The 57671-nt window shown below is 65.7% G+C and carries 43 protein-coding genes and 1 pseudogene (1 of these 44 cut by a window edge); 25 read left to right on the top strand and 19 right to left on the bottom strand.

The genetic code is table 11. The features are described 5' to 3' along the window. The 6 genes in view from AB7M16_RS28795 to AB7M16_RS28770 are tightly spaced (at most 29 nt apart) and all read left to right on the top strand, a layout consistent with a single transcriptional unit that may run on beyond the window. Positions 1-936: the 3' end of a bifunctional transaldolase/phosoglucose isomerase gene (locus tag AB7M16_RS28795; protein WP_453945818.1), read on the top strand. It extends 1914 nt beyond the left edge of the window; the window shows 936 of its 2850 coding nt (coding positions 1915-2850); its start codon lies off the left edge, out of view; its stop codon occupies positions 934-936. A 12-nt stretch (positions 937-948) separates the two neighbouring features. Next, on the top strand, positions 949-1938 hold the full coding sequence (gnd, locus tag AB7M16_RS28790) for a phosphogluconate dehydrogenase (NAD(+)-dependent, decarboxylating) (protein WP_453947279.1): 990 nt from the start codon (positions 949-951) through the stop codon (positions 1936-1938). A gap of 29 nt (positions 1939-1967) precedes the next feature. Next, positions 1968-3479, top strand: a complete 1512-nt coding sequence (zwf, locus tag AB7M16_RS28785; RefSeq protein ID WP_172786878.1) for a glucose-6-phosphate dehydrogenase — start codon at positions 1968-1970, stop codon at positions 3477-3479. Continuing rightward, the gene (pgl, locus tag AB7M16_RS28780) at positions 3479-4228 is read left to right on the top strand and encodes a 6-phosphogluconolactonase (protein WP_453947278.1); all 750 of its coding nucleotides are present in this window, start codon (positions 3479-3481) and stop codon (positions 4226-4228) included. The genes zwf and pgl overlap by 1 nt, the downstream gene beginning before the upstream one ends. Beyond that, a complete protein-coding gene (locus AB7M16_RS28775; RefSeq protein ID WP_271499657.1) occupies positions 4215-4757 on the top strand; it encodes a gluconokinase in 543 nt (180 codons plus the stop codon). The genes pgl and AB7M16_RS28775 overlap by 14 nt, the downstream gene beginning before the upstream one ends. After that, positions 4754-5566 (top strand): HAD family hydrolase, encoded by an 813-nt coding sequence (locus tag AB7M16_RS28770; RefSeq protein ID WP_453945816.1) that lies wholly within the window; start codon positions 4754-4756, stop codon positions 5564-5566. The genes AB7M16_RS28775 and AB7M16_RS28770 overlap by 4 nt, the downstream gene beginning before the upstream one ends. 211 nt (positions 5567-5777) lie before the next feature. Here AB7M16_RS28770 and AB7M16_RS28765 read toward each other — a convergent pair whose 3' ends face one another. Both AB7M16_RS28765 and malQ read right to left on the bottom strand, forming a co-directional pair. Next, complete coding sequence (locus AB7M16_RS28765; protein WP_453945815.1) at positions 5778-7577, bottom strand: glycoside hydrolase family 15 protein; 1800 nt, start codon at positions 7575-7577, stop codon at positions 5778-5780. A 30-nt stretch (positions 7578-7607) separates the two neighbouring features. Beyond that, on the bottom strand, positions 7608-9569 hold the full coding sequence (malQ, locus tag AB7M16_RS28760; protein ID WP_453945813.1) for a 4-alpha-glucanotransferase: 1962 nt from the start codon (positions 9567-9569) through the stop codon (positions 7608-7610). A gap of 204 nt (positions 9570-9773) precedes the next feature. Between malQ and AB7M16_RS28755 the strand changes: the two genes are divergently transcribed. Genes AB7M16_RS28755 through treY form a run of 6 tightly spaced genes read left to right on the top strand, consistent with a single transcriptional unit; the run spans position 9774 to position 23789 of the window. Next, complete coding sequence (locus AB7M16_RS28755; RefSeq protein WP_453945812.1) at positions 9774-11720, top strand: maltotransferase domain-containing protein; 1947 nt, start codon at positions 9774-9776, stop codon at positions 11718-11720. Between the two features lie 11 nt (positions 11721-11731). Then, positions 11732-15025: a maltose alpha-D-glucosyltransferase gene (gene treS / locus AB7M16_RS28750; RefSeq protein WP_453945810.1), complete on the top strand. Its 3294-nt coding sequence runs from the start codon at positions 11732-11734 to the stop codon at positions 15023-15025. Further along, positions 15018-17156: a 1,4-alpha-glucan branching protein GlgB gene (gene glgB / locus AB7M16_RS28745; RefSeq protein ID WP_212254498.1), complete on the top strand. Its 2139-nt coding sequence runs from the start codon at positions 15018-15020 to the stop codon at positions 17154-17156. The genes treS and glgB overlap by 8 nt, the downstream gene beginning before the upstream one ends. 3 nt (positions 17157-17159) lie before the next feature. Next, positions 17160-19238 carry a glycogen debranching protein GlgX gene (glgX, locus tag AB7M16_RS28740; protein WP_212254497.1) on the top strand — a complete coding sequence of 693 codons (2079 nt, stop codon included), beginning with the start codon at positions 17160-17162 and terminating at the stop codon, positions 19236-19238. Then, on the top strand, positions 19235-20986 hold the full coding sequence (treZ, locus tag AB7M16_RS28735) for a malto-oligosyltrehalose trehalohydrolase (protein ID WP_453945808.1): 1752 nt from the start codon (positions 19235-19237) through the stop codon (positions 20984-20986). Before glgX ends, treZ begins: the two co-directional genes overlap by 4 nt. A gap of 1 nt (position 20987) precedes the next feature. Continuing rightward, positions 20988-23789: a malto-oligosyltrehalose synthase gene (gene treY / locus AB7M16_RS28730; RefSeq protein WP_453945806.1), complete on the top strand. Its 2802-nt coding sequence runs from the start codon at positions 20988-20990 to the stop codon at positions 23787-23789. Positions 23790-23791: 2 nt separating this feature from the next. Here treY and AB7M16_RS28725 read toward each other — a convergent pair whose 3' ends face one another. Further along, a complete protein-coding gene (locus AB7M16_RS28725) occupies positions 23792-24109 on the bottom strand; it encodes a polyhydroxyalkanoic acid system family protein (protein ID WP_453945804.1) in 318 nt (105 codons plus the stop codon). Positions 24110-24288: 179 nt separating this feature from the next. On the opposite strand from AB7M16_RS28725, the gene AB7M16_RS28720 reads away from it, so the two are divergent. Further along, positions 24289-24453 (top strand): DUF3309 family protein, encoded by a 165-nt coding sequence (locus AB7M16_RS28720; protein ID WP_008560028.1) that lies wholly within the window; start codon positions 24289-24291, stop codon positions 24451-24453. A gap of 130 nt (positions 24454-24583) precedes the next feature. Here AB7M16_RS28720 and ligD read toward each other — a convergent pair whose 3' ends face one another. Continuing rightward, the gene (gene ligD, locus AB7M16_RS28715) at positions 24584-27259 is read right to left on the bottom strand and encodes a DNA ligase D (protein WP_453945801.1); all 2676 of its coding nucleotides are present in this window, start codon (positions 27257-27259) and stop codon (positions 24584-24586) included. 118 nt (positions 27260-27377) lie between these two features. On the opposite strand from ligD, the gene ku reads away from it, so the two are divergent. Continuing rightward, entirely contained in the window at positions 27378-28256 is an 879-nt protein-coding gene (gene ku, locus AB7M16_RS28710; protein WP_453945799.1) for a non-homologous end joining protein Ku, read from the top strand. Positions 28257-28474: 218 nt separating this feature from the next. Here ku and AB7M16_RS28705 read toward each other — a convergent pair whose 3' ends face one another. The 6 genes from AB7M16_RS28705 to AB7M16_RS28680 form a co-directional block, all read right to left on the bottom strand. After that, positions 28475-29164, bottom strand: a complete 690-nt coding sequence (locus tag AB7M16_RS28705; RefSeq protein WP_212254491.1) for a response regulator — start codon at positions 29162-29164, stop codon at positions 28475-28477. Continuing rightward, the gene (locus AB7M16_RS28700) at positions 29161-31884 is read right to left on the bottom strand and encodes a DUF4118 domain-containing protein (protein ID WP_453945797.1); all 2724 of its coding nucleotides are present in this window, start codon (positions 31882-31884) and stop codon (positions 29161-29163) included. Before AB7M16_RS28700 ends, AB7M16_RS28705 begins: the two co-directional genes overlap by 4 nt. Positions 31885-31924: 40 nt before the next feature. After that, complete coding sequence (locus AB7M16_RS28695; protein WP_453945795.1) at positions 31925-32530, bottom strand: K(+)-transporting ATPase subunit C; 606 nt, start codon at positions 32528-32530, stop codon at positions 31925-31927. A gap of 111 nt (positions 32531-32641) precedes the next feature. Then, complete coding sequence (gene kdpB / locus AB7M16_RS28690) at positions 32642-34756, bottom strand: potassium-transporting ATPase subunit KdpB (protein WP_453945794.1); 2115 nt, start codon at positions 34754-34756, stop codon at positions 32642-32644. Positions 34757-34805: 49 nt separating this feature from the next. Then, positions 34806-36509, bottom strand: a complete 1704-nt coding sequence (gene kdpA / locus AB7M16_RS28685) for a potassium-transporting ATPase subunit KdpA (RefSeq protein ID WP_453945792.1) — start codon at positions 36507-36509, stop codon at positions 34806-34808. Between the two features lie 113 nt (positions 36510-36622). Next, a complete protein-coding gene (locus AB7M16_RS28680) occupies positions 36623-36712 on the bottom strand; it encodes a K(+)-transporting ATPase subunit F (protein ID WP_035698142.1) in 90 nt (29 codons plus the stop codon). Between the two features lie 513 nt (positions 36713-37225). Between AB7M16_RS28680 and AB7M16_RS28675 the strand changes: the two genes are divergently transcribed. The 3 genes from AB7M16_RS28675 to AB7M16_RS28665 all read left to right on the top strand — a co-directional run bounded on the left by AB7M16_RS28675 (position 37226) and on the right by AB7M16_RS28665 (position 40202). After that, a complete protein-coding gene (locus tag AB7M16_RS28675; protein WP_453945790.1) occupies positions 37226-37690 on the top strand; it encodes a hypothetical protein in 465 nt (154 codons plus the stop codon). Positions 37691-37958: 268 nt separating this feature from the next. Then, the gene (upp, locus tag AB7M16_RS28670) at positions 37959-38594 is read left to right on the top strand and encodes a uracil phosphoribosyltransferase (RefSeq protein ID WP_260382501.1); all 636 of its coding nucleotides are present in this window, start codon (positions 37959-37961) and stop codon (positions 38592-38594) included. A gap of 33 nt (positions 38595-38627) precedes the next feature. Continuing rightward, positions 38628-40202 (top strand): AMP-binding protein, encoded by a 1575-nt coding sequence (locus AB7M16_RS28665; RefSeq protein WP_453947277.1) that lies wholly within the window; start codon positions 38628-38630, stop codon positions 40200-40202. A 20-nt stretch (positions 40203-40222) separates the two neighbouring features. On the opposite strand, the gene AB7M16_RS28660 is transcribed toward AB7M16_RS28665, so the two are convergent. Next, positions 40223-41389 (bottom strand): acyl-CoA dehydrogenase family protein, encoded by a 1167-nt coding sequence (locus AB7M16_RS28660; protein ID WP_260382500.1) that lies wholly within the window; start codon positions 41387-41389, stop codon positions 40223-40225. 142 nt (positions 41390-41531) lie between these two features. Here AB7M16_RS28660 and AB7M16_RS28655 point away from each other — a divergent pair, with 142 nt between their 5' ends. Both AB7M16_RS28655 and AB7M16_RS28650 read left to right on the top strand, forming a co-directional pair. Beyond that, a complete protein-coding gene (locus AB7M16_RS28655) occupies positions 41532-41984 on the top strand; it encodes a MaoC family dehydratase (protein ID WP_453945787.1) in 453 nt (150 codons plus the stop codon). Further along, positions 41984-42835: an aldolase/citrate lyase family protein gene (locus AB7M16_RS28650; protein WP_439364115.1), complete on the top strand. Its 852-nt coding sequence runs from the start codon at positions 41984-41986 to the stop codon at positions 42833-42835. The genes AB7M16_RS28655 and AB7M16_RS28650 overlap by 1 nt, the downstream gene beginning before the upstream one ends. 34 nt (positions 42836-42869) lie before the next feature. On the opposite strand, the gene AB7M16_RS28645 is transcribed toward AB7M16_RS28650, so the two are convergent. Next, the gene (locus AB7M16_RS28645) at positions 42870-43271 is read right to left on the bottom strand and encodes a hypothetical protein (protein ID WP_453945786.1); all 402 of its coding nucleotides are present in this window, start codon (positions 43269-43271) and stop codon (positions 42870-42872) included. A gap of 58 nt (positions 43272-43329) precedes the next feature. On the opposite strand from AB7M16_RS28645, the gene AB7M16_RS28640 reads away from it, so the two are divergent. Continuing rightward, on the top strand, positions 43330-43758 hold the full coding sequence (locus AB7M16_RS28640; protein WP_453945784.1) for a hypothetical protein: 429 nt from the start codon (positions 43330-43332) through the stop codon (positions 43756-43758). Continuing rightward, positions 43755-43931, top strand: a complete 177-nt coding sequence (locus tag AB7M16_RS28635; protein WP_453945782.1) for a hypothetical protein — start codon at positions 43755-43757, stop codon at positions 43929-43931. Before AB7M16_RS28640 ends, AB7M16_RS28635 begins: the two co-directional genes overlap by 4 nt. A 70-nt stretch (positions 43932-44001) precedes the next feature. Here the strand turns inward: AB7M16_RS28635 and AB7M16_RS28630 are convergent, their stop codons facing one another. From AB7M16_RS28630 to AB7M16_RS28620, 3 genes are all read right to left on the bottom strand, one after another. Next, a complete protein-coding gene (locus AB7M16_RS28630) occupies positions 44002-45111 on the bottom strand; it encodes a trypsin-like peptidase domain-containing protein (RefSeq protein WP_453945780.1) in 1110 nt (369 codons plus the stop codon). A 158-nt stretch (positions 45112-45269) separates the two neighbouring features. Then, positions 45270-45605 (bottom strand): hypothetical protein, encoded by a 336-nt coding sequence (locus AB7M16_RS28625; RefSeq protein WP_453945778.1) that lies wholly within the window; start codon positions 45603-45605, stop codon positions 45270-45272. A gap of 101 nt (positions 45606-45706) precedes the next feature. Further along, positions 45707-46168: an Hsp20 family protein gene (locus AB7M16_RS28620; protein ID WP_453945776.1), complete on the bottom strand. Its 462-nt coding sequence runs from the start codon at positions 46166-46168 to the stop codon at positions 45707-45709. Between the two features lie 309 nt (positions 46169-46477). Here AB7M16_RS28620 and AB7M16_RS28615 point away from each other — a divergent pair, with 309 nt between their 5' ends. Next, entirely contained in the window at positions 46478-48040 is a 1563-nt protein-coding gene (locus AB7M16_RS28615) for a hypothetical protein (protein ID WP_453945775.1), read from the top strand. On the opposite strand, the pseudogene AB7M16_RS28610 reads toward AB7M16_RS28615, so the two are convergent. Next, positions 48029-49311 (bottom strand): annotated as a pseudogene (locus AB7M16_RS28610) (MFS transporter). The gene AB7M16_RS28615 and the pseudogene AB7M16_RS28610 overlap by 12 nt on opposite strands. Before the next feature lie 488 nt (positions 49312-49799). Between AB7M16_RS28610 and AB7M16_RS28605 the strand changes: the two are divergent. From AB7M16_RS28605 to AB7M16_RS28595, 3 genes are read left to right on the top strand one after another with little or no spacing between them, the layout of a single operon-like run. After that, on the top strand, positions 49800-51014 hold the full coding sequence (locus tag AB7M16_RS28605; protein WP_453945773.1) for an ABC transporter substrate-binding protein: 1215 nt from the start codon (positions 49800-49802) through the stop codon (positions 51012-51014). An 8-nt stretch (positions 51015-51022) separates the two neighbouring features. Continuing rightward, the gene (locus AB7M16_RS28600) at positions 51023-52756 is read left to right on the top strand and encodes an FAD-dependent oxidoreductase (protein WP_453945771.1); all 1734 of its coding nucleotides are present in this window, start codon (positions 51023-51025) and stop codon (positions 52754-52756) included. Positions 52757-52775: 19 nt separating this feature from the next. Continuing rightward, positions 52776-53570, top strand: a complete 795-nt coding sequence (locus AB7M16_RS28595; RefSeq protein ID WP_453945770.1) for an IclR family transcriptional regulator — start codon at positions 52776-52778, stop codon at positions 53568-53570. Between the two features lie 153 nt (positions 53571-53723). Here AB7M16_RS28595 and AB7M16_RS28590 read toward each other — a convergent pair whose 3' ends face one another. The 3 genes from AB7M16_RS28590 to AB7M16_RS28580 are packed head-to-tail and all read right to left on the bottom strand — an operon-like array spanning position 53724 to position 57473. Beyond that, positions 53724-54503, bottom strand: a complete 780-nt coding sequence (locus AB7M16_RS28590; RefSeq protein WP_453945768.1) for an SDR family NAD(P)-dependent oxidoreductase — start codon at positions 54501-54503, stop codon at positions 53724-53726. Positions 54504-54541: 38 nt separating this feature from the next. Continuing rightward, entirely contained in the window at positions 54542-55807 is a 1266-nt protein-coding gene (locus AB7M16_RS28585; RefSeq protein WP_453945766.1) for an NAD(P)/FAD-dependent oxidoreductase, read from the bottom strand. Between the two features lie 4 nt (positions 55808-55811). Further along, entirely contained in the window at positions 55812-57473 is a 1662-nt protein-coding gene (locus AB7M16_RS28580) for a thiamine pyrophosphate-binding protein (RefSeq protein WP_453945764.1), read from the bottom strand. Positions 57474-57671: the final 198 nt, after the last annotated feature.

The raw sequence follows: 57671 nt of genomic DNA, 5'->3' as shown, positions 1-57671 counted from the left end.
AAGGTGACGATCCTGGCGTCGAAGAAGATCGCCGATTTCGGCGCCTGGGCCGAGCAGCTGATCGCGGAATCGACCGGCAAGGAGGGCAAGGGCCTGATCCCGATCGAGGGCGAGCCGCTGGGCGATCCCTCCGTCTACGGCAATGACCGCTTCTTCATCGACATCCGTGTCGAAGGCGAAGCGGACGCCGCACACGATTCCCAGCTTGCCGCGATCGAGGCGGAGGGTCATCCCGTGGTGCGCATCGTCATGAAGTCGATCGAGCATCTCGGCCAGGAATTCTTCCGCTTCGAGATGGCAACCGCCGTGGCCGGCAGCATTCTCGGCATCAACCCGTTCGACCAGCCCGACGTGGAAGCGGCCAAGATCAAGACCCGCGAGCTCACGGCCGCATTCGAGAAGACCGGCAAGCTGCCGGCCGAAGAGCCGGTGGTCAGCACCAAGGACGCCGATCTCTACACCGACGAGGCCAATGCCAACGCGCTGCGCGCCGCCGGCGCCAATGGCGATCTCAGCTCCTGGCTGAAGGCGCATCTGTCGCGATCCAGCGACGGAGACTACGTCGCCCTGCTCGGCTACATCGCGCGCGACAAGGCCACGATCGACGCGCTCCAGGCGATGCGGCTCGAGGTGCGCGAGAAGCGGCACGTCGCGACCTGCGCCGAGTTCGGCCCGCGCTTCCTGCACTCGACGGGACAGGCTTACAAGGGCGGGCCCGACAGCGGCGTGTTCCTCCAGATCACCGCGGACGATGCCAAGGACCTGCCTGTGCCGGGCCAGAAGGCGAGCTTCGGCGTGATCAAGGCGGCGCAGGCGCGCGGCGATTTCGACGTGCTGACGGAGCGCGGCCGGCGCGCGTTGCGCGTGCACCTGAAGGGCGGGCTCAAGAAAGGCCTCGCCGCGCTCGATGCGGCGCTCAACGACGCGCTGAACTAAGGAATGATGCAGATGCAACTCGGCATGATCGGCCTCGGCCGAATGGGCGGCAACATCGTTCGCCGCCTGATGCGCCACGGGCATTCGACGGTGGTCTACGACAAGGATGCGAAGGCCGTCGCCGGCCTTGCCGCAGACGGCGCGGTCGGCTCGGCGACGCTGGAAGAGTTCGTCGCCAAGCTGGAGCGGCCGCGCACGGCCTGGGTGATGCTGCCGGCTGGACGCATCACCGAGACCACGATCGAGACGATCGCCGGCGTGATGCAGGAAGGCGACGTCATCATCGACGGCGGCAACACCTTTTGGCAGGACGACGTCCGCCGCGGCAAGGCGCTGAAGGCGCGCGGCATCCATTATGTCGATGTCGGCACCTCGGGCGGCGTCTGGGGGCTCGACCGCGGTTACTGCATGATGATCGGCGGCGAGAAGCAGGTGGTCGACCGGCTCGATCCGATCTTCGCGGCGCTCGCGCCGGGCGCCGGCGACATTCCGCGCACGCCGGGGCGCGAGGGCCGCGATCCCCGCATCGAGCAGGGCTACATTCACGCCGGCCCCGTCGGCGCCGGGCACTTCGTCAAGATGATCCACAACGGCATCGAATACGGCCTGATGCAGGCCTATGCTGAAGGTTTCGACATCCTCAAGAACGCCAATATCGAGGCCCTGCCGGCGGATCACCGCTACGATTTCGATCTCGCCGACATCGCCGAAGTGTGGCGGCGCGGCAGCGTGATTCCATCCTGGCTGCTCGACCTCACCTCGACTGCGCTCGCCGACAGTCCGCAGCTTGCCGAATATTCCGGCTTCGTGGAGGATTCCGGCGAAGGACGCTGGACCGTGAATGCCGCGATCGACGAGGCCGTGCCGGCCGAGGTCCTGACCGCGGCGCTCTACACACGTTTCCGGTCCCGCAAGGAACACACCTTCGCCGAAAAAATTCTCTCCGCGATGCGTGCAGGGTTCGGCGGGCACAAGGAGCCGGGCGCGGCGAAGCCAAAGTAACGAGTGAACCAAGCGAAGGCCGACTATTCGTGACAAAAGACCCGCAGCCAAAGCGCAAGCCGGAAAATTGCGCCTTCGTCATCTTTGGCGTCACCGGCGATCTCACCCATCGTCTGGTGATGCCGTCGCTCTACAATCTGGCCGCCGAGCATCTGTTGCCGGAAAAATTCTGCGTCGTCGGCGTCGCCCGCAGGGGCCAGTCCGATGAGGAGCTGCGCGACAGCCTGCTGAAGGGCTTGCGGCAATTTGCGACGCGTCCCGTCGACGACGACATCGCGACGAGGCTGCTGGAATGCGTGACCTTCGTCGAGGCCGATCCGAAGGATCCGCCCTCCTTCGACCGCCTGCACCAGCATCTGGATTCGCTGGAATGCGCGCAGGACACCGGCGGCAACCGGCTGTTCTATCTGGCGACGCCGCCCGCCGCGTTCGCGCCGACCGCGCGGGAGCTCGGCCGCACCGGCATGATGAAGGAGAACGGCGCCTGGCGGCGGCTCGTGATCGAAAAGCCGTTCGGCACCGACCTTGCCTCGGCCCGCGCGCTGAATGCCGAGCTGTTGAAGATCATGGACGAGCACCAGATCTACCGGATCGACCATTATCTCGGCAAGGAAACGGTGCAGAACATCCTGGTGCTGCGCTTTGCCAACGGCATGTTCGAGCCGATCTGGAATCGCAACCACATCGACCACATCCAGATCACCGTGGAGGAGAAGCTCGGCGTCGGTCACCGCGGCGGCTTCTACGATGCCACCGGCGCGCTGCGCGACATGGTGCCGAACCACCTTTTCCAGCTGATGTCGCTGGTCGCGATGGAGCCGCCCGCCCGCTTCGACGCACATTCCGTGCGCTCCGAGAAGGCGGACGTGCTCACCGCGATCCAGCAGCCCAGCCGGGAAGAGGCGCTGAAGAATTCGGTGCGCGCGCAATATCTCGCCGGCCGCATCGGCGACGACGAGATCACGGACTATCGCAAGACCGCGGACGTCAAGCCTGGTAGCACCACCGAGACCTATGTCGCGCTGAAGCTGATGATCGACAATTGGCGCTGGGCCGGCGTGCCGTTCTATTTGCGCACCGGCAAGGCGCTCAAGCACAAGCGCACCGAGGTCGCGATCAAGTTCAAGCAGGCGCCGCTGTCGATGTTTTCAGGCACGGACGTCGACCGCCTGTCGCAGAACTTCCTCACCATCGGCATCGCCCCGACCGAGACGATCGAGCTCCAGTTCAACGCCAAGGTCCCGGGGCCGAGCGTCACCATCGATGGTGTCGAGATGAAGTTCCGCTACGGCGACTATTTCCGCGCCGATCCCTCGACCGGCTACGAGACGCTGATCTACGACTGCATGATCGGCGACAACATCCTGTTCCAGCGCGCGGACGGTGTCGAGGCCGGATGGCAGGCCGTGCAGCCGTTCCTGGACGCCTGGAAGAGCGCGGGCACCAACGGCATCGAAACCTATGAAGCCGGCAGCGACGGCCCTGCCTGCGCCGACGAGCTGCTCCGGCGCGACGGGCGCAGCTGGCGGAAGTACTCGTGATGGCTCTGGCCGAGCAGCCAAAGCTGATCGTCGAGGCCGATGCCGAAGCTCTCGCCCGCGCCGCGGCCGAACGGGTGATGGCGCGGATTGCGGCCAATCCCGGCCGCATCGCGGTCTGCCTCACCGGCGGCTCCAGCCCGAAGAAGCTGTATCAGTTGCTCGGCAGCGAGGCCTGGCGCAGCAGGATTCCGTGGGACCGCGTGCACTGGTTCATCGGCGACGAGCGCTTCGTGCCTGAAAGCGATCCCCTCAACAACATGGCGGTCGCGCGCGCGACCTTTCTCGACCGCGATGCGCCCGCCGGCCATATCCACCCGATCCCGACCACGGCTGACAATCCCGATGCCGCCGCGGCGGGCTATGCGCGCGAGCTGCAGGCCTTCTATGGCGCAGACCAGCTCGATCCGGCCCGCCCGCTGTTCGATCTCGTCCTGATGGGCGCGGGGCCGGACGGCCACACCGCCTCGCTGTTTCCCGGTTACCCCGAGATCGAGGAGACCCGACGCTGGGTCGTCGGCGTGCCCAAGGCGAACGTCGCGCCGTTCGTGCCGCGGGTCTCGCTCACCCTGCCCGCTTTGGCCTCCTGCCGCGAGATGCTGTTCGAGATTGCCGGGCACGACAAGCAGCCGATCTTGACGCGCCTCGTCAATGGCGAGAATCTGCCGGCCTTACGCGCGCGCTCGAACGGCGAGACCGTCTGGCTGGTCGACAAAGCCGCGCTTCCGGAGGAAATTCGTGGGCCGCGCTGAAGCACCTTGTGCATTGATCGTGATGGGCGTGTCGGGTTCGGGCAAGAGCACGGTTGCGAAGGCGCTCGGCGAGCGCCTGGGCTGGCGTTTCGAGGACGGCGACAGCTTCCATCCCGCCAGCAATGTCGAGAAGATGCGAGCCGGACATCCCCTCACCGACGAGGACCGCTGGCCCTGGCTGAATGCCATCGCCGACGAGATCGCGCTGGTGTGCGGTCGCGGCGGGCACGTCATCATCGCCTGCTCGGCGCTGAAGCACGCCTATCGCGACGTGCTGCTGCGCGGCCGCGACGACGTCCGCTTCGTGTTCCTGAAGGGCACCAAGGAGCTGATCGCCGAACGGCTCGCGCAGCGCAAGGGACATTTCATGCCGCCCGGACTGTTGACCAGCCAGTTTGAGACGCTGGAGCCGCCGGAGGCGAGCGAGCACGTCATCACCGTCTCGATCGACGAGACCGTCGAGGCGATCGTGGACGGCATCGTGCGGCAATTGAAGCTGGGCGGCGCAATACCCAAGGTCTTGCCATGACGCAAATCTCACTCGTGGTCTCCGACGTCGACGGCACGCTGCTGACCAAGGACAAGACGCTGACCGAGCGCGCAAGACGCGCGGTGCAGCGGCTGCACCAGGCCGGCATCGGCTTCACCATCACCTCCAGCCGGCCGGCGATCGGCATGCGCTTTTTGATCGAGCCGCTGGCGCTGTGGCTGCCGGTCGGCCCGTTCAACGGCTCCTCGATCGTCGATCCCGAGATGCGGCCGGTCGAGCAGCACCTGATTCCGGCGCGCGCGGCCGAGCGCGCCTTGCAGATCCTCCGCGACTACGGCGCCGACATCTGGCTGTTCACCACCGACAAATGGCTGATCGACAATCCCAGCGGCAGCTACGTCGCGCACGAGCAGCACACGATCCGCGCCGATCCGACCATCGTGACCGACTTTTCGCCGTATCTTGCGAGCGCCTGCAAGATCGTCGGCGCCAGCGCCGATGCGGTCGGGCTCGCCGCTTGCGAGAAGGCGATGCAGGAGGCGCTCGGCAGTGAGGCCACCGCGGTGCGCTCGCAGACCTATTATCTCGACGTTACCCCGCCCGGCTTCAACAAGGGCACGTTCGTGCAGGCCATGGCCCAGCGCTTGGGCATCTCGACCGACGCGGTTGCCACCATCGGCGATATGCAGAACGATCTCGCGATGTTCCGCGTCAGCGGCACCTCGATCGCGATGGGCAACGCCGCCGACAACGTCAAGGACGAGGCCACGCATGTCACTGCGAGCAACGAGCAGGACGGCTTTGCCGAGGCGATGGAGATGATCTTGACGCGGAATGGGGTTGGCTAGACGGGCTGCCAGTCGGGTCACCTCTCCCGCTTGCGGGAGAGGTCGCCGCGTCCCGGGCGATGCGAAGCATCGTCCCGCGCGGCGGGTGAGGGTTCTCTCCTCTTGGGGGTTCTCGCCCAGCGGAGAGAGCCCTCTCCCCAACCCTCTCCCGCAAGCGGGAGAGGGGGAGCACCGTCCTTGTGGAGGCAAAAGAGCCTGACGGCTCTTGCTACTACTTCGACCGCTGCATCGCCGGCTTCTCGCTCTTCTGCCGTGCAGCCGAGAGGTTATGCGCCGTGTTGACCAGCGCAATGTGGGTCAGCGCCTGCGGGAAATTGCCGGTTTGGCGGCGGGCGACGGAATCGTATTCCTCGGCGAGCAGCCCGACGTCATTGGCGACGCCGACCACGCGATCGAACAATTCCTGCGCCTTGTCGAGATCACCCGACAGCACATAGGCATCGGCGAGCCAGAGGCTGCAGGCCAGGAACGCGCCTTCGAGCGGCGGCTGTCCCGGAGGCAGCTCGCGCGGATCGTGCCGCAGCACGAAACCGTCGCGCATCAGGCATTTCTCGACGGCGGCGATGGTGCCGCAGATGCGCGGGTCCGACGCCGGCAGGAAGCCGACGGCCGGCAGCAGCAGCACGCTGGCATCGAGCAGCTTCGTGCCGTAGGATTCGACGAAGGCGCCCACCTCCGCGTCAAAGCCCCTGGTGCAGACGTCGCGGTGGATCGCATCGCGCAAGGTGCGCCAGTGCAGAAGCGGCGCCTTGAAGCCGAAGGTCTCGGCGCTCTTGATGCCGCGGTCGAAGGCGACCCAGGTCATCACCTTGGAGAACACGTAGTGCCTGGGCTGGCCGCGCCGCTCCCAGATGCCGTGATCGGACTGGTCCCAGACCTCGGCGAGATGATTGAGCACGGCGCATTCCAGCGCCCAACTCTCGTCGTCGAGCTTGAGTTTGGCCATGCGCGATTGATGGAAGGCGTCGATCAGTTCGCCGTAGACGTCGAGCTGGAGCTGGGCGTGGGCGGCATTGCCGACCCGCACTGGCAGCGCGCCCTCGTAGCCGGCGAGCCAGGCCGCCTCCCATTCCAGGAGCCGCCGCTGGCCCCAGATGCCGTACATGATCTGCATGTTCGAAGGCGAGCCGGCCGCCGCGCGCAGCAGCCAATTGTGCCAGGCCGAGGCCTCTTCGGTGTAGCCCGAGTTCATCAGCGCCAGCAGCGTAAAGGTGGCATCGCGCAGCCAGCAGAAGCGGTAGTCCCAGTTCCTGCTGCCTCCGAGCTTTTCCGGCAAGGACGTGGTGGGTGCCGCGACGATGCCGCCGGTCGGAGCGAAGGTCAGCGCCTTCAGCGTGATCAGCGAGCGCAGGATGAGGTCTTGGTAGTCGCCGTCGCGGGTGCAGTGGCCGCACCAATCGCGCCAGAACGTTTCGGTCTCCTGGAGCGCGACCTCGGGATCGATCGGCGCGGGCGGCTCGATATGCGAGGGGCCGTAGGTCAGCACGAAGGGCACGGTCTGGTCCGCGCCGACCTCGAATTCGGCAATCGTCGTCAGATCCTCGCCGCGGGTGTCGACGGGTGTTCGCAGCACCGTCATGTCCTGGCCGCAGATTGCCAGCAGCGAATGATCCATCCGCCGCACCCAGGGAATGTCGGCGCCGAAGCCAAAGCGGATCACGAGCTCCATCCGCATCTTCACGGTGCCCCCGAGGCCGCGCACCAGCCGCACGATGTCGGACGCCTTGCCGCGCGGCGGCATGAAGTCGATCAGCGCAACCGTGCCGCTCTTCGTCTCGAATCGCGTTTCGAGGATGAGGGTATTATCGTGATAGCGCCGCGAGATGCGGGTTGCGTCCTCGCATGGCGCGATCAGCCAGCGCCCGTTCTTGTGGGTGCCGAGAATGGCGGCGAAGCAGGCGTCGGAATCGAAGGCGGGCCAGCACAGCCAGTCGATCGAGCCGTTGCGCCCGACCAGCGCCGCGGTCTCGCAATCGCCGATCAGCGCATAGTCTTCGATCCTCTGAGACAATGTCGTGCGAGCCTTGCAATGCCCGGCCGTTCAACTCCCGCCGGGCAATGAACGTTCCCGTGTCGCGGCCTTCAAGGCTGCGAGATCGATCTTGGACGCGATCTCGTCGAGCGCGACCGGAAGGCGCTGCCGCCAGTTCGGATGCTCGTCGATCGTGCCGGGGATGTTGGGCTGGTCGATCACGCCCAGCAGATCCTCCAGCGACACCGCAAGCAGCCGCGAGGGCGTGCGCGAGAGGAACGCGAGCACAGAGTACACATCGTTGGCGTTGATGCCGTTCTGGCCCAGAATCTCGTCGAGCCTGCCGAGCGCATCCCAGCGCGCCTGGTCGTTCTCGCCGGGATCGAGCCCGAGCGAGCGCTTCATCCTGAGATCGCTAAAGGAACGCCAGCCGGCATAGGTCGACAGGTCATGCGTGTTCAACGTCACCAGCGCATTGGGCCGGTAATGGTCGACATTGCGGAAATGTCCGGCATCGTCGCGCTCGAACATCATGACGAGATAGGACCAGATGCCGAAATCCTGCATCATTTCGCGGAAACCTTCCGGCACGGTGCCGAGGTCCTCGCCGATCACGATGCATTTATGGGCCGCGCTCTCGCGCGCCACGGCAGCCAATAGCGCCTCGAACGGCATCTGCACATAGGCGCCGTTGTCGGGCTTGAAGCCGCGCGGCACGAGATAAAGCCGTTTCAGGCCGAGCACGTGATCGAGCCTGATGGCGCCGGCATGACGCATCGAGGCCGCGAGCATGTCGGCGAAGGGGACGAAGGACTGCGCTTCCAGCCCACCGGCGTTGAAGCCGGCAAGGCCCCAATCCTGGCCGATGGTATTGAGCACGTCGGGCGGCGCGCCGACCGCGAGATGACGCGAGATCGCCGTCTGCTCGTTCCAGGCATCGAAGCCGTTGGACTGCACGCCGACGGCAACGTCGAGATAGAGCCCGACGCGCATGCCGAGCTGGCTGGCGAGCTCCTTGGCCGCATGCAGCTGGCTGTCGGCCGTCCATTGCACGAATTCGACGAACTCGACCTCGCGCCTGTCCGGACCGTTGCGCAGCTCGGCGAATTTCGCCTCATCCGGCTGCTGCCACTCTTGCGGCCATTCCCACCAGGGTCCGGTGAAGCGATGCCGCAGCACCTCGAAGCAGGCAAAACGGGACAACAGCGGCGCGCGCTCCGCACGGAAGGCGTCAAACACCTTGCGACGCGCCCCGCTCGCGCTTCTGACGAAGCTGTCGAAGGCGGCGCGCAGGCCCAGCCATTTCAGCGCCGCCATGTCGGCATAAGGGACGCGATCCCCCTTGCGCAGACGGGCGGCCGTCGCGGCCGCGTCGGGGACGAGGTCGGCCGAGAATTCAGGTATCGCCTCGACGTCGATATAGAGCGGGTTGAGGAACAGCCGGCTGTTCGGCGAATAGGGGCTGCAATCGGCCGGGTGGTCGTCGAACAGGACATGCAGCGGATTGAGCCCGACGCCATCGGCCCCGAGCTGCTTGGCGAGCCTGACCAGGCCGGCGAGATCGGTGAAATCGCCGATGCCCCAATTGCGGCCGGAGCGGACGCTGTAGAGCTGCACGGCAAGCAGCCAGCCGCGATCGAAATCGCCGCCGAAGCAGCGTTCGGGCGCCACGATCATCGGCACGTCTTCGCTGGCACCTTCGGCATCGGTCAGCGTCAGGCGGTGATAGCCGAGCGCCAGGCCCGCGGGCCAGGCGATCACGGGCTCGCGCGTCTCGCCTGCCGCGATCACATTGCCGTTGCCGGAAATTTTCCATTGCAGCGGCGGGGCGCCGATCGAGGCCAATTCCGTGCGCGGATGTCCGAGGGCACGCACCACGACCGGCCCGCTGACGAAGCGATAGACCCGCTTCTCCGGCAGGGCGTCGAGGATGGATTTGAGGGCCTCGGGCGCGGTGACCCGCAGCTTGCCGAGGGCATCGATGAATTCGGATTGAACGCCCTTGATCCGGGCTTGAGCTAAAAGATCCATTCGGCACGCAGCTTGCAGGCCATGGTTTGGCCGGGGGCATCGATTTTAACGAGATCGCGGAAGAGGTTAGTCAGGGGTAACTCGCAAACTGCGCTTGCCGTTCCCGAGGGAACCAATGACACACAAGCGGCTTTCTATAATGGTACCAAGCGTGGGTTCCCGACAAGGGAAACGGGCTCCTGCTTTCTTGTCAATGGCATCACCGTGAACAAGACAATTCAAACTGTCGAGAGTGCCGCGGCCGGCAGCGCTTTCCTGATCGAGGACGTTTATCCCGCGATCGACGGCGGCCGCTTCGCCGTGAAGCGGATCGCGGGCGAACGGATCGAGGTCTGGGCCGACATCTACCGCGATGGCGAGGCCGTGATATCAGCCGCGCTGATCTGGCGACGAGAGCAGGAGCGCGAATGGCGGAGCGAGCCGATGACCCATCACGGCAATGACCGCTGGTCCGGCGCGTTCACGCCCCCCGAGCCCGGCCAATATGTCTACGCGATCGAAGCCTGGACCGACGAGTTCGCCACCTGGTCGCACGCCGTCACGCGAAAACGGCGCACCGGGGCCGATGTCCACCTCGATGCGATCGAGGGCGCCGGCCTTTTGACCAAGGCGCATGGCGCGCAGCAGGACGCCGCAGCGATCATCATCAGGCAGTGCGAGGACTATTTGAGGAACGGCGACATCACCTCGCTGCTCGCGACCGAGCTCGGCGAAGCCATGGCCGAGAGCCAGTCGCGGCCGGACCTGACGCGCTCGCCATTCTTTCCGCTGACCGCGGACCGCGACAAGGCGCGCTTCAGCGCCTGGTATCAGATGATGCCGCGCAGCCAGGGCGCATGGCCGGGCCGGCATGGCACGCTGCGCGACTGCATCGCGCGCGTTCCCGACATCGCCGCGATGGGCTTTGACGTGCTCTACTTCACGCCGATCCACCCCATCGGCAAGACAAGCCGCAAGGGTCGCAACAACGCGCCGGTGGCCGGTGAAGGCGATCCCGGCTCGCCCTATGCGATCGGCTCGGTCGAGGGCGGCCACGACGCGCTGCATCCGGAGCTCGGCACGATCGAGGATTTTCGCGCGCTGGTCGCCACGTGTCTCGAGTATGGGATCGAGCTTGCGCTGGACTTCGCGGTGCAGTGCTCGCCGGATCATCCCTGGCTGACGCAGCATCCGGAATGGTTCAAATGGCGGCCCGACCGCTCGGTGAAGGCGGCGGACGGCCCCTATTCCGACATCGTCATCCCCGATTTCAATTCGGTCGATCGCCTCAAGCTTTGGAACGCGTTTCGCGATGCCATGCTGTTCTGGATCGACAAGGGCGTGACCATCTTCGCCATCGACAATCACGACACCGCGCCGCTTGCGTTCTGGGAATGGCTGATCCGCGACATAAGCCGCCGTCATCCCGACGTGATCCTGTTCTCCAAGACCTATGCACGGCCAAAGCTGATGAAGGGCCTCGCCAAGCTCGGCTTCGCGCAGTCCTTCACGTACTTTCCCTGGCGCACAGAGAGGTGGGAGCTGCAGCAATATCTCGGCGAGCTAACGCGCTATCCCGAACGCGATTTCTATCGTCCGCACATGTTTGTCAACACGCCTGACCTGTTGCCCTTTCACCTCCAGAGCGGAGAGGCCTGGGCCTTCAAGTCGCGCGTCGCGCTGGCGGCCACGCTGTCAGGCAATTACGGCATCTACAGCGGATTCGAGCTGCTGGAGCATGACGCCATTCCCGGCCGCGAAGAATATCTGGATTCCGAGAAGTACCAGATCAGGCAGCGCGACTGGGACAAACCCGGCAACATCAAGCCCTACATCGCGGCGCTCAACCGCATCCGCAACGACAACGCGGCGCTTCAGCAGACCGCGAATTTGCGCTTTCTCGCCATCGAGGACGGCGAGACCATCGCCTTCGTCAAGGAGGCAGCCGATCCGGCCAACATTGTCGTCGTCGTGATCGCGCTGTCGCGTCATGTCCGTGAATGCTGGCTGCCGCTCGGCGATCTCACCGTTGACGTCGGCGGACGGCGTCACCATGTGACGACACTCGAAAACCTGCTCACCGGCGAACAATCCCGCATCGAATGGGGCGGCATCAAGTTGCGTATCGATCCCGACCGCGATCCGGCACTTCTGTTCCGCTGCCTGGCGTAAGGGGTCACGCCATGAATGTTCTGTCTTCCGTCGATACCAAGAAGGTTGAGGCTGCCGAGGTCGTGGATGAGCTCTGGTACAAGGACGCCATCATCTACCAGCTCCACGTCAAGGCCTTCGCCGACAGCAACAATGACGGCATCGGCGACTTCGCCGGGCTGACCGAGCGGCTGCCCTATCTGCAGGAGCTCGGCGTCACCGCGCTGTGGCTGCTGCCGTTCTATCCCTCGCCCGGCCGCGACGACGGCTATGACATCGGCGATTACGGCGCGGTCAATCCCGATTTCGGGACAATGAAGGACTTCAAGCGCTTCATCCAGGAGGCACAGAAGCGCGGCCTGCGCGTCATCACCGAGCTGGTGGTCAACCACACCTCGGACCAGCACAAATGGTTCAAGCGCGCGCGGCGCAGCCATCCGGGCTCCAGCGCCCGCAACTGGTATGTCTGGAGCGACACCGACCAGAAGTACCAGGGCACGCGCATCATCTTCACCGACACCGAGAAGTCGAACTGGACCTGGGATCCCGAGGCCGGCGCGTTCTACTGGCACCGCTTCTTCTCGCACCAGCCGGACCTCAATTTCGACAATCCGCGCGTGGTCAGCGCCATCATCCAGGTGATGAAGCGCTGGCTCGATGCCGGCGTCGACGGCTTCCGGCTCGATGCCATTCCGTATCTGTGCGAGCGCGAGGGCACTTCGAACGAGAACCTGCCCGAGACCCACGCGATCATCAAGCGGCTGCGCCAGGAGCTGGACGCGTATTCCAAGGGCAAGCTGCTGCTGGCCGAGGCCAATCAATGGCCGGAGGACGTGCAGGAATATTTCGGCCGTGGCGACGAGTGCCACATGGCCTATCACTTCCCGCTGATGCCGCGCATCTACATGGCGATCGCCCAGGAGGACCGCTTCCCGATCACCGACATCCTGCGGCAGACGCCTGATATCCCGGCGAGCTGCCAATGGGCGCTGTTCCTGCGCAATCACGACGAGCTCACGCTGGAGATGGTCACCGACGTCGAGCGCGACTATCTCTGGACCACCTACGCCAACGATCCCCGCGCGCGCATAAATGTCGGCATCCGCCGCCGCCTTGCGCCGCTGATGGACAACGACCGGCGCAAGATCGAGCTGATGAACTCGCTGCTGCTGTCGTTCCCGGGCACGCCGATCATCTATTACGGCGACGAGATCGGAATGGGCGACAACATCTATCTCGGCGATCGCAACGGCGTGCGCACGCCGATGCAATGGAGCCCGGACCGCAACGGCGGCTTCTCGCGCTGCGACCCGGCCCGGCTCTACGCGCCGCTGATCATGGACCCGGTCTACGGCTATGAATCCGTGAACGTCGAGGCGCAGTCGCGCAGCCTGTCCTCGCTGCTCAGCGCCACCAAGCGGCTGATCTCGGTGCGCAAGTCGACGCTCGCCTTCGGACGCGGCACCATGACCTTCATCCGCCCGGCCAATCGCGCCGTGCTGGCCTATGTCCGGCAATACCGCGACGAGGTGATCCTCTGCGTCGCCAATCTGTCGCGCGCCGCGCAGGCCACCGAGCTCGACCTGTCGCCGTGGAAGGATCGCATTCCGCAGGAAATGCTCGGCCGCACGCGCTTTCCCGCGATCGGCGAATTGCCCTACATGATCACGCTGGGGCCCTACGGCTTCTACTGGTTCCAGCTTCAGGAGCGCGACAAGTCGGAGCCGGTGATTCCGCGCGCAGTGCCGGAATTCGAGACGCTGGTGGTGCCGGTGAATTCGAACTGGGTCTCGCTCGCCCGCGAGCGCGGGGTGTTCGAGCGCGACGTGCTGCCGGGCTTCCTGTCACGGACGCGCTGGTATCCCGAGCACAATCCCAAGCAGATCAAGGCCACGCTCACCTCAGCGGTGCCGTTCAGCGACATCGGCGACAACAGACCCTGGATCGCGTTCTTCGAGACGACGCGGAACGACGTCACCACGCGCTACGTGATGCCGATGCAGATCGAGTGGGTGCGCTTCGACCGCGAACGCTTCAACCCGAAGGCGCTCGCCGCCGTGCGCCAGGGTGCGCGAGAGGGCACGCTGCTCGACGTCGCGACCGAGCAGATCTTCATCGGCCTGTTCCTGCGGGGCCTGTCGCAAAACCTGGTGGTGGAGGAGAACAATCTGCGGCTGGAGTTCAAGGCGACCAGCCGGTTCGCCGACTACACCATCAAGGAGCCCGAACGCATCCGCGCCATCGAGCAATCGAACAGCACCGCGCTGGTCGACAACAAGTACGTCGCCAAGATCTATCGCCGGCTCGAAAGCGGCGTCAGCCCCGAGATCGAGATCGGCCGCTATCTCACCGAGGTCGCTCGCTTCGCCAACACGCCGGCGCTGCTCGGCAGCGTCGAGCTTGTCGACAATAACCAGCGCAGCGCGCTCGGCGTGCTCCACGCCTATGTCGAGAACCAGGGCGACGGCTGGACCGTGACGACTGGGTATCTCGATCGCTATGTCGACGAGCAGCGCCTGGCGCCGGCCGATGAGATGCCGCGCGAAACCCAGGAGCAGGCGCCGTATCTGCATTTCATCGCGCAGATCGGCCGGCGGCTTGCCGAGCTGCACGTCGCGCTCGCCGCGGCAAAGCCCGACGATCTCGCGCCCGTGCCGATCGAGCCGGCCCAGATCAGGACCTGGCTCTCCGACCTCAAGGCGCGTGCCGAGCGGGTTCTCGAGCGGCTGGCCGACAGCCGCGACGGGCTGCGGGAGGCGGACCGGCCCCTGATCGACCGGCTGGTCGCCGCACGCCGTAGCCTGTTCGACGGCCTGAATGCGCTCTTGCCATCGGACATCGGCGGGTTGAACATCCGTCATCATGGCGACTTCCGGCTCGGGCAAACTCTGATCGTGAAGGACGATATTTTCATCATCGACTTCGACGGCGATCCGCGTGTGCCGCTGGCCAACAAGCGCCGCAAGGCGCCGGCCGCCCGCGACGTCGCCGGCCTGATCCATTCCATCAACCTTTCGGTGAACGCGGCGCTAGGCCGCGCGCTCACGGGCGCCTCCGACGAGCAGGACCGGCTCGCCGCCGCGCTCGACGAATGGCGCGAGCGCGCCACCGCGACCTTCCTGTCCGCCTACCGCGAAGCCATGACTGACCGGAGGCTGTGGCCGGACGATCGGTCATGCGCGGAAGGCCTGTTGAAATTTTTCCTGCTAGACCGAGCGTTCCACGACGTAGAGTACGAGCTGTCCCACCGGCCTGAGGGGCTCCATGCGCCGCTGACCGGACTGCTTCGCATTCTGTCCAGTGCCGAGAGCGAAGCCCATGCCTAAACTGCCTGCCGAAGCCTACGCGATCATCGAGGGCCGCCACTCCGACCCCTTCCACTATCTCGGGTTGCATCCCGAGGGCGGCAAAAGCGTGGTCCGCGCATTTCTGCCCGAGGCTACCAATGTCGAGGCGGTCGGCGACCACGGCGAGGTCGCGCCGCTCGACCGCGTCCACGATTCCGGCCTGTTCATCGGCGCCCTGCCCAATGGCTCGAAGCACTACCAGCTGCGCGCCAAGTTCGGCAGCAACGTCGTCGAGTTCGAGGATGCCTACCGTTTTCCGCCGATCCTGACCGATTTCGACCTCTACCTGCTCGGCGAAGGCACCCATCAGCGCCTCTACGACAAGCTAGGTGCGCATCCCCTGCGGCTCGAGGGCGTCGACGGCATCGGCTTCGTCGTGCTGGCGCCGAATGCGCGGCGCGTCTCCGTGGTCGGCGACTTCAACTTCTGGGACGGTCGGCGCCATCCGATGCGGGTGCGCGGCAACGGCTATTGGGAATTGTTCATCCCGCATGCGAAGGCAGGCGATCACTACAAGTTCGAGATCGTCGGACCGCATGGTCATCTGCTGCCGCTGAAATCCGATCCGATGGCATTCGCCAGCGAGTTGCGGCCGAAGACGGCGTCGATCGTGTTCGACGAGGCGCATCTGCCGCGGCCGCGCCCGGCGCCCGAAGGCATCAATGCAATGTCGGCACCGATGTCGATCTACGAGGTTCATCTCGGCTCGTGGCGGCGCAAAGGCAACAATGAATGGCTGACCTATCGCGAGCTTGCCGAGCAGCTGCCGGCCTATGCGCGCGACATGGGCTTCACCCATCTCGAATTCCTGCCCGTGAGCGAGCACCCGTTCGACGGCTCATGGGGCTATCAGCCGACCGGCCTCTATGCGCCGACCAGCCGCTTCGGCAGCCCTGAGGATTTTGCGGCGCTGATCGATGCCTGCCACCGCGAAGGCATCGGCGTGCTGCTCGACTGGGTGCCGGGTCACTTCCCGGACGACCCGCACGGGCTCGGCCATTTCGACGGCACCGCGCTCTACGAGCACGCCAACCCGCTGCAGGGCCGCCACCTCGACTGGGGCACGCTGATCTACAATTACGGCCGAACCGAAGTGACGAACTTCCTGGTGTCGAACGCGCTGTTCTGGATGGAGCGTTATGCCATCGACGGCCTGCGCGTCGATGCGGTCGCGTCCATGCTCTATCTCGACTACAGCCGGCCGCCCGGCGCGTGGATCCCGAACCAGTATGGCGGCCGCGAGAACATCGAGGCGATCAACTTCCTGCGCCGCTTCAACACGGAGATGTTCGCCCGCTTCCCGCAGGCGACCACGGCCGCGGAGGAATCCACCGCCTGGCCCCAGGTCTCGCGCCCTGTCGAGTTCGGCGGACTCGGCTTCGGCTACAAATGGAACATGGGCTGGATGCACGACACGCTGAACTACATCAGCAAGGATCCGATTCACCGCAAGCATCATCACGGCGAGATCCTGTTCGGCCTGCACTATGCGTTTTCGGAGAACTTCATCCTGCCGCTGTCGCATGACGAGGTCGTGCACGGCAAGCGCTCCATCCTCGGCCGCATGCCCGGCGACGAATGGCAGCGCTTCGCCAATTTGCGCGCCTATTACAGCTTCATGTTCGGCCATCCCGGCAAGAAGCTCTTGTTCATGGGCGCGGAGATCGCACAGAGCCGCGAATGGAATCACGACCAGTCGCTCGACTGGCACCTGCTCGAGTACAAGGTCCATTCCGGCATCCAGGCCCTGATCCGCGACCTCAACCGGCTCTACCGCGCGGTGCCGGCGCTGCACCAGATGGATTGCGAGCAGGCCGGCTTCGAATGGCTGATCACGGACGATGCCAATCGCAACGTATTCGCCTGGCTGCGCAAGGGGTTCGACGAGAACGCGCGGTGTATCGTCATCGTCAACTTCTCGCCCAACGTCTACCAGAACTATCGCGTTCGCGTGCCCTTCGGCGGCAAGTGGAAGGAAGTGCTCAACTCCGATTCCGCCCATTATGGCGGCAGCAATGTCGGCAATATCGGCGAAGTCCAGGCCGAGGGCGGCGAGCTCCGCCTCACCATTCCGCCGCTCGCTGCGATCTTCCTCGTTCCGGAAAGCTGATCGATGCGCCTGACCGCTGGATCGCCCGCACGGCTCGGCGCAAGCTGGGACGGACGCGGCACCAATTTCGCGCTGTTCTCCGCCAACGCGCAGAAGGTCGAGCTCTGCCTGTTCGACACGCAAGGCCGCCGCGAGCTCGAGCGCATCGAGCTGCCCGAGAAGACCGAGGACGTCTGGCACGGCTATCTCAACGACGTCTCGCCGGGCCAGCTCTATGGCTATCGTGTGCACGGCCCCTACGAGCCCGAGCACGGCCATCGCTTCAATGCCAACAAGCTGCTGCTCGACCCCTACGCCAAGCGGCTCGCCGGGCGCCTGGTCTGGAGCGATGCGCATTTCGCCTATCGCACCGGAAGCCCGCGCGAGGACCTGTCGTTCGACCGGCGCGACAACGCGCGCGGCATGCCCAAGGCCGTCGTGGTCGACGAGACCTTCAACTGGGGCCGCCGCGAGATCCGGCCGAACATTCCCTGGGAAGACACCATCATCTACGAGGCCCACGTCAAGGGCCTGACCCAGAAGCGCGACGACGTGCCGCCGAACCTGCGCGGCACCTATGGCGGCCTGTCCTCGCCCGCGATGATCGAGCACCTTAGGAAGCTCGGCGTCACCACGGTCGAGCTGCTGCCGGTGCACAGCTTCGTCGACGACCGCATCCTCGTGGAAAAGAAGCTCGCCAATTACTGGGGCTACAACACGCTGTCCTTCTTCGCGCCGGAGCCGCGCTACGCCCAGGACAATGCGCTCGATTCCTTCCGCACCACGGTGGCGCGGCTGCACGATGCCGGCATCGAGGTCATGCTCGACGTGGTCTACAACCACACCGCCGAGGGAAATCATCTCGGTCCGACGCTGTGCTATCGCGGCATCGACAACGCCTCCTATTATTGGCTGAACCGCGAGAACCCGCGCTATTACGACGACTTCACCGGCTGCGGCTCCTCGGTGAACCTCACCCATCCGCGCGTGCTGCAGATGGTGATGGATTCCTTGCGCTACTGGGTCGAGGTCTGCCACGTCGACGGCTTCCGCTTCGACCTCGCCACCACGCTGGCACGCGGGCCGAACGGTTTTGATCGCGGCAGCTCGTTCTTGACCGCAGTGCGACAGGATCCGGTGCTGGCGACCGTCAAGCTCGTCGCCGAGCCATGGGACCTCGGCCTCGGCGGCTACCAGGTCGGCGCCTTCCCCTCGCAATGGTCGGAATGGAACGATCGCTATCGCAGCGCCATGCGCCGCTACTGGAGCGGCGAAGGCAGCCTGATCGGCGACATCTCCAGCCGCATGACCGCGTCGTCCGACCTGTTCAATCACGACGGGCGGCGGCCGCGCGCCAGCATCAACCACATCACCGTCCACGACGGCTTCACGCTCGCCGATCTCTTCAGCTACAACGAGAAGCACAACGAGGCCAACGGCGAGGACAATCGCGACGGCTCCAACGACAATCACAGCAACAATTGCGGCGTCGAGGGGCCGACCGACGATCCTGATATCATCAGCCTGCGCCGTCAGCTGCGCAAGAACGTGCTGGCCTGCCTGATGCTGGCCCAGGGCGTTCCGCTGATCCTCGCCGGCGACGAGGTCGGCAACTCGCAATCCGGCAACAACAACGCCTATTGCCAGGACAACGAGGTCGGCTGGGTCGGCTGGGACAATCTCGGCAAGGACGGCGACGACATGATCGACTTCGTCGCCCAGCTCGCCGACATCCGTCGCCGTTTCTCGCAGCTGCGCAGTCATCGCTGGCTCGACGGCCGGCCCAAGGACGGCGTCTCCTACGGCGCGTTGTGGCTGACGCCCGCCGGCGACGAGATGACGGAGAGCGACTGGACATTCCCGGATGGGCGGTTTCTCTCCTATGTGATGGGCCCGATGGAACCGGGTGGGGCCGCGATCTTTATCGTACTGAACGCCGCTCCCGAAGAGATCGCATTCAAATTGCCCAAAATGACCGAATACAAGAGCTGGCAGCAGCTCCTGAACACGACCGATGCCAAGCTGAATACGATCGACTTCCTGCCCGGGAGCGACAGCAAGGCGCCGCCGCGATCCGTGCTTGCCTTCGCAGGCGCGCTATGAGGCCATCCTTCGGGGCGAGGCCGACCAAGGACGGCGTGTCGTTCCGGCTGTGGGCGCCGGCCGCGCGCCGCGTCGATCTCCTGCTCGACCGCAGGCACGCGATGCAGCGCCGGCAGGACGGCTGGTACGTCACCGAGATCGCCGGCCTCACCGCCGGCAGCAAATACAAGTTCAGAATCGACGACGACATCGACGTGCCGGATCCCGCTTCGGCCTTCCAGCCCGAGGACGTGTTCGGCCCGAGCGAGGTGATCGATCACGATAACTTCGCCTGGCGCGCGCGCGATTGGCGCGGCCGTCCCTGGGAAGAGACGGTGCTGGTCGAGACCCATGTCGGCACCTTCACGCCGGAAGGCGCCTATCGCGCCATGATCGACAAGCTCGATCATCTCGCCGCGACCGGCATCACGGCGCTGGAATTGATGCCGCTCGCCGATTTCGCGGGACGCCGCGGCTGGGGCTATGACGGCGTGCTGTGGTACGCGCCGGACAGTGCCTATGGCCGGCCCGAAGACCTGAAGACGCTGATCGACGAGGCGCATCTGCGCGGGCTGATGGTGTTCCTCGACGTCGTCTACAATCATTTCGGCCCGGAAGGAAACTATCTCGGCCGTTACGCGCCGACCTTCTTCACCGATGCGCACACGCCGTGGGGCAGTGCGATCGATTATCGCGTGCCGCAAGTGCGCGCCTTCGCCGTCGAGAACGCGTTGTCCTGGCTCGCCGACTACCGCTTCGACGGCCTCAGGCTCGACGCCGCCAATCACATCATGGCTGTCCCGGGCGAGCAGTCCATGCTGCAGGACCTCAGCGTTGCCGCCGGCGAGCTCGCCAAGGCTACGGGACGCCACATCCATCTCGTGCTGGAGAACGGCGACAATCGCGCCAGCCTGCTCGACGCTGCGCAGGAGCCGCCGAACGGCAAATATCGCGGGCAGTGGAACGACGACTATCATCACGTCTGGCACGTGATGCTGACCGGCGAGCATGCAGGTTACTATGGCGACTACCAGACGCCGCGCATGGACCTGGCGCGCGCGCTCGCCTCCGGCTTCGTCTATCAGGGCGAGATCTCGGAGTTCTGGGGCAAGAAGCCGCGCGGCGAGCCGAGCGGCCAGCTGCCGCCGGCCACCTTCGTCAATTTCCTGCAGAACCACGACCAGATCGGCAATCGTCCACTCGGCGAGCGGCTGGAAAGTCTGGCATCGCCAAAGCAGATCGAGGCCGCGCTCGCGGTCACCCTGCTCGCGCCTATGGTGCCGATGCTGTTTCAGGGCGAGGAATGGGGCTCGACGGTCCCCTTCCCGTTCTTCTGCGATTTCCAGGGCGGACTCGCCGATGCCGTGCGCACGGGGCGCAAGCGGGAATATGCCTGGGCTTACGAAAAATACGGCGACGAGGTGCCCGACCCGCTCGATCCGACAACGCTGCAATCGGCCGTGCTCGACTGGACCGGCCGCACGCCGCAACACGATGCGCGGCTTGGGCTGGTGCGAGAGCTGCTCGGCGTCCGTCGCAAGCAGGTCATGCCGCGGCTGAAAGGCGCAAGCTTCGGTGATGCCCAGGCGGCCGACAACGGCCTCCTCACCGCGCATTGGCGCATGGGCGACGGCTCGACATTGCGCCTTGTCGCCAATCTGTCCGATCACGAGATCACCTCCAGCGTCAGCGCGGGCACGCCGATCTGGGGCGGCGGATCCGGCGAGCGGCTCCCGCCCTGGTCGGTGATCTGGCGCCTCGGAGGTTAGGATGCCTCCCGCCATTCCGCTCGCGACCTACCGGCTCCAGCTCACCGCAGATTTCGACTTCGACAAGGCTGCCGCCGTCGTTCCTTACCTCAAGGCGCTTGGCATCACGCATCTCTACGCCTCACCGGTGATGAAGGCCCGCAAGGGCTCGACCCATGGCTACGACACCGTCGACCACGGCCAGTTCAATCCCGAGCTCGGCGGCGAAGCCGGCTTTGCGCGGCTGAGCGAAGCGCTCCAGCAGCACGATCTCGGGCTCATCATCGATTTCGTCCCCAATCATGTCGGCGTGCATTTTGCCGACAATCCGTGGTGGCTCGACGTGCTGGAATGGGGCCAGGCCTCTCCGCACGCCGCCTCCTTCGACATCGACTGGGACCAGCTGGCCTACCGCGCCCGCGGCGGCGTGCTGCTGCCGATCCTCGGCTCGTCCTACGGCGAGGCGCTGGAGCGCGGCGACATCGAGCTGCGCTACGACCCGGACGAAGGAAGCTTCGCGGCGTGGTATTTCGAGCACCGCTTGCCCATCGCGCCGGAGCGCTATGGCGAGATGCTGCGGATGGTCGTCAAGGAGGCGGACGCGGCGGAAACGGAGCCCGGCAAGCGCCTGCTGTCGCTCGCGACCCGTTACACGGGGCTGCGGCGTCCCAATCGCAAGGAAGCTCCCGGCTTCAAGGCCGAGCTCAAGGAGATCGCAGGCGCCGCCGACATCATCAAGCGCGGCCTTGCCGCCTATCGCGCCGGCAAGGACCGCCCGGCACAGACGCTGACGCTGCATCATCTCCTGGAGCGCCAGCACTACAAGCTCGGGCACTGGCGGCTTGCCTCCAGCGACATCAATTATCGCCGCTTCTTCGACGTCAATGGCCTCGCCGGTCTGCGCGTCGAGGACGCAAGCACATTTGCCGCCACGCACCGGCTGGTGAAGCAGCTCATTGCCGACGGCAAATTGCAGGGAATCCGGCTCGATCACATCGATGGCCTGCGCGACCCCGCCCAATATTGCCAGCGATTGCGCCGGCTGGTGCGCGACGCCCAAAGCAACACCGCCCAAGGCAACACAAAGCCGTTCTATACGGTGATCGAAAAAATCCTGTGTGAGCACGAGCGCCTGCCGCATTTCGCCGGTGTCCAGGGCACCACCGGCTACGAGTGGATGAATGTCATCACCCACGTGCTGATCGATCCCAGGGGGCTGGAGGCGCTGGACGAGACCTGGCGGCAGATCAGCAACCGGCCGCCGCGGCTTGTGCCTTACGTCAAGGACGCCAAGCGGCGCGTGCTCGAGACGTTGCTGACCAGCGAATTCACCGTGCTGACCCGCCTGCTCGCGCGCATCGCCAACGGCCATTATTCGACGCGGGACTTCTCGGCCGACAGCCTGCGGCAGGCGCTCGAGCTCTATGTGCTGCATTTCCCGGTCTATCGCACCTATCTGACGCACAGCGGCCCGACGGCAGCGGACCGCAAGCTGATCGACGACACCATCGCGCGCGCCCGCCGGGACTGGTTCGCCGCCGACGACGGCATCTTTGACTTCCTGCGCGATGCCCTGACCATGGACCTGCTCAAGCCCGGCCGTCCGCCGCACAGCGCCCCGCGCGTGCGCCGCTTTGCGCTCAAGGTGCAGCAATTCACGGGGCCGATGATGGCGAAGTCGCTGGAGGACACCGCGTTCTATCAGTTCCACCGCTTGCTCGCGCTGAACGAGGTCGGCGGCGATCCCTCAAGCACCGGCCTCAGCATTCCCGCCTTCCACCAGGCCATGCAGACTCGCGCCAGGGAATGGCCGCAAGGCATGACGGCAACCGCCACCCACGACACCAAGCGTGGGGAGGATGCGCGCACGCGCATCGCGGCGCTCAGCGAGATTCCCGGTGAATGGACCAGCGCGGTGGCGCGCTGGAAGGTGCTGAATGCACCGCATCTCACGCTCCACGGCAATTTCCGCGCGCCGTCGGCAACGTTCGAATACATGCTCTACCAGACCCTGCTCGGCGTCTGGCCGATTGAGGCGCCGGCCGATGCCGCCTTGGCCGAGCGCGTCCAGGCCTATGCCCTCAAGGCTGCGCGCGAGGGCAAGGAGGAGACGAGCTGGCTCAACCCGCATGAAGCCTATGAGGACGGCATCCGCGACTTCATCGCGAAGCTCCTCGACCCTGATCAGTCCGCAGAATTCCTTCAGGCATTGCAGACGCTGGCTCGCCGCATCGCGCTGCTCGGCACGTTGAATTCGCTGAGCCAGCTCACGCTCAAGGCGACGCTGCCGGGCGTGCCGGACTTCTATCAAGGCACCGAATTCTGGGACCTGTCGCTGGTCGATCCCGACAACCGCCGCCCGGTCGACTTTGCCGCGCGCCATGCGGCGCTGGCATCATTGGAAGCGCCGGACTGGAGCGACCTGATCGGGAGCTGGCCGGACGGCAAGCTCAAGCTGGCCTGGACGCGGCATCTGCTCAAGCTGCGCAACGAGCTGGGCGACGTCTTCGCGCAGGGCGACTACCAGCCGCTGGAGGTACGAGGCGCCCATGCCGGCCATGTCATCGCCTTCGCGCGCCGTCATGGCCGCGCCGCCGCGATCGTCGTGGCCGGGCGTCATTTCGCCCCGTTCACCCAAGCGGGCCGGGAATGGCCCGCACCGGAAGGTATCGACGCCACCATCGACATCACGGGCTATACCGTGCCGGGCCTTGCGGGCAACGACTTGCCGCTCGCGCAGGCCTTTCGCGACTATCCTGCCTCGGTCATCGCGGCCCGAACCGCGAATGCCGTCGGAGCGCCGCGACAACGCGTGCGCGCCTGAGGTCACTTCCCCCCATCTTTGGTCAGCAGCAATTGGCCGCGCTTCCTGATCGTCGCCTGCGCCATCTCGGCAAAGCGCTGCAACAGCCAGGGCAGCACCACCTCGACCCGGACCTGATCGTCGGCGACATCGACCTGCCCGGTCGCGACCTGGCCGAGCGCGCGGATGCGGAAATTCATGGTGTCGCCGCTCCAGCGTTCCTCCTCGACCTGCATCACGGGAATGCTTGCTGCGGCGCGGCCAAGCCCAGTCTTCAGCCGGCGCACCGCCTCCTCACGGCGGAGACGATGCGGAATTGAGACGACGAGCGGTGCTGACATGGTCCTGCCTCTTCTGACTAACTCCACATAATCATGTCAGGTCGACCAACAAAGGTTCCATGCAAGTTGATCCCCCGTCCGTGTTTCAAAGCCGGAACTTTACAACCTGCGGCAAGTTGCCCCCGCACAACGGGACAGGTTGCAACGACCCTTTGAACAAAGGGCTGGAGGAGATTCGCATGTCAATCGGCACGATCATTCTGATCATTTTGATCATCGCCCTGCTCGGCGGCTTCAGCGGCATCGGCGGCGGGCCGTTCTACGGCACCGGCTATTACGGCGGCGGCGGCCTCGGGCTTGTCATCGTCATTCTGCTGATCCTTCTGCTGATGGGTAGGATCTAGATGCAGACTTGGTAGGGTGGGCAAAGGCGCGGCGCGCCGTGCCCACCTCATCGCTCGAACGAAAGCAGGTGGTGGGCACGCTTCGTTTTGCCCACCCTACGGCACCCGCCTTCGTCGCAACAGCGACGACCTACTTCACCTTCCCTGCCAGCTTCTTCATCGCCGCCTTGATCGATGCGGCGGCATCGTCATAACCCTCCCACGCCTTCGATCGCGCCAGCAGGGCCGGCACGGTGCGTAGCGTGTATCGCTTGGGATCGAGATCGCTCTTCACCTGCGCCCAGGTCAGCGGCATCGAGACCGTGGCCCCGGCGCGGGCTCGCGGCGACAACGGGGCCACCGCCGTCGACATGCGGTCGTTGCGCAGATAATCCAGGAAGATCTTTCCCTTGCGCAGCTTCTTCGACATGTTGAGCAGATAGCGTTCGGGATCATCGTCCGCCATCCACTGGCAGACGCCTTGCGCAAAGGCCTTGGCCTCCTTCCAGCTCACCTTGTCGCGCGCGCCATGAAGCAGTGGCACCACGACGTGCAGGCCCTTGCCGCCCGTGGTCTTGCAGAAGCTGTCCATGCCGATGTCGGCGAGCCGCTGCCGCATCTCCTTGGCCGCGTCGACGACGTCGGCGAAGTCGACGTCGGGCGCGGGATCGAGGTCGAACACCAGCCGGCCCGGGGTGTCGTAGGCATATGGCGCGCAGTTCCAGGGATGCAGCTCGACGCCGCCGATCTGCGCCACCGCGGCAAGCCCTTCGATCCGGTCGATCTGAAGATAGGGCTTGCGGTCGCCGGAGACCCGCGCGAGTTCCAGAAGGTTCGACGTCCCCTGCATCGCATGGCGCTGGAAGAAGCACTCGCCCTTGATGCCGTCGGGCGCGCGGATCAGCGAACACGGCCGGCCCTTGAGATGCGCGATCATCCACTCGCCGACGGCTTCGAGATAGCGGGCAAGGTCCAGCTTGGTGACCACGCCACCATCGCCGTCGTCGGGCCAGAGCTCCTTGTCCGGCTTGGAGATGACCACACCCATGACCTCGGCATTTGGAGCGGCCTGCTTCGATCGTCCGCCCGCCTTCGTGCGCGCCGCCTTCCTGGCCCGGGGCTCGGCGAGCTCGGTATCGACGGGCGTCTCGGCCTGGACTTCCTCGGCCGGCTTGTCCTGCCGCAACCCCTTGAACGCCGCCTGGCGAATATTGCCGTCGGCCGTGAAGCCCGCGAACTCGATTTCGGCGACGAGCTCCGGCTTCAGCCAGTGCACGTCCCGCGTCTTCTTCGGCGCGTTCTTGCCGCCGAATGGGCTCTTCTTGACCTCCATGGCCTTGAGAGACGGCATGAGGCGCTTGACCTTGTCCGCGCCAAAGCCGGTGCCGACCATGCCGACGAAGGCGAGATGATCGCCGCGCTGCACGCCTGCCATCAGCGAGCGGAATTTGCCGTTGGTGGTCTTGTAGCCGCCGATCACCACCTCATGGCCGGCGCGGCATTTCGACTTGACCCAGCTCTCGGTGCGCCCCGAGCGATAGGGCGCGTTCAGCTTCTTCGACACCACGCCTTCGAGCTCGAGCTTGCAGGCCGATTGCAGCACGGCATCGCCGCCGCTCTCGAAATGCTCGACATAGCGGAGCTGGCTCGATTTCCGCTTGCGCTGGCCCAGCAGCTGCTTCAGCCGGGCCTTGCGTTCGCTGAGCGGCAGACGGCGGCAATCCTCGCTTCCTGCGAAAAGCAGATCGAAGGCGAAGAAGATCAGGTCGTCGGTCTTGCCGTCGGACAGCGCCGCTTGCAGCGAGGAGAAGTTCGGCGCACCGTTATGGTCGAGGGCGACGATCTCGCCGTCGATCATCACGTCCGGCAGCGCGGCGGCTTCCTCGGCGATGGAAGCGAACTTGCTGGTCCAGTCGAGACCCTTGCGCGTCTTCAGCGTCGCCTCGCCGTCCTCGACCCGGAGCTGGACGCGATAGCCGTCGAACTTGATCTCATGGCACCAGCCCTGGTCGCCCGGCGGCCGCTCGACCAGCGTGCAGAGCTGCGGCGCGACGAAATCCGGCATCTCCGACACCTTCCTGGCGTTCGTCGCGGCCGTTGTACTTTTCTTCGCCGCTTTGCCGGCCTTCAACGCAGTGCGCGGCGCCGGCTTCACCGTGCGCCCTTTCGTCTCCTCGGCGCGATTGGACTGCCAGACTGCGTCGGCCTTGGCCTTCGTGCCCTTGGCCAGCATGAACGGCTTCGGCGCGCGTCCCTTGCCCGCGGCGATCTGATCCATGGTGCGGCCGGAGGCGACGGACTTGTCCTGCTCGAGAACATCGTTGTCCGCACCTTCGCGAGCATCTTCGTCGCGGTGCTTGATCAGGAGCCAATTGGTCCGCTTCTCGCCGCCGCGGTTGCGCATGCGCACCAGCACCCAGCTTCCCTGCAGCTTGTCGCCATGAAGGGTGAACTTCAGATCGCCCTTCTTGAAGCCGGCTTCCGGATCGTCCGATTCCCAGGTGCCGCGGTCCCACAGCATCACGGTGCCGCCGCCGTACTGGCCTTCGGGGATCGTACCTTCGAAATCGCCATAATCGAGCGGATGGTCCTCGACCTCGACCGCGAGCCGCTTGTCATGAGGATCGAGCGAAGGCCCCTTCGTCACCGCCCAGGACTTGAACACGCCGTCGAATTCGAGCCTGAGATCGTAGTGCAGCCGGCTCGCATCATGCTTCTGGATCACGAAGCGCCGCTGTTTCGATGGCGCCACGGCGGTCTTGCCCGACGGCTCCGGCGTTTTCTCGAAGTCCCGCTTCTGTCGATACGTTGAAAGTTTTTGCAGCACGACCGGTCCCGCTTCTCGTTCGGCACTGAAAGCCTATCACGGCGAAAGTCCCGCCCGGAACCAAAACCCGATGGGACGGTTGGGGTTCCAAAAGGCCTTGAAAACACTGGAGAATGGAATGGCCCCGCGTGCCTATTGGAAGGGAACGTTGAAGCTGTCGCTGGTCAGCTGTCCGGTCGTGCTTTATCCGGCGACCACAGCGGCGGAGAAGACGCGGTTTCACCTGATCAACCGCGAGACCGGGAACCGGCTCAAGCAGCAGATGATCGATTCCGAGACCGGTGACGTCGTCGAGAGCGATCAGAAGGGCCGCGGCTACGAGCTGCGCAAGGGCAAATATGTCGAGATCGAGCCGGAGGAGCTCGGGGCGGTCCAGATCGAGAGCAATCACACCATCGACATCGAGAGCTTCGTGCCGCGCGAGGAGATCGATCAGCGCTTTCTCAACCATCCCTATTACATCGCGCCCGACGGCAAGGCGGCGGTCGATGCCTTCGCGGTGATCCGCGACGCGATGAAGGACCAGGAACGCGTGGCGCTCGCCAAGATCGTTCTGACCAACCGCGAGCACGTCATGGCGATCGAGCCGCTCGGCAAGGGCCTGCTCGGCACCACGCTGCGCTTCCCTTACGAGCTGCGCGAGGAGGACCAGTTCTTCGACGACATCAAGAGCCCGAAGATCACCAAGGACATGGTCGAGCTCGCCGGCCACATCCTGCAGACCAAGGCGGCGCATTTCGACCCCAGCAAGTTCAAGGACGAATACGAGGACGCGCTGAAGGCCCTGGTGAAGCGCAAGGCCAGCGGCAAGAAGATCGAGCTGCCCGAGCCCGAGGAACGGCCGAGCAACGTCGTCAGCCTGATGGACGCACTGAAGCAGAGCCTGAAGGGCGGCAAGAAGACGGCGGCGAAGTCGCATGCGCGCCGCGCGACGGGGCGGCGGCACGCTCCGAAGAAGGCGCACCGGTCGACGGCGCGGCACAGGAAGGCGGGCTAGTTTACACCGGCGTCATTGCGAGGAGCCCTTGCGACGAAGCAATCCAGACCGCCTCCGCGGCGGGACTCTGGATTGCTTCGCTGCGCTCGCAATGACGATGTGGAGAGAGATATCGTAGGGTGGGCAAAGCGAAGCGTGCCCACCACCGTTATCGAAATCGAGAGAATGGTGGGCACGGCGCGTTGCGCCTTTGCCCACCCTACGGGGTCTGTGGAACGCTAATCCCCCGCCTTCAGCCGATACCCGATCCCGGTTTCCGTCAGCACGTATTGCGGCCGCTCCGGATCGGCTTCGATCTTCTGGCGGAGCTGGCGGACATAGACGCGCAGATATTGCGCGTCGGTCAATTCGTCCCACAGCTCCTTCAGCAGGAAGCGATGGGTGAGCACCTTGCCGGAGTGCTGCACCAGCACGCGCAGCAGGTCGTATTCCTTCGGCGAGAGCTTCACGTCGCGATCCCCGATCTTGACGATGCGGCGGACGAGATCGACCGAGAGATCGCCGGTGCGGAACACCGGACGCTCGCCCTTGACCTGAAGCTGGTGGCGCAGCGCGGCGCGCAGGCGCGCCAGGAGCTCCTCCATCCCGAACGGCTTGGTCAGATAATCGTCGGCGCCGAGATCGAGCGCCTGGACCTTGCCGGCTTCGTCGCCGCGGCTCGACAGCACCACGATCGGCACCCCTTCGTTGCGGGCGCGGATGGTGCGGAGCAGCTCATGGCCCTGAACGTCGGGCAGTCCGAGATCGAGGATGATCAGCGCCGGCTCCTCGTCGAGCTTCTCCAGCGCCGTCTTGCCGTTCGGCGCTTCCAGGATGTCATAGCCCTGCGTTGTCAGCCCCATCCGCAGCAATTTGCGGATCGGCGGCTCGTCGTCGATGACCAGGACCTTGATCGGAGCGGCGCTCATGCGGCGGTATCCAATGCGTGGTTCTCTGCCGGAACCGGCAGGCGAACGGTGAGCACCGCGCCGCTTCGCTCGCTGCGATTGGCAGCGGAGATCGTGCCGTGCATCGCTTCAACGAAGCCGCGGGAAATGGCAAGCCCGAGCCCGGTGCCGGGGCGGACGTGATCGCCCTTCTGCACGCGATAGAACTTGTCGAACACGCTCTCGAGCTCGTCCGCCGGAATGCCGGCGCCCTCGTCGGCGATCTCGAGCACGACATGAGCACCGTCGCGCCGGCCGCGGATTGAGATCGTCGTCTCCGGCGGCGCGTACTTGGCGGCGTTGTCGAGCAGATTGAACAGCACCTGCTCGAACAGCACGGCATCGAGCTGGAGCATCGGCAGATCGGCGGCCAGCGCCAGCTCGACCTTGTGGGCGGTCAGGATCTTGCTCGCGCGCCGCAGCGCGCTGCCCACGATTTCGCCGAGATCGTGCAGCGCCGTGTTGGGCACGATCGCGCCGGATTCGAGCTTGGTCATGTCGAGCAGATTGGCGATGAAGCGGTTGAGCCGCTCGGATTCGTCGATCACGGTGGCGAGCAGGTCGCGCTTCTCGGTGTCGGAGAGCGCACCGGCGAGATCGCGCATGGTCGAGGCTGCGCCCAACACCGACGCCAGCGGCGTCTTCAGATCGTGCGAGATCGAGGTCAACAGTGCCGAGCGCAGCCGCTCGGATTCGACGGTGCGCTTGACGCGGTCCATGTCCTCGACCAGCAGCACGCGCTCGATCGCGAGCGCGCCCTGGTCGACCAGCGCATCGAGCAGCCGGCGCTGGTCCGGCGTCAGCAGCGGGCCGGTGCGGTCGTTGTCGATGCCGATCACGCCGATCGGGCCGCGCCCGGTGCGCATCGGCAGGAACAGCCGTTTTGCGCCGGGCAAGGTGTCCGAGCCGCGGCCGGCGGGGCGATCGTTGCTCCACGCCCAGTTGGCGGCGGCAAGGTCGGCCTGGTCGAGCTCGTCCTCGGGCGGATAGCCTGATTTCACCGTGAGCAGGCCTTCATCCGGCAACAACAGCACCACGCGCACCTTGAGCATCAATGCGGTCTGGTAGGCACTCGCCCACAAGACGTCGTCGAGCGTGGCGGTGCCGGCGAGCTTGCGGCTGAAGGCATAGAGCTGCTCGGTCATCCTGATCCGGCCGATCGCGGTGTCGGCCTGGATGCGCACGCGCGCCGCCACATTGGAGACGATCATCGCCACCACCAGGAACAGCACGAAGGCGGCGACATTGGTCGGGTCGGTGATCGTGAAAGTGTAGATCGGCGGCAGGAAGAAGAAATTGTAGGACAGCGAGGCCGCGACGGTCGCCAGCAGCGACGGCCACAGGCCATAGCGCACGGCCACCGCGACCACGGCGGTCAGCAGCACCAGGTCGACGTTCTCGATGCCGAAATAAGGCTGGATCAACTTGGCCGCGCCGAGACCCACGAGCACGATTCCAAGCGCCTTGAGATAAGGCAAGGGATCGAATGGCTCGGATCGTGCGGCGGTCTGCACCGCCATCTTGGGCGCGGCCTCTCCGGAAAGCTCGTTGCCGGGGATGACGTGAACGCTGATATTGCCCGCGCGGCGCACCAGATCGTGCACGACGGAGCCGCGCGTCATCTCGAACCAACGCGAGCGCGTCGACTTGCCGATCACGATCTGGGTGACGTTGTTGCCTTGCGCGAAATTGACGACGTCGTCGGCGATGCGGCGGCCGACGGCGGGAATGGTCAGCGCCTCGCCGCCGAGCGATTCCGCGAGCCGCAGCGTATCGGCGAGCCGATCCCGCTCCTCGTCGGACAATTGCAGCGATCGCCGCGTCTCGATCGAGATCGCGGTGAACGGCGCATGGAGCCGGTCGGCCAGCCGCTTGGTGTAGCGCACGAGGCCGGCCGCGCGGGGATCCTCGCTGACGCAGACCAGGATGCGCTCGCCCGCGGCCCAGGGCCCGGGAATCGCATTCGCCTGCATGTGGTTGAGCAGCTGCTCGTCGACCCGCTCGGCGGTGCGGCGCAGGGCGAGCTCACGCAGCGCCGTGAGGTTGCCCGGCGAGAAATAATGCTCCAGCGCCCGCTCGGCCTGCTTGGGCACATAGACCTTGCCCTCCTTCAGCCGCTGGATCAGGTCGTCTGGCGTGAGGTCGATCAGCTCGATGGCGTCGGCACGGTCGAACACCGAATCCGGCACGGTTTCGCGCACCCTGACATGGGTGATCTGGGCAACGACGTCGTTCAGGCTCTCGATGTGCTGGATGTTGACGGCGGTGTAGACGTCGATGCCGTGCGAGAGCAGCTCCTCGACGTCGAGATAGCGCTTGGGGTGGCGGCAAAGGGGCGCATTGGTGTGGGCGAGCTCGTCGACCAGCGCAATCTGCGGCCGCCGCGCGATCACCGCGTCGAGGTCCATCTCCTCGACGATCTGGCCGCGGTAGTCCAGCCGCTTGCGCGGCACCACTTCGAGGCCGCGCACCAGCGCCTCGGTCTCGGCGCGGCCATGGGTCTCGACGAAGCCGACCACGACATCGATGCCGGCCTTGCGCTTGGCATGGGCGCTTTGCAGCATCTCGTAGGTCTTGCCGACGCCGGGAGCGGCGCCGACGAAGATCTTCAGCCTGCCGCTCGCGCTCTCCTCCCGGCGCGCCGCTTCCAGCAGGGCCTCCGGGGACGGACGTTGTTCGGGATCGCGGCGCTCTCGGACCATCTTGCCAGTATAATCACCCCCACACTGCGAGCCTAGACGGCTACTTCGCGGCCATGCGATCGAGCGCGAGATTCAGCGCCAGAACGTTAACCCTGGGCTCGCCGAGCAGGCCGAGCAGGCGGCCTTCGGTGCTGGCGGTCACAAGCTGCTTGACCTGATCCTCAGGCAGACTCCGCGCCTTCGCCACGCGCGGCACCTGGAATTGCGCCGCTTCCGGCGAGATGTCCGGGTCGAGGCCGCTGGCCGAGGTCGTCACCAGATCGACCGGCACCGAGGCGTTCGGATTCTCGCTCCTGAGCTTGTCCACATCTTCCTTCAACCGGTCGGCCAGCGCCTTGCTGGTCGGGCCGAGATTGGAGCCGCCCGAATTGGCGGCGTTGTAGGGCGCGGGCACCGTCTTGGTCGGATCGTTCGGGTCCGGCGCCAGGGTCGCCGAGGGGCGGCCGTGGAAATATTTGTCGTCCTTGAACTCCTGCCCGATCAGGGCGGAGCCGATCACCTTGCCGTCTTTTTCGATCAGGCTGCCTTGTGCCTGGGCGGGAAAGAGCGCGCCGGCGATGCCGGTCATGGCGAGCGGATAGGCAAGGCCCGTGATGGCGGTGAGCGCCAGCAAGAGGACGATGGCGGGGCGGATTTCTCTGAGCATGTTAGGTCTCCTCTGTCTTTTCGTCATTGCGAGCGAAGCGAAGCAATCCAGGGGTCTTTCCACAGCGGCAGTCTGGATTGCTTCGTCGCTTCGCTCCTCGCAATGACGGGGTTAAGCCAAGTGCAAAGCTGTCACCGCGAGATCGATCGCCTTGATGCCGATGAAGGGAATGACGATGCCGCCGAGCCCGTAGATCAGGAGGTTGCGGCCGAGCAGCGCGCCGGCGCCGACGGCGCGGTAGGCGACGCCCTTCAGCGCGAGCGGGATCAGCGCGATGATGACGAGCGCGTTGAAGATGATCGCCGACAGGATGGCGCTCTGCGGGCTCGACAGGTCCATGACGTTGAGTACGTTGAGCTGCGGGTAGAACGCCAGGAACATCGCCGGGATGATCGCAAAATACTTGGCGACGTCGTTGGCGATCGAGAACGTGGTCAGCGCACCGCGCGTCATCAGGAGCTGCTTGCCGATCTCGACCACCTCGATCAGCTTGGTCGGATTGGAATCGAGGTCGACCATGTTGCCGGCCTCGCGCGCGGCTTGCGTGCCGGTGTTCATGGCGACGCCGACATCGGCCTGGGCGAGCGCGGGAGCGTCGTTGGTGCCGTCGCCGCACATCGCCACCAGCTTGCCCTTGGCCTGCTCGTCGCGGATCAGCTTGAGCTTGTCCTCGGGCGTTGCCTGCGCCAGGAAGTCGTCGACGCCGGCTTCCGCGGCGATGGCAGCGGCCGTCATCGGATTGTCGCCTGTTATCATGATGGTGCGGATGCCCATGCGTCGCAGTTCGGCAAAGCGTTCACGGATGCCGCCCTTGACGATGTCCTTGAGCTGGATGACGCCGAGCAGTTTTCCATCTTTGGCAACGGCGAGCGGCGTGCCGCCGGCTTTGGAGATCTCGTCGGCAATGGTTTGAATCTCACGGCCGATCTCCGAGAGCGCGGCCGGCTGGATGGCACGTGCCGTGTTGCCGGAGGCAACCGCAAGCGGTGCACCACCGCCCACGTAGTTCAGCATGGCATCGACCGCGCCCTTGCGCACCGACGAGCCGCCGGCGTCGACGCCGCTCATGCGGGTCTGCGCCGTGAACGGAACGAAGGTCGCGCCCAGCTCGGCCATGCCGCGGCCACGGATGCCGTACTTCTCCTTGGCCAGCACGACGATGGAGCGGCCTTCCGGCGTCTCGTCCGCGAGCGAGGCGAGCTGTGCTGCATCCGCCAGCTCCTGTTCGGTGACGCCGCGCACGGGACGGAACGCGGTCGCCTGCCGGTTGCCGAGCGTGATGGTGCCGGTCTTGTCGAGCAGCAGCGTGTCGACGTCGCCGGCGGCCTCGACCGCGCGGCCCGACATCGCCAGCACGTTGAAGCGCACCAGGCGGTCCATGCCGGCGATGCCGATCGCCGACAGAAGCGCGCCGATCGTGGTCGGGATCAGCGTCACGAAGAGAGCAACCAGCACGACCACCGAGATCGAGCCGCCGGCATAGGCGGCATAGCTCGGGATCGTCACCGTGGCGAACACGAAGATGATGGTGAGGCCGGCAAGCAGGATGTTGAGCGCGATCTCGTTCGGCGTCTTCTGCCGCTCCGCGCCCTCGACCAGCTTGATCATGCGGTCGATGAAGGTCGAGCCCTGGGCCGCCGTGATGCGCACGCGGATCCAGTCCGACAGCACCTGCGTGCCGCCGGTCACCGCCGAACGGTCGCCGCCGGATTCGCGGATCACGGGCGCGGATTCGCCGGTGATGGCGGCCTCGTTGACGGAGGCGACGCCCTCGATCACCTCGCCGTCCGAGGGGATGGTGTCGCCCGCCTCGACCAGCACGAGATCGCCGACCTTCAGGCTGGTGCCTGATACGAGCTTGTAGTCGTGGCCCGCGCCGCTCAGGAGCTTGGCCTGGCTCTCGGTGCGGGTCTTGCGCAGCGATTCGGCCTGCGCCTTGCCGCGGCCTTCCGCAACGGCTTCAGCGAAATTGGCGAACAGCACCGTGAACCAGAGCCAGAGGATGATCTGGAAGGTGAAGCCGAGGCTCGCTCCGCCCGTGACGAGGTCGCGCAGGAAGATCACCGTGGTGAGCGCGGCGACGATCTCGACCACGAACATCACGGGGTTCTTCACCATCAGCCGCGGGTCGAGCTTGGTGAAGGACGCCCGGATCGCAGGGAGCACGATCCTGGGATCGAGCATCGCCGACATCGGAGCGCGCTTTTGCAGTTTCATCGTATCCATGGAGGTCACTCCAAATAATCAGAAGTCTGTCAATCAGAACACTTGGTGATCAGAACACCTGCCCCGCGTTCATCGCGAGGTGCTCGACGATGGGGCCGAGCGCGAGCGCCGGGAAGAAGGTCAGACCGCCGATAATCAGGATCACGCCGACGACGAGGCCGACGAACAGCCCGCCGGTGGTTGGGAACGTACCGGCCGACGGCGGAATCGACTTCTTGGCAGCGAGCGCGCCCGCAATCGCCATCGCCGGAACGATCATGAAGAAGCGGCCGACGAACATCGCCGATGCGAGCGTGAGATTGTAGAAGAAGGTGTTGCCGGTGAGCCCTGCGAAGGCCGAGCCGTTGTTGCCTGTCGCCGAGGTGAAGGCGTAAAGCACCTCGGTGAAGCCGTGCGGGCCGGCATTCGCCATCGAGGCGACAGCAGTCGGATAGACCACACCGACCGCGGTCCAGCCGAGATACATCAGCGGCAGCACAAGGATCGCGAGCATCGCCATCTTGACCTCGCGCGCCTCGATCTTCTTGCCGACATATTCCGGCGTGCGGCCCACCATCAAGCCTGCGACGAAGATCGAGAGGACGACGAACAGCAGCATGCCGTACAGGCCGGCGCCGACGCCGCCGATGATGATCTCACCGAGCTGCATGTTGATCAGCGGGATCATGCCGCCGAGCGCGGTGAAGCTGTCATGCATGGCGTTGACCGCGCCGCAGGAGGCGGCCGTCGTGATCACGGCGAACAGCGAGGAGGCGACGATGCCGAAGCGAACCTCTTTGCCTTCCATGTTGCCGCCGGTCAGGCCGAGCGCATGCAGGGTCGAGGTGCCGCTGGCTTCAGCCCAATAGCAAACGGCGACGCCGGCGACGAACAGCACGCCCATTACGGCGAGGATCGCCCAGCCCTGGCGCTGGTTGCCGACCATGCGGCCGAACACGTTGGTGAGCGCCGCGCCGAGCACGAAGATCGACAGCATCTGCACGAAGTTCGACAGCGCGGTCGGATTCTCGAAGGGATGCGCGGCATTGGCATTGAAGAAGCCGCCGCCGTTGGTCCCCAGCATCTTGATCGCGACCTGCGAGGCCACCGGGCCGACCGCGATGGTCTGCCTGGCGCCCTCGAGCGTGGTCGCTTCGACGTAATCTCCAAGCGTTTGCGGGATGCCCTGCCAGACCAGGAACAGTGTGAACACGACGCAGATCGGCAGCAGGATGTAGAGCGTGCAGCGGGTCACATCGACCCAGAAGTTGCCGACTGTACGCATGGAAGCGCGGGCAAAGCCGCGGATCAGGGCAACGGCAAGCACGATTCCGGTCGCCGCCGAGAGGAAATTCTGGTGCGTCAGGCCGACCATCTGGATCAAATAGGACAGCGTGCTCTCGCCGCCGTAGTTCTGCCAGTTGGTGTTGGTGATGAAGGAGATCGCGGTGTTGAAGGACAGATCCTCGGCGACCGCCGATTGCCCGGCCGGATTGAACGGCAGCACGGCCTGGAGCCGCAACAGGCCGTAGATGATGAGGAAGCCGCCGACATGGAACAGCAGCATCGCGACCGTGTAGGTGAGCCAGTGCTGCTCGCGCTTCTCGTCGACGCCGGAGATCCAATAGATGCCGGCTTCGATCGGGCGCAGGACGGGCGACAGGAAGGTGCGCTCGCCGTTGAATACGCGCGTCATGTACCAGCCGAGCGGCTTGGTCAGTGCGACCACGATCGTGCAATAAAGAATGATCTGGAACCAACCGATCACAGTCATGGCATTAACCCTTCAGGCTTTTGGTCCGGCGCAAGAGCGGCAGGAGCAGCGCGAGCAGGCCCGTGACGAGCGCAGCGCCGGCCAGCAGCAATTCGACGAGCAGCAGCACGGCGTCAGAACCGCTCGGGCCGCAGCAGTGCATAGGTGAGATAGATCAGGAGGCCGAACGAAACGGCGCCGGCGAGCGCATAATCGAAGATCATGGTCCGCTCCCTCACAGCCGTTCGCAGGCATAGGTGTAGCCGATCGCGAGGGCAAAGAAGACGAAGCCCAGCGCCAGCATCAAAAGGTCCATCATGGCGATACTCCTTAGGAGAGACCTGAGGTGCCACCACGCCCATAGGTTTTCGAGATGAGGTCTATGGCGACGTTATAGGAATCTCATAAAGGCCGGCGCGTCGCGGCGCAGAGCTATCGCATCTGGGGGCTTCTCCCGGCTGCCATCCTTCGAGACGCCCGCTTAAGGCGGGCTCCTCAGGATGAGGACGGAGTTTGTGGCTGCAGTTTCAAAGGGCGCTGAAGCTGATTAGCCTCATCCTGAGGAGGCGCGTCAGCGCCGTCTCGAAGGACGAGGCGTGCGCACCGACCGCGAAGACCCCCGCCCACTTATGGAATCCCTATATCTCGCGCCCGATCCCCATCTCGTTTTCAAATGCTCTTCCCGCCATCTTGGCGACGCCGGCCGACTGACCGACGCCAATTCCAGGAGGCCTGACATGACCGCCGCTCTCTCGCTCGATCTCCCCTCGCTCGCCGAGCGGCTGCGCAAGGCACATGCGACGACGCGGCCGCTGATGCTCGACATCATCGGACACGCCTGCCGGCGCATCCCTTCGCTCGGAGACAGCGAGCGCACCGCACGCCTCACGCGCCTGATCGATGTCGGGGCATGGGCCGATGCCGCACTGGTTATGATGGAGCTGGAGCTGCCGATGTGGCAGGTCCGCCGCATCGCCTACGATGACGGCGAGTGGCATTGCGCGCTGTCGCGCGAGCGCGAGCTGCCGGATTGGCTGGATGCCGCAGTCGAGGCACGCCATGCCGACCTCGCGCTCGCCCTGTTGTCGGCATTCGTCGAGGTGCGGGCGCTGACCGCCGACGCATCGCGACCGAGCGTTCCTTCGGTCCGTCCGATGCTGGACCCACTTTATGAGCCGGTCGCCTGCGATCATTTCGGCTAGGCCCGTCCGCCAATCAGCCTCGGCGCCGTCGATCGATTCTTCGTGGAAATCACAGGCTACTTCAGGTCTGACAGAGGGCGGCGCGAGGCACGGGGTCTAGCTCGTCCGATCTCGCACGCGATCGACCGCGAGCTGACCATGGCTGCCTGTGAAGTGAGCAACCGCGGTCGCGATGCCCGGTTGAGGCCGCCTATCCCGCGGAAAAGGCTTTGCCTAAAAGTACCTGGCCGATCTGGCGCAGTTTCACGGAACCGTGTAGAGCGGTTTCATGAGCATCAGCAACGTCAACGTCGTCGCCCACCCCCTGGTCCAGCACAAGCTCTCCCTGATGCGGGAGAAGGACCGCTCGACCAAGAGCTTCCGCGAGATCCTGAACGAGATCGGAATGCTGCTCGGCTACGAGGTGACGCGCGACCTGCCGCTGGAGCTGGTCGAGATCGAGACGCCGATTGCGGCCATGCAGGCGCCCAAGATCGCCGGCAAGAAGCTCACGCTGGCGCCGATCCTGCGCGCCGGCGTCGGCTTTCTCGACGGCATGCTGGCGCTGATGCCCTCGGCACGCATCGCCCATATCGGGCTCTACCGCGACCCCGAGACGTTGCAGGCCGTGGAATATTACTTCAAGGCGCCGCAGGACCTGTCCGACCGCACCGTGATCCTGATGGATCCCATGCTGGCGACCGGCAACTCGGCCTGCGCCGGCGCCTCCCTGCTCAAGGCCCGCGGCGCCCGCGACATCCGCTTTGTCTGCCTCCTGGCCGCGCCCGAGGGCATCGCCAAGTTCCAGAGCGAGCATCCCGACGTGCCGATCTGGACCGCCGCGATCGACGAGCGGCTCAACGACCACGGTTACATCGTGCCGGGCCTGGGCGATGCCGGCGACCGGATGTTCGGCACCAAGTAGACAGGTTTTCGCGATCGGGTTAGTCCGATGGCCATGAGCGCCAACGATGTTTCGCTGCAATCGCTGCTCCGGATCAAGAGCGCGGCCGATCCTGCCTTGGTCTTCGACGGCAACGCCGTCTCGCGCGCGGAATTCTCGGCGAAGATCGAGCAGACCGCCGCCTGGCTTGCGGCGCAAGGCATCGGCAAGGGCGACGTCGTCGCGGTCTGGCTGGTCAACCGGGTCGAATGGCTCGCACTGTTGTTCGCCGCCGCACGGCTCGGCGCGATCGTCGCCGCCGTCAATACGCGCTATCGCAGCGCGGAAGTCGCGCACCTGCTCAAACTATCAGGCGCGAAGCTGCTGGTGGTCGAGGCCGCATTCCGCGCGATCGACTTTGCCGCAATCCTCGCCGATATCGGCAAGGCCGAAGTGCCCGCGCTGCAACGGCTGGCGGTGGTCGGCGCAAATGCGCTGCCGGCGCACTGGCCCTGCGTGCGGTTGGATGCCTTCGAGACGCCCTACCCGCCCCCTCCGCCGATCCAGGATGATGTCGACCTGCCCGTGCTGCTCTACACGACGTCGGGCACCACCAAGGGGCCGAAGCTCGTCGCGCATTCGCAGCGGACGCTGGCGACGCACGCCGCCTCCGTCGCCCGCGCGCTCCAGCTCGATCACCGCCGTCATTCGCTGCTGGCCATCCTGCCGTTCTGCGGCACGTTCGGCATGACGAGCCTGCTCGGCTTCCTCGCAGCCGGTGCAACCATTCATGTGCTCGACGCCTTCGAGGCCGCGCCGGCCCTGCAGATCCTCAGCACGCAACCGATCACGCATGCCTTCGGCTCGGACGAGATGTTCCGGCGCATCCTCGCCCTCACCGATGCGCCACGCCCGTTTCCGCATCTCGAAGTCTGCGGCTTCGCCGCGTTCCAGCCCGGCTGGCGCGAGCTGGCTGCGGAGGCCGAGGCGCGCGGCCTGAAGCTGTTCGGCCTCTACGGTTCGAGCGAGGTGCAGGCGCTGTTCTCGATCGGCCGCCCCAATGATGCCTTCGCCGATCGGATCGAGGGCGGCGGCTGGCCGATGTCGCCCGACGCGAAAGTCCGCGTGCGCGATGTCGAGACCGGCGAGCTCGCCGGAAGCCTCGTCTCCGGCGAGATCGAGATCAGCGCGCCCTCGCGCTTTCTCGGCTACTTCAACAATCCTGCGGCGACGCGCGAGGCGATCACCGCCGACGGCTTCTTCCGTACCGGCGACATCGGCCGGCTGCGCGGCGACGGCTCGTTCGTCTACGAGACCCGCGCCGGCGATGCGATGCGGCTTGGCGGCTTCCTGGTCGCGCCCGGGGAGATCGAGGACGAGCTCAAATCCTGCGCCGGTGTCGCCGACGCCCAGGTCGTCGCAGTCGATCTCAAGGGGCAGGCGCGCTGTGTCGCCTTCGTGATCCCGACGACGAAGCCGCCCATGCAGGAGACCCTGATCGCGCGTTTGCGCGAGCGGCTCGCCGGCTACAAGGTGCCGGCGCGGATCTATGTCGTGGACGCCTTCCCCGTCACCGACAGTGCCAACGGCGTCAAGATCCAGCGCGCCAGGCTTCGCGCCATGGCGATGGAGCGGATCGCCGCCGAATAGACCCGTTCAGTACGACTTGTTCAGTACGATTTGGCGAGCCCCAGCACCTTTTCCGCGATGAAGCTGAGCGCGAGCTGCGGGCTGACCGGCGCGATGCGCGGGATCAGCACCTCGCGCAAATAGCGCTCGACGTGGAATTCCTTGGCGTAGCCGAAGCCGCCATGGGTCATCACCGCCTGCTCGCAGGCCGAGAAGCCCGCTTCGCCCGCCAGATACTTCGCGGCATTGGCCGCCGCGCCGCACGGCATGCCCTTGTCGTATTGCCAGGCCGCCGACATCACCATCAGCCAGGCCGCCTCGAGCTCGACCCAGTTCACCGCGAGCGGATGCTGGATGCCTTGATTCTTGCCGATCGGACGATTGAACACGACGCGAGTCTTGGCGTATTCGGTCGCGCGCGACAGCGCGAGTTTTCCCAAACCGACCGCCTCGGCCGCGATGAGAATTCGTTCCGGATTCATCCCCTCGAGGATGTACTCGAAGCCTTTGCCTTCCTCGCCGATCCGGTCCTCCATCGGGATCTCAAAATCCTCGAAGAACAGCTCGTTGGAATCGACGATCTTGCGGCCCATCTTCTCGATCTCGTGGACCTTGATCTTGTTGCGGTCGAAGTCCGTATAGAACAGGCTGAGCCCGTGGGTCGGCGAGCGCACCTCCTCCAGCGGCGTGGTGCGCGCCAGCAGCAAAATCTTGTGCGCGACCTGCGCGGTCGAGATCCACACCTTCTGGCCGTTGACGATGTAGCGGTCGTTCTTGGCGACCGCGCGGGTCTTGAGCTGGGTGGTGTTGAGGCCGGTGTTCGGCTCGGTGACGGCAAAGCACGCCTTCTCGCGGCCCTCGACCATCGGCGGCAGCATGCGCCTGCGCTGCTCCTCGGTGCCGAACACGACCACCGGATTGAGGCCGAACACGTTGATGTGCACCGCCGAGGCACCGGACATGCCGGCACCCGACTCGGCGATGGTGCGCATCATGATCGCAGCTTCCGTGATGCCGAGCCCGGAGCCGCCATATTCTTCCGGCACGCAGATGCCGAGCCAGCCGGCATCCGCTAAGGCCTTGTGGAAGTCGTGCGGGAAGCCGCCGTCGTGGTCCTTCTTCAGCCAATAAGCGTCGGGAAAGCCCTCGCAGATCTTGGCGATGGCGTCGCGAATGGCTTCCTGCTGATCGGTGAGCGCGAAATCCATGGTCTTGACCTCCCTTCGCGTTCTTTAGCTCGAAAAACCGCATGCAGATACGTGAATTTGCCCGCGAAGTGTGCCTACCATGCATGGGGTCATGCGGCGCGACGTGACGCGCGCGCCGTTATTTCGTGAGGAGGAAACCGCGATGGCCGGACTTTATTTCGAGGATTTTTCCGTGGGCCAGGAGTTCAGGCATCCCTTGACCCGGACCGTCACCGAGATGGACAACACCCTCTTCAGCCTGCTGACGCTGAACCCGCAGCCGCTGCACATCGACGCGCATTTCGCCGAGAAGACCGAGTTCGGCCAGCGCATTTTCAACAGCCTTTACACGCTCGGCATCATGATCGGCATGACGGTCTATGATACGACCTTGGGTACCACCGTCGCCAATCTCGGCATGACCGACGTCACCTTTCCAAAGCCGGTCTTCCATGGCGACACGTTGCGGGCCACGACAAAGGTGCTCTCGGTGCGGGAATCCAGATCGCGGCCCAAGGCCGGCATCGTCGAGTTCGAGCACCACGCTTTGAACCAGAACGACGAGATCGTCGGTAAATGCCGCCGCATGGCGATGATGCACAAGAGGCCGGTCTGATGCGTTCGATGCTGTTCGTGCCGGGCGATTCCCCGCGCAAATTCGAGAAGGCGAGCGAAGGCAAGGCCGACGCGCTGATCATCGATCTCGAGGATTCCGTCGTCGCCGAGAAGAAGGCGGAAGCGCGTGAGCTCACGCTTTCGATGCTGAAGAGCCGCCCCGGCCCGCATCAGCTCTATGTCCGCGTCAACGCGCTCGACACCGGCCTGACGCTGGCGGATCTCGCCGCGGTGATGCCGGGCAGGCCTGACGGCATCGTGCTGCCGAAATCGCAAGGCGGCGACGACGTGCGGCAGGTCGCGACCTGGCTCGAGGCTTTGGAAGCCGCTGCCGGCATCGCGATCGGTTCGACCCGCATCGTCTGCGTCGCGACGGAGACCGCCGGCTCGATCTTCGGTCTCGGCAGCTACAAGGGCTGCTCCCCTCGCCTCGCCGGCCTGATGTGGGGCGCGGAAGATCTCTCCGCCTCGCTCGGCGCCACCGAGAAGGCGAGCGGCGGCGTGTTCCACAGCCCCTATCGCCTGGCGCGCGATCTCTGCCTGATGGCGGCGGCCGCGGCCGAGGTCGCGCCGATCGACACGGTTTACACCGACATCGACAACCTCGCCGGCCTCGAGCAGGAGACGCGCGCCGCGCGGCGCGACGGCTTTTCGGCCAAGGCGCTGATCCATCCCAAGCATGTCGACATCGTCAACGCGGCCTTCGCGCCGACGGAGGCCGAGCGCGCCTGGGCGGAGAAGGTGATCGCGGCCTTCGCGAGCAATCCCAATTCCGGCACGCTGCGGCTCGACGGCCAGATGATCGACAAGCCGCACCTGCGCGCCGCGAAGAAAATTCTCGGCGAGGCCTAGAGCGGGCGTAGGCTGCGGCCTGAAGTTGGCGGCCTTAATCGAATGCCTGAACCGGCGGCGCCGAGGATTGCGCCGGCGCGGCAGGCGCGGCTTGAACCGGCGGAGCCTGGACCGGCGGGGCCGAATTGCCGGCGGCTCTCATCTGGCCGTTGGCGGCCATCGCCTCGCGCGTGCGCGACGGGCTGCCGGTCGCGGCGGCACGACGCGGCGGCGGCTGCCGCTGCCTTGCCGACTGTGAGCCTCTCAGGCCCCAGGAACGGGCGATCGACGGTCCGGCCGTGTAGCCGATCAAGGCTCCGGCGACCGCACCGACGGGGCCCAGCACGACCGCACCCGAGACCGCGCCCAGCGCCGCATCGCCCGCGCGCTCCTGTGCGAGCGCACTCGCGGGTACGCAAGCCAGCATTGCGACAGCAGTGATCAGTGCCTTGGTCATCGGAGCGCCTCCCTCGCGACAGATCACTCCTGCTCAAATATGGCCACACGAGGTTCACTTGCCGGCCATCAAAAGGCAATCGCGCCCGGAACCCGGCCGTCCGGACAGGTCGATTGGCCGATCGTCGATCTCCAGGAGCCAGCAACAACAAGGACAGGCGCGCCAAGATCTTGACAGCGCTCGCGCGCTGAATATTTTTTCGCCGAGAAGAGACCTTCTCATCCTCGCACAACCAAAGGATCCAACGCGACCGTCTGGAGAGACGACGATGCTCGATGAGAATCTGGCCCGCATTCGTGCGCACCGCAACAACATCCACCGCTACCGGCGCCTGCTGAAGACCAGGTTGTCGCAGCTGGAGCGCCAGTTCATCGAGAGGCGCCTCGCCGAAGAGCAATCGGCGCTCGATGGCCTGACCGCAGCGACCTTTCCCGTCGGCCTCCGCGCCTCTGAGGCGCCGGCTGGCGCAATGGAGATGGCGCAATGAACAGCCAACGCGACCTGCTCATCCGCGGCAGCGAGAAGGTCATCGGCCATTACGAGCTGCTTCTTGCCAGCGCCAAGAGCGAGCATGAGCGCGAGCTCTATCGCCAGCGCATCGAACGCGAGCGGCGGCTGATCCGGGACCTGCAAGGCGGGCTGGATCACCGCGCGGCCTGAGCTGGGGAGATCACACGCCCCTTGACCATCGCAGGGGCGAACCGCTCCCGCGGTTCGTCCCCCCTTCGTTTCAGCGGACGAGACGATTGGGGCCTGCGAGCGCGCTGCTCGGCTCGGCTGCCGGCGCCACTCTGACGGTGGCGGTGAACGGCGCACCATTGCGCAGGAGCGTGAGCTTCACGTCCTCGCCGACGCGCGCAAGGCCGATCGTGTTGCGGAGCTGGGCGGCGGTGCGGATCGGGCGGTCGTCGGCGCCGGTCACGACGTCGCCCTTGCGCAAGCCTGCCTTCTCCGCGGGCGAATCCGCCGCGATCTCGGCGATGACGGCACCCTGATTCAATCCCTTGTTGACCGACGGATGCAGGTCCTTCAGCGAAACGCCGATGCGGCCGCGCTCGACGCGGCCGCTCGCGATGATCTGCTCCATCACCTTGCGCGCCATGTTGACCGGAATGGCAAAGCCGATGCCGACATTGCCGCCCGCGGGCGAGATGATCGCCGAGTTGATGCCGACGAGCTCGCCGCGCAGGCTGACCAGCGCGCCACCGGAATTGCCGGGATTGATCGCCGCGTCGGTCTGGATGAAATCCTCATAGCCCTGCTTGCCGAGGCCGGTGCGGCCCAGCGCGCTGACGAGCCCCGAGGTCACGGTTTGGCCGAGGCCGAAGGGATTGCCGATCGCAAGGACGAAATCCCCGACATCGAGCCCGTCGCTGTCGCCGAAGGCAAGCGCCTTGAGCCCGACCGGATTCTGGACCTGGAGCACCGCGACGTCCGTCGGCGGATCACGGCCGATGACCTTGGCGGAAAACTGCCGGCCGTCCTTGGTCGTGATCTGAACGGCGGAGGTGCCTTCGACCACGTGATTGTTGGTCAGCACATAGCCGCGCTGGGCGTCGACGATCACCCCGGAGCCGGTCGCGTTGACCTCCTTCTCGATCTGCCGGGGCACGTCGAAGAACTCGCGAAAGAGCGGATCGCGATAGAGCGGGTTGTCCTCGCGCACACGGCCGTGCACGGAGATGTTGACCACGGCCGGCGTCACCTGGCGCACCAGCGGCGCCAGGGTCGGCACCGGGCCACCGGTCTTCAGATCCGGAATCTGGCCGGCGGCAGGCTGCGATGCCGTGAGCGTCAGCATCAGCAAGGCCAGGAACAAGAGACGCACAGCATTCATCATCGCCACCCTGCCGCTTGTGGTGTGGGGATATTCGAAACCGTGGCTTCAGTCTTCGTCGCCTGACGCGACGATCATGCCCTGCAGGACCAGAAACGGAACGGTCCAGGCTGCCGCGGCTTGGCCGAGCAGCACGAGGGCGAGGACGGTGGGCGTGACCATCATGCCGTCCGCCCTTCGGCGGCGGCCCATGGCCGCCGCAGCCGCATCGGCACGCCGCCGCCCCGCGGCGGGTCGTCATTGTCGTTGTCGCCGTCGAGCTTGCGCAAGGCGGCCAGAATGTCGGCGAGCCGGACCGTGTGGCTCATGCCGGGAATCTCGCGCAAGGCGGGACAGGATTCGACCGCGTACATGTCCGATGCCCAGGACGACAGGATGACGCGCTTCTCGGGCGAAGAGAGCTCCTCGGCGTTCAGGACGTCGGCAGGCGAATCGTAGTGGGCGGCAGGATGAAACAGCGGATTGAGAGTGCCGGAACCGGTATTCATGTTGGTCATCGGTTAAGTCTCCCACATGCTCCTTTCCAGGGGGACGGCTTGTTGACGAGGAGACGGCGGCGCCACATCGCCGCCGTCCCGCTTGACGTTCATGCGAGCGCTCAGGCTGCCTTCTTCTGCTCGATCTGCGATGCCGCGGGAGCGCCGCCCGCAATCTGAATGCGGCGCGGCTTCATGGCTTCCGGAACCTCGCGGACGAGGTCGATGATCAGGAGCCCGTCCTGGAACGAGGCCTGTTTCACCTGGACGTAGTCGGCGAGGTTGAACACGCGCCGGAACGGACGCGCGGCAATGCCCTGGTACAAATATTCGCGCGCGGCGGTCTCGGGCTTCTTGCCCTCGATGGTGAGCGCGTTCTGTTCGGCCGTCACGGTGATGTCGTTGGCGCCGAACCCCGCTACGGCAAGGCTGATCCGGTAGTGATCTTCGCCGGAGCGCTCGATGTTGTAGGGTGGATAATTGTCCTCGGTCGCCTGGCGCAGCGTGCTGTCGACGAGGTCGGCCAGGTGGTCGAAGCCGATGGTGGATCGCCACAGGGGCGCGAAGTCAAAACTGGTCCTCATAACCAAGTCCTCCAAAGAGCAAGATGGATACGAAGGAGCGCAAGGCGGGAATTCAGACGGGTCCGAAAAGACCTGCCCGGCGCCCGTGCCGGACCCGATCTGGCATCCGGCACACCGCTCTCGCGGCGAAAAACGACTTAGAAAACCGGCAACCGGTTTCAAGAGGGGCCAACGAAATTTTTTTGCCCCATCGATGGTCCCCCGGGCCCGGACGCTCTCGGCGGCAACGGCAAGGTAAAATAGGGATAAAATAGGCGGGTCGAGGGTAAGGCCGGATTGCCTCCGTGCGTCTGGCCCCGGGCAACGCGCATGACGAAGCAGGCGGCAACACACCGCAGACCAGGATCCCCTCGGCGTCCAGCCGGTCTCGCGGCCGGCGCGATTGCCCTGCTCGCCGCCGCAACGGCCTGTGCGGCACAGGCCGAGGACATCGCCATCTCGCCCACCGGACTGAAGCCCATCGGAACGGTCGATGTTCGCTTTCAGTCCTACAATATCGAAATGGTGGAGGTGACCGGGGGGCGATTCTGGAAACCTTATCCGCGAACCGCACGCGCCTTCGACCAACGGGATCGTTACAGCGCGCGACCGCCGATCGATCTTGCCAATGCGCAACTGCGCCGGCTCGCGGCGGCGTTGTCGCCGGCCTATCTGCGCGTCAGCGGCACCTGGGCCAATGCGACGTTCTTTGCCGAGGCGCCGGGACAGCCGCCGCCGGGATTCAACGCGGTGCTCAGCCGAGCGCAATGGCGTGGCGTGGTGGAGTTCGCGCGTGCGGTCGATGCGGAGATCGTCACCTCCTTTGCGATCAGTCCCGGCAGCCGCGATGCCAGCGGCATCTGGAAGCCGGATCAGGCGCAGCAGCTGGTCGAGGCGACGCGCGCGCTCGGTGGCCGAATCGTCGCCGCCGAATTCATGAACGAGCCGACGCTCGCAGCGACGAACGGCGCACCGGTGGGCTATGACGCGGCCGCCTATGGCCGCGACTTCAAGGTCTTCCGCGATTGGATGCGGCGCGTCACACCGGAGACGCTGATCCTCGGCCCGGGCTCGGCCGGCGATCCACCGTCGCCATCCGGGGCGGGGCTCACCACGCGCGATCTGCTTGCCGCATCCGGTCCCGGCGTCGATCGGTTCTCCTATCACCATTACAACACGATCTCGCCGCGCTGCGGCGGACAAGATGATCCGGCGCAGGCCCTCTCGGAGCAATGGCTGGGCCGCACGGATACGACACTCGCGACCTACCAGGCCCTGCGCGACGCATTCGAGCCGGACAAGCCGATCTGGCTGACCGAGACGGCTGATGCTGCCTGCGGCGGCGGCTTATGGGACCGGACTTTTCTGGACACGTTCCGCTATCTCGACCAGCTCGGACGCCTGGCGAAGGCCGGCGTGCAGGTGGTGATGCACAACACGCTGGCCGCCAGCGATTACGGTCTGCTCGAGGAAACGACGTTCCGGCCGCGGCCGAGCTATTGGGCCGCGCTGCTCTGGCGCCGGCTGATGGGAACGATCGTGCTCGACGCAGGCAAACCTGCTCCGCGCGATCTCCATCTCTATGCGCATTGCCATCCAGCCGGGGCAGGTGCGGTGTCGCTGCTCGCGATCAACACCTCGCGCAGCGCATCGCGCACGCTATCGCTGCCGGATTCCGCCGAGCGGTACACACTGCACGCGGCGCGGCTGCAGGGCACGATTGTGCAGCTGAACGGCAAGGCGCTCGCGCTGACCAGAGATGGCCGGCTGCCGCCGCTCCGGGCACGCGCAGCACCGCCGGGCGCGATCCGGCTCGCGCCGACGACCATCACCTTCCTGGTGCTTCCGAACGCTGCAAATCCGGCTTGCCTGTCCCGACGCTCAGGATCTTAGCGAGTCCCGCGCCGTCTCCGGCGCCAGCAGGGTTGCGAAGATCGTGATGACCGACAGCGCAACGATGTAGACCGAGACCGCCCAGTACGATCCGGCCCATGCCAGCAGCGCAGCCGCGATCAGCGGCGAGAAGCCGCCGCTCAACGCCGCCGCGACGTTAGCGCCGAGCGAGGCACCGCTGTAACGCACCTGGGTGCGAAACAGCTCCGGCATGAACGCGGCCTTCGGCCCGAACAGCAGCGCATGGGTGAGCGTCATCGTGACGACGAGCGCAAGCGTGATCAGCGCCGGCTCCCTGGTGTCGAGGAACCAGAACAGCGGGAACGCCAGCGCCACCGAGAAGACGCCTTGCGTCCGAAGATGTCGGACAGCCAGCCGGCCAGCGGCAGCGTCGCGAACTCGACGATCGCGGCATAGACCACGGCATCCAGGATCACCTGCCGGGGCAGGCCGAGCTTGGTCGTCGCGTAGACCACCGTGAAGACGGTGAGGAGATAAGCGAGCCCGACCTCCGAGACCGTGATGCCGATCGCGAGCAGAAAGCTGCGCCAGTCGCGCCGCAGTACTTCCAGCACCGGCTGGGCCAGCACCTCCTTGCGCTCGACCACCTCCTTGAAGTGCGGCGTCTCCGCAAGCTTCAGGCGGACGATGAAACCGACGCCGACCAGGAGGATGCTGATCAGGAACGGCACGCGCCAGCCCCAGCTCAGAAAGTCGGCTTCGGGCAGCTTCGTCATCAGGGCGAAGATGCCGGTGGAGGCGGCGACGCCGACGGGAAAGCCGACCTGCACCAGGCTGCCGTAGAAGCCGCGGCGATTGCCGGCATGTTCGATCACCATCACGACCGCGCCGCTCCACTCGCCGCCGAGCCCGATGCCCTGGACGAAGCGCAAGGCGATCAGCAGGATCGGGGCCCAGACGCCGATCTGGCTGTAGGTCGGCAGGCAGCCGATCAGGAAGGTGCCGAGCCCCATCGCGATCATGGTCGCAACCAGCATGGTCTTGCGGCCGAGCCGGTCGCCGTAATGCCCGATGATGGCGCCGCCGATCGGCCGCGCGACGAAGCCGACCGCATAGGTCGAGAATGCCGCGAGCGTGCCGACGAAGGGATCGAAGCTCGGGAAGAACAGCTTGTTGAAGACGAGTGCGGCGGCCGTGCCGTAGATCAGGAAGTCGTACCACTCGATCGCGGTGCCGAGCGCGCTCGCCCACACCACATGCGCCGTCGTCGATCTCTCCGCGGAAGCGGAGACCCCCATTGCTGTCGTCATGCCCTGCCCCAACGATTCCAGTGGCCATCATGAATAATCAGGGTGAGGGTTGCAACCTGCCCGCGCACTTGGTCGCTCGCGTGCCCCGGACGCTGCGCAGCACGAAGTGATGCGCTGCAGAGCCGGGGCCCATGTCGATGCGAGTTGCTCGGCCTGCTGGGTCCCGGCTCTGCGCAGCAGCGCAAGAGCGCTGCAGCGCGTCCGGGACGCGAGAGCGTCCGGTGCCGCCGCTCCGACACCCGTCATTGCGAGGAGCCCTTGCGACGAAGCAATCCAGACTGCCTCCGCGGAGAGATTCTGGATTGCTTCGCTTCGCTCGCAATGACGGGTGTTGATGCATTAGCGCTCCCTGCGCGACGTTGCCCAACTATCGTGGAACCCATTCCGCCCCCTTATTCGCCATTGACAAACTCATTCGCCAATATCTAATTTACCTCCACAAAACGACCCTGCCGCACCAAGCGGCCAATAAGAGAGAGGAAACGACAATGAGAGGGCTCCTGGCCTGCACCATGCTCGCGGCCATGACTTCAGCAGCCATGACATCGGCGGCGACCGCGCAAGTCTCCGACGACGTGGTGCGGATCGGCGTGCTGACGGATCTGTCGAGCTGGGGCCGCGACAACTCCGGGCCGGGCTCGGTCGAGGCCGCCAAGATGGCCGTGGAGGAATTCGGGCCGACCGTGCTCGGCAAGCCGATCGAGATCATCAGCGCCGACCACCAGATGAAGACCGACGTCGGCGTGCAGATCGTGCGCGGCTGGTTCGACAACGCTAAAGTCGACGCCGTCGTCGACATCCCCAATTCCGGCATTGCGATCGCCGTGCACAACATGGTGCGCGAGCGCGGCAAGGTCGCCCTGCTCTCGGGCCCCGGCGCGAGCTCGCTCACCGACGAGCTGTGCAGCCCGAACACCGTGCATTTCACCTACGACACCTATGCGCTGTCCAAGGTGACCGCGTCCGCCGTGATCAAGGAAGGCGGCAAGTCCTGGTATTTCATCACGGCGGATTATGCCTTCGGCCAGCAGCTCGAGAAGGACGCAACCCGCTTCATCAACGAGATGGGCGGCAAGGTGCTCGGCGGTGTCAAGCATCCGACCAACACCGCGGACTTCTCCTCCTTCGCGCTGCAGGCGCAGAGCTCGAAGTCCGACGTCGTCGCCTTCGCCAATGCCGGCCAGGACACCGATAACGCCATCAAGCAATCCGGCGAGTTCGGCCTGGTCCAGGGCGGCCAGAAGCTGGTCGGCCTCTTGATGTTCGACACCGACGTGCACGCCATCGGCCTCAAGGCCGCGCAGGGCACTTACATGACCACTGCGTCCTACTGGGCCATGGACGAGGCCACCCGCGCCTGGTCCAAGAAGTTCTACGAGCGCACCAAGGTGATGCCGACGATGATCCAGACCGGCGTCTACGGCTCGGTGCTGCATTATCTCAAGGCGATCAAGGCGGCCGGCACCGACGATTCCGCCAAGGTGATGGCGAAGATGCGCGAGCTGCCGATCGAGGATATCTTCGTCCACGGCGGCAAGTTGCGCGAGGACGGCCGTGTCATCCGCGACATGTATCTCGCCAAGGTGAAGTCGCCCGAGCAGTCCAAGGAGCCGTGGGATTATCTGGACATCGTCAAGACCGTGAAGGGCGAGGACGCCTTCCGCCCGATCTCCGAATCCAAGTGTCCGCTCCTGAAAAAGTGAGGCCCGATATGGCTGGCAACGAGCATGGCGCCATGGAGACTTACGAGTGCGACGTGCTCGTGGCCGGATCGGGTTGCTCCGGCATGTCGGCCGCGATCACCGCGCGTTATCGCGGCCTCGACGTGCTGATCGTGGAAAAGGAACCGCGCTTCGGCGGCACCACAGCCCGCTCCGGCGGCTGGCTCTGGATCCCCGGCACCTCGCTGGCGAAGGCATACGGCATCGAGGAGTCGCCGGAGCAGGCCCGCACCTACTTGCGGCACGAGGCCGGCAACAATTTTGATGCCGCGCGCGTCGACGCGTTCCTGAGCGCCGGTCCTGAAGCCGTCGATTTCTTCACCACCAAGACCGCGCTGCGCTTCGACATGCCGCTGGTGTTTCCCGATTACCATGCGGAAGCGCCCGGCGGCGCCCAGGGCGGCCGCTCCATGGTGACGCGCCCGTTCGACGGCCGCGAGCTCGGCGATCTCATCAAATCGCTCGGCATGCCGCTGCCCGAGCTCACCGTGTTCGGCATGATGTTAGGCTCCGGCAAGGAGATCATCCACTTCATGCGGGTGACGAAGTCGCTGACCTCGGCGGTCTATGTCGCCAAGCGCCTGTCGCGGCATTTCATGGATGTGCTGCGCCATGGTCGGGGGATGACGCTCACCAACGGCAATGCGCTCGCCGGACGCCTCGCAAAGTCCGCGCTCGACCTGAAGATTCCGATGTGGCTGTCCTCGCCGGTGCGCGAGCTGACGGTCGAAAACGGCGCTGTGACTGGCGCCATCGTCTCGCGCGAGGGACGCGACGTGCGTGTCCGCGCACGTCGGGGCGTCGTGCTCGCCTGCGGCGGCTTTCCGCACGACGTCGCGCGGCGCAAGAAAATGTTCCCGCACGCGCCGACAGGCGTTGAGCATTATTCGCCCGGGCCCGCCGGCAACACCGGCGACGGCCTGCGCCTTGCGGAAGGCGCCGGCGGCAGCATCGAGGATCGCCTGCCGAACGCGGCGGCCTGGGTGCCGGTGTCGCTGACCACGCGCAAGGATGGATCGAAGGGCGTGATGCCGCATTTCATCGACCGCGCCAAACCCGGCGTGATCGCGGTGATGCGCGACGGCAAGCGTTTTGCCAATGAAGGCAATTCCTATCACGACTTCGTCCAGGCCATGATCAAGGCCGCCAAGCCCGGCGAGGAGATCGCCGCCTATCTCGTCTGCGATCACAAGACTCTTCGGAAATACGGCCTCGGCTGCGTGCCGCCTTTCCCGATGCCGCTGGGTCACCATTTGAAGACCCGCTATCTCATGCGCGGCGATACGCTGGAGGCGCTGGCGGCGAAAGCCGGCATCGACGCCGGGGCGTTCGTCGAAACGGTCAGGCAGTTCAATGTGACAGCGCCGCAAGGCCACGACGCCGCCTTCGGCAAGGGCTCGAAGGCCTATAACCGCTACCAGGGCGATGCACTGCACGGCCCCAACCCCTGCGTGGCGCCGATCGAGAATGGTCCGTTCTACGCCATCAAGATGGTGATCGGCGATCTCGGCACCTATGCCGGCATCGTCACCGACGAGAACGCGCGGGCGCTCGACGCCGAGGGACGAGTGATTCCCGGCCTCTATGCCGCCGGCAACGACATGGCGAGCATCATGGGCGGCAATTATCCCGGCGCCGGCATCACGCTTGGGCCGGCGCTGACCTTCGGCTACATTGCCGGCCGTCATCTCGCCGACAGCGCCGCGAGGCGCGACGCGGCGTAAGCGCGACGCCAGGAGGCGCATGAAGAGAGAAAGCCGCGGCATCCAGTCGATCGAGGTCGGCGGAGAATTGCTCCGCGCGCTTGCCCGCAGCGGCGAGCCGATGATGCTGCGCGATCTCGCCCGCGAAGCCGGCATGACGCCGGCCAAGGCGCATCCCTATCTCGCCAGCTTCTCGCGCATCGGCCTGATCGAGCAGGACGAGACCACCGGCCGCTACGAGATCGGCGCGCTGGCGCTGGAGCTCGGCCTGATCAGCCTGCGCCGCCTCTCCGGCGTGCGCATCGCGCGTCCCAAGATCGCGGGCCTCGCGAGCCAGATCGGCCACGCCGTCTCACTCGCGGTCTGGGGCACGCACGGCCCGACCGTGGTGCAGCTCGAAGAGCCCGCCCAGCCGGTGCACATCGTGATGCGCGTCGGCTCGGTGATGGCGCTGCTGGAGACCGCGACGGGCCGCGCGTTCGCGGCCTTCCTGCCGGAGAAGACGATCAGCGCCGCGCTCGACAGCGGCCTCGACCGCCATGGCGTCGGCTACAACCCGAAGCGCGCCGTGAAGGGTACCAAAGTGGCCGAGATGCTCGCTGAGGTGCGCAAGCACGGCCTCGCCCGCGCGCTCGGCGATCCCCTGCCGGGCGTCAACGCGTTCTCCGCGCCGGTGTTCGACCATTCCGGCCACGTCGCACTGGTCATCACCGCGATGGGCCCGGAAGGCACGTTTGATGCCCGCTGGGACAGCCCGATCGCGCATGCGCTGCGCGAGTGCGCGGAGAGCATTTCGAAGCGGCTCGGCCACGGGATGACGGTTGCGGCGGAGTGATGGGCAAACTGCCCGCCTCACGACGACCGTCATTCCCCGCGAAGGCGGGGAATCCAGCACGCCGCGGCCCATCGATTCAATCACGACCGCCTCGGAGTACTGGATCGCCCGGTCAAGCCCGGCGATGACACCGAGAGTGGGGCGACAACGCGCCTACTTCTCCTTCACCGGCACCGTGTAGTTCAGGATCAGCCGGCCGCCATCCGGATAGATCGTCTGCCCCGTGATGTAGGACGCATCGTCGCTGGCGAGGAACGCCACGACGGAGGCGACCTCGCTCGGCTCGCCGCCGCGGCCGGCCGGCGTGCGTGACATCACGGTCTTGCGGGCGTCCTCCGAGGTGTAGATGGACGAGGCCACCATGTCGGTCAGGATCGTGCCCGGCCCGACGGCGACGACGCGGATGTTGTGGGGAGCGAGTGCGACGGCCGCGACGGAGGTGAGCTGCTTCATGCCGCCTTTCGACATCGCGTAGGTCGCCAGCGCCGGGATCGCCAGCAGCGCGTTCACCGAGGACATGTTGATGATGACCCCGCCGCCGCCTTGCGCGATCATCTGCCTCGCCGCCGCCTGCACGCCGAAGAACGCGCCCTTCAAATTGATGCCGATGATCTCGTCGAATTCCTCTTCGGTGATGTCGAGGATGTCGCGGTTGCGGGCGACGCCGGCATTGTTGACCATGATGTCGAGCCGGCCGAACTCCTTCACCGCGGTCGCGACCAGCTGATCGACGTCCGCGCGCCTGGCGACGTTGCCGACGATCGTGCGCAACGCATCCGGCCGGCCAAGCTCGGCGGCCGTGGCGGCGAGGCCTTCGGCATCGACGTCGGAAATGACGACCTTGACGCCGTCGTCCAAAAACCTCTTCGCGCAGGCCTTGCCGATGCCGCGCGCCGCGCCGGTGATGGCCGCGACCTTGCCGGATAGTCTCATGGTCTCCCTCCAGGACTTGGGACGATTTCACCTTGCTCTCAGAGGAAACGATCGGGCGCGAACGGCGCGAGCGGAATTTCCGGCGCCTTGCCGCTCACGAGCTGGGCGACGAGACGACCGGTGCGGGCCGAGCCGACCAGGCCGACATGGCCATGGCCGAACGCATAGACGATGTCGCGCGAGGCGCGCGCGTAGCCGATGCAGGGACGTCCGTCCGGCATGCTCGGGCGATGGCCGAACCAGGTCTTGACGCGCGAGGCCGGAATGTCCTTCGGCAGCTTCGGGAACATGCCGACGAGGTGGTTGCGCAGGATTTCGGCGCGCTTCCAGTTCGGCGCGGCTTCCAAGCCGGCGATCTCGACCGTGCCGGCGGCGCGCAGGCCCTTATTGGTCCAGTTCACCACAAGCTTGGCGTCGGAGGCCATCATCGAGCTGCGCGGACCTACTTCCGGATTCTCGATCACGACATGATAGCCGCGCTCGGTTTCGAGCGGGAGGGGATCGCCGACGGACGCGGTGAGCTGCTTCGATCGCGCACCGGCCGCGACCACAGCGGCATCGCAAGCGATCTCGCCGGTCTCGGTGAGAACGGCCACGAGCTTGCCGCCGTTGAGCTTCAGCCCGGTCGCCTTGGCGCGCACGTGCTTGGCGCCGCTGGCGATCGCGTGATTGGCGAGCGCGGCAACGTAAGCGCCGGGATCGCGGCAGCGGCCGGCCTCCTCCACCACCACGCCAAAGGTGTAGCGCGGATGCAGATCCGGCTCACGCTGGCGCATCTCGTCGGCATTGAGCTCCAGCCATTCGACGCCGACCTTCTTGCGCAGGCGCCAGCCGAGATCGTTGTCGAAATTGCCGCGCGAGGTGAACACGTGCATCACGCCGTTGCGCTCGATCAATTCGGGGACGCCGGCTTCTTCCGCGAGCTTCCGGTGCAGCAGCGGCGCATCCTTCAAGAGGTTGCGCAGCGCGAACGCCGTGGTCTCGACCCGCGCCGCGGTCCAGCCCGAGAGCAGGTACTTGATCAACCAGGGCAGCGCCTTCGGCAAGTAAGACCAGCGGATCGCGAGCGGGCCAAGCGGATCCATCAGATAGCCCGGCACCTTCTTCCACACGCCCGGCTCCGCCGGCGGGATCACCGAATGCGACGACAGCCAGCCGGCATTGCCGTAGCTCGCCGCCTGTTCGCCGCCCGGGTCGCCGGGATCGATCAGCGTGACGCGATGCCCCTCGCGCAGCGCCTCGATCGCGCTGATCACGCCGACCGCGCCGGCTCCGATGATGGCGACGTGGCGGCCGTCCGGCATCGCTCTAGGCCTTCACTGCGGGCGTAAAATCCTTGCCGACCGAGATCGCCCTGGGATCGATGATGCAGTGGAGGATCGACGGCTTGCCCGAGGCGAGCGCGCGCTCGAACGCCGGTGCGAACTCTTCGGTCCGCTCGACGCGCTCGCCATGGCCGCCGAACGCCTTGGCGTACATCGCAAAGTCCGGGTTCTTGAGCTGGGTGCCAACGACCCGGCCGGGATAGTCGCGCTCCTGGTGCATGCGGATGGTGCCGTATTGCACATTGTCGATGATGATGACGATCAGCGGCGCATCATATTGCACGGCGGTTGCGAATTCCTGGCCGTTCATCAGGAAGCAGCCGTCGCCCGCAAACGCGACCACGACGCGATCCGGGTATTGCCGCTTGGCGAGCACGCCAGCCGGCACGCCATAGCCCATCGAGCCCGAGGTCGGTGCGAGCTGGGCGGCAAAGCTGTGGAAGCGGTGATGACGATGGATCCAGCCGGCATAATTGCCGGCGCCGTTGCAGACGATCGCATCCTTCGGCAGGCGGTCGCGCAGCCAGGTCATGACCTCGCCGTACTGGAACCTGCCCGGCAGCTCGCGCGCCTTCCCGGTCCAGGCGAGATAATCGGCATGCGCCTTGGCGGCTTCGCCCTTCCACGCCACCGCGCCGGAAGGCTTCAGCGTCTCGACGGCAGCGGCGAAGGCGGCCGGCGTGGCCTGGATCGCCAGATCAGGCTGATAGATGCGGCCGAGCTCTTCGGAGCCCGGATGCACATGGATCAGCTTCTGCTTCGGATTGGGAATGTCGAGCAGCGTATAGGACGAGGACGGCATCTCCGACATGCGGCCGCCGACCAGCAGGAGAACGTCGGCATTGTCGATGCGCGCCTTCAGGCCCGGGCTCGGCCCGATGCCGAGGTCGCCGGCATAGTGCGAATGGTCGGCATCGATCAGCGAAGCCCGGCGGAACGAGGTCGCGACCGGCAGGTCGAACCGCTCGGCGAACCGCGCGATGCTCTTGGTCGCCTCCTCGGTCCAGCGCGAGCCGCCGAGAATGACGAGCGGCGCCTTGGCGCCGGCCAGCATGGCGCCGAGCTTCTCGATATCGGCAGGCGCCGGCCAGCTCACCGCCGGCTCGATGCGCATGGCATCGGCAACGGCCGCGGTCTCGGTCAGCATGTTCTCCGGCAGCGCGATCACGACGGGACCGGGGCGGCCCTGCATGGCGACGCGGAAGGCGCGCGCCACCAGCTCCGGAATGCGATCGGGACGATCGATCTCGACCGCCCATTTGGCCATCGAGCCGAACACCGCCTTGTAGTCGAGCTCCTGGAACGCCTCGCGCTCGCGCATGCCGGTGTCGACCTGGCCGACGAACAGGATCATCGGCGTCGAATCCTGCATCGCGATGTGGACGCCGTGGCTGGCATTGGTGGCACCGGGGCCGCGGGTGACGAAGCAGATTCCGGGCCGGCCCGTGAGCTTGCCATAGGCCTCCGCCATCATCGCCGCGCCGCCTTCGGCACGGCAGATCACGACGTCGATCGGGCTGTCATGCAGCGCATCGAGGGCCGCCAGATAGCTCTCACCCGGCACGCAGGTGACGCGCTCGACGCCCTGGGCGACGAGCTGATCGATCAGGATCTGGCCCCCGGTGCGGGTGTTGCGAATGGTCATGTCGGCTCCCTCGAGACTTCGGCGATGCGCACTTGTGCGGGAACTGGCCTAGGACAGGCCGAGAGCGTGCGCAAGGTCGAAAGGCTTCTCGCAGCCTGCGCAGGCGTCATGCCCGTCCCTGCCGTTTGCACTACAGTCCCTGCCGCGGCCACGATGGCGAGCTTCGAGATCTTCGTCTACGATCCGGCCAAATCGTTG

It is taken from the genome of Bradyrhizobium sp. USDA 372 (assembly GCF_053629095.1).
This window is presented reverse-complemented; position numbering and strand designations above follow the sequence as displayed.

Bases quoted from the DNA above. Each gene is read 5' to 3' on its own strand.
- gnd (WP_453947279.1), top strand. From the start codon at position 949: ATGCAACTCGGCATGATCGGCCTCGGCCGAATGGGCGGCAACATCGTT.
- pgl (WP_453947278.1), top strand. From the start codon at position 3,479: ATGGCTCTGGCCGAGCAGCCAAAGCTGATCGTCGAGGCCGATGCCGAA.
- AB7M16_RS28770 (WP_453945816.1), top strand. From the start codon at position 4,754: ATGACGCAAATCTCACTCGTGGTCTCCGACGTCGACGGCACGCTGCTG.
- malQ (WP_453945813.1), bottom strand. From the start codon at position 9,569: ATGGATCTTTTAGCTCAAGCCCGGATCAAGGGCGTTCAATCCGAATTC.
- treS (WP_453945810.1), top strand. From the start codon at position 11,732: ATGAATGTTCTGTCTTCCGTCGATACCAAGAAGGTTGAGGCTGCCGAG.
- glgB (WP_212254498.1), top strand. From the start codon at position 15,018: ATGCCTAAACTGCCTGCCGAAGCCTACGCGATCATCGAGGGCCGCCAC.
- glgX (WP_212254497.1), top strand. From the start codon at position 17,160: ATGCGCCTGACCGCTGGATCGCCCGCACGGCTCGGCGCAAGCTGGGAC.
- treZ (WP_453945808.1), top strand. From the start codon at position 19,235: ATGAGGCCATCCTTCGGGGCGAGGCCGACCAAGGACGGCGTGTCGTTC.
- treY (WP_453945806.1), top strand. From the start codon at position 20,988: ATGCCTCCCGCCATTCCGCTCGCGACCTACCGGCTCCAGCTCACCGCA.
- AB7M16_RS28725 (WP_453945804.1), bottom strand. From the start codon at position 24,109: ATGTCAGCACCGCTCGTCGTCTCAATTCCGCATCGTCTCCGCCGTGAG.
- AB7M16_RS28720 (WP_008560028.1), top strand. From the start codon at position 24,289: ATGTCAATCGGCACGATCATTCTGATCATTTTGATCATCGCCCTGCTC.
- ku (WP_453945799.1), top strand. From the start codon at position 27,378: ATGGCCCCGCGTGCCTATTGGAAGGGAACGTTGAAGCTGTCGCTGGTC.
- AB7M16_RS28705 (WP_212254491.1), bottom strand. From the start codon at position 29,164: ATGAGCGCCGCTCCGATCAAGGTCCTGGTCATCGACGACGAGCCGCCG.
- AB7M16_RS28700 (WP_453945797.1), bottom strand. From the start codon at position 31,884: ATGGTCCGAGAGCGCCGCGATCCCGAACAACGTCCGTCCCCGGAGGCC.
- AB7M16_RS28695 (WP_453945795.1), bottom strand. From the start codon at position 32,530: ATGCTCAGAGAAATCCGCCCCGCCATCGTCCTCTTGCTGGCGCTCACC.
- kdpB (WP_453945794.1), bottom strand. From the start codon at position 34,756: ATGGATACGATGAAACTGCAAAAGCGCGCTCCGATGTCGGCGATGCTC.
- kdpA (WP_453945792.1), bottom strand. From the start codon at position 36,509: ATGACTGTGATCGGTTGGTTCCAGATCATTCTTTATTGCACGATCGTG.
- AB7M16_RS28680 (WP_035698142.1), bottom strand. From the start codon at position 36,712: ATGATCTTCGATTATGCGCTCGCCGGCGCCGTTTCGTTCGGCCTCCTG.
- AB7M16_RS28675 (WP_453945790.1), top strand. From the start codon at position 37,226: ATGACCGCCGCTCTCTCGCTCGATCTCCCCTCGCTCGCCGAGCGGCTG.
- upp (WP_260382501.1), top strand. From the start codon at position 37,959: ATGAGCATCAGCAACGTCAACGTCGTCGCCCACCCCCTGGTCCAGCAC.
- AB7M16_RS28665 (WP_453947277.1), top strand. From the start codon at position 38,628: ATGAGCGCCAACGATGTTTCGCTGCAATCGCTGCTCCGGATCAAGAGC.
- AB7M16_RS28660 (WP_260382500.1), bottom strand. From the start codon at position 41,389: ATGGATTTCGCGCTCACCGATCAGCAGGAAGCCATTCGCGACGCCATC.
- AB7M16_RS28655 (WP_453945787.1), top strand. From the start codon at position 41,532: ATGGCCGGACTTTATTTCGAGGATTTTTCCGTGGGCCAGGAGTTCAGG.
- AB7M16_RS28650 (WP_439364115.1), top strand. From the start codon at position 41,984: ATGCGTTCGATGCTGTTCGTGCCGGGCGATTCCCCGCGCAAATTCGAG.
- AB7M16_RS28645 (WP_453945786.1), bottom strand. From the start codon at position 43,271: ATGACCAAGGCACTGATCACTGCTGTCGCAATGCTGGCTTGCGTACCC.
- AB7M16_RS28635 (WP_453945782.1), top strand. From the start codon at position 43,755: ATGAACAGCCAACGCGACCTGCTCATCCGCGGCAGCGAGAAGGTCATC.
- AB7M16_RS28630 (WP_453945780.1), bottom strand. From the start codon at position 45,111: ATGATGAATGCTGTGCGTCTCTTGTTCCTGGCCTTGCTGATGCTGACG.
- AB7M16_RS28625 (WP_453945778.1), bottom strand. From the start codon at position 45,605: ATGACCAACATGAATACCGGTTCCGGCACTCTCAATCCGCTGTTTCAT.
- AB7M16_RS28620 (WP_453945776.1), bottom strand. From the start codon at position 46,168: ATGAGGACCAGTTTTGACTTCGCGCCCCTGTGGCGATCCACCATCGGC.
- AB7M16_RS28615 (WP_453945775.1), top strand. From the start codon at position 46,478: ATGACGAAGCAGGCGGCAACACACCGCAGACCAGGATCCCCTCGGCGT.
- AB7M16_RS28605 (WP_453945773.1), top strand. From the start codon at position 49,800: ATGAGAGGGCTCCTGGCCTGCACCATGCTCGCGGCCATGACTTCAGCA.
- AB7M16_RS28600 (WP_453945771.1), top strand. From the start codon at position 51,023: ATGGCTGGCAACGAGCATGGCGCCATGGAGACTTACGAGTGCGACGTG.
- AB7M16_RS28595 (WP_453945770.1), top strand. From the start codon at position 52,776: ATGAAGAGAGAAAGCCGCGGCATCCAGTCGATCGAGGTCGGCGGAGAA.
- AB7M16_RS28590 (WP_453945768.1), bottom strand. From the start codon at position 54,503: ATGAGACTATCCGGCAAGGTCGCGGCCATCACCGGCGCGGCGCGCGGC.
- AB7M16_RS28585 (WP_453945766.1), bottom strand. From the start codon at position 55,807: ATGCCGGACGGCCGCCACGTCGCCATCATCGGAGCCGGCGCGGTCGGC.
- AB7M16_RS28580 (WP_453945764.1), bottom strand. From the start codon at position 57,473: ATGACCATTCGCAACACCCGCACCGGGGGCCAGATCCTGATCGATCAG.